Origin of the sequence: Streptomyces sp. NBC_00209, assembly GCF_045206345.1 — a bacterium.
Classification (GTDB): domain Bacteria; phylum Actinomycetota; class Actinomycetes; order Streptomycetales; family Streptomycetaceae; genus Streptomyces.
In genome coordinates, this window is sequence record NZ_CP108121.1 from 4,662,441 (window position 1) to 4,720,111 (window position 57,671).

At 71.4% G+C, this 57,671-nt stretch carries 48 protein-coding genes and 1 tRNA gene (1 of these 49 only partly in view); 17 read left to right on the plus strand and 32 right to left on the minus strand.

Annotated elements, in window-relative coordinates; translation table 11 throughout:
• The 6 genes from OG867_RS21275 to OG867_RS21300 all read left to right on the plus strand — a co-directional run.
• Positions 1-216, plus strand: the end of a protein-coding gene (locus OG867_RS21275) for a sugar ABC transporter permease (protein WP_328900279.1). Its footprint begins 783 nt before the window's first position; 216 of the gene's 999 nt are visible here — the last part of the coding sequence; its start codon lies off the left edge, out of view; the stop codon is at positions 214-216.
• A 16-nt stretch (positions 217-232) separates the two neighbouring features.
• A complete protein-coding gene (locus OG867_RS21280) occupies positions 233-1,153 on the plus strand; it encodes a carbohydrate ABC transporter permease (RefSeq protein WP_328900278.1) in 921 nt (306 codons plus the stop codon).
• Positions 1,154-1,275: 122 nt separating this feature from the next.
• A complete protein-coding gene (locus OG867_RS21285; protein ID WP_328900277.1) occupies positions 1,276-2,742 on the plus strand; it encodes a GH1 family beta-glucosidase in 1,467 nt (488 codons plus the stop codon).
• A 248-nt stretch (positions 2,743-2,990) separates the two neighbouring features.
• Positions 2,991-4,022, plus strand: a complete 1,032-nt coding sequence (locus OG867_RS21290) for a LacI family DNA-binding transcriptional regulator (RefSeq protein ID WP_328900276.1) — start codon at positions 2,991-2,993, stop codon at positions 4,020-4,022.
• 56 nt (positions 4,023-4,078) lie between these two features.
• On the plus strand, positions 4,079-4,657 hold the full coding sequence (locus tag OG867_RS21295; protein ID WP_406287552.1) for a hypothetical protein: 579 nt from the start codon (positions 4,079-4,081) through the stop codon (positions 4,655-4,657).
• A 32-nt stretch (positions 4,658-4,689) separates the two neighbouring features.
• Positions 4,690-4,896: a DUF397 domain-containing protein gene (locus OG867_RS21300; RefSeq protein WP_406287554.1), complete on the plus strand. Its 207-nt coding sequence runs from the start codon at positions 4,690-4,692 to the stop codon at positions 4,894-4,896.
• On the opposite strand, the gene OG867_RS21305 is transcribed toward OG867_RS21300, so the two are convergent.
• Positions 4,857-5,288, minus strand: a complete 432-nt coding sequence (locus tag OG867_RS21305; protein ID WP_406287557.1) for a MarR family winged helix-turn-helix transcriptional regulator — start codon at positions 5,286-5,288, stop codon at positions 4,857-4,859. The genes OG867_RS21300 and OG867_RS21305 overlap by 40 nt on opposite strands.
• 107 nt (positions 5,289-5,395) lie before the next feature.
• Between OG867_RS21305 and OG867_RS21310 the strand changes: the two genes are divergently transcribed.
• The gene (locus OG867_RS21310) at positions 5,396-6,220 is read left to right on the plus strand and encodes an MBL fold metallo-hydrolase (RefSeq protein WP_406287559.1); all 825 of its coding nucleotides are present in this window, start codon (positions 5,396-5,398) and stop codon (positions 6,218-6,220) included.
• 56 nt (positions 6,221-6,276) lie between these two features.
• On the opposite strand, the gene OG867_RS21315 is transcribed toward OG867_RS21310, so the two are convergent.
• The 3 genes from OG867_RS21315 to OG867_RS21325 form a co-directional block, all read right to left on the minus strand.
• A tRNA-His gene (locus tag OG867_RS21315) sits at positions 6,277-6,349 on the minus strand.
• Positions 6,350-6,464: 115 nt separating this feature from the next.
• A complete protein-coding gene (gene orn / locus OG867_RS21320) occupies positions 6,465-7,067 on the minus strand; it encodes an oligoribonuclease (RefSeq protein WP_328900273.1) in 603 nt (200 codons plus the stop codon).
• A gap of 10 nt (positions 7,068-7,077) precedes the next feature.
• Positions 7,078-8,280: a helix-turn-helix domain-containing protein gene (locus tag OG867_RS21325; protein ID WP_406287562.1), complete on the minus strand. Its 1,203-nt coding sequence runs from the start codon at positions 8,278-8,280 to the stop codon at positions 7,078-7,080.
• A gap of 914 nt (positions 8,281-9,194) precedes the next feature.
• On the opposite strand from OG867_RS21325, the gene OG867_RS21330 reads away from it, so the two are divergent.
• Complete coding sequence (locus tag OG867_RS21330) at positions 9,195-9,716, plus strand: universal stress protein (protein WP_018105726.1); 522 nt, start codon at positions 9,195-9,197, stop codon at positions 9,714-9,716.
• Between the two features lie 146 nt (positions 9,717-9,862).
• Here OG867_RS21330 and glmS read toward each other — a convergent pair whose 3' ends face one another.
• Both glmS and OG867_RS21340 read right to left on the minus strand, forming a co-directional pair.
• Positions 9,863-11,692, minus strand: a complete 1,830-nt coding sequence (gene glmS, locus OG867_RS21335; protein WP_406287564.1) for a glutamine--fructose-6-phosphate transaminase (isomerizing) — start codon at positions 11,690-11,692, stop codon at positions 9,863-9,865.
• Between the two features lie 58 nt (positions 11,693-11,750).
• On the minus strand, positions 11,751-12,026 hold the full coding sequence (locus OG867_RS21340; RefSeq protein WP_018105728.1) for a hypothetical protein: 276 nt from the start codon (positions 12,024-12,026) through the stop codon (positions 11,751-11,753).
• 321 nt (positions 12,027-12,347) lie between these two features.
• On the opposite strand from OG867_RS21340, the gene OG867_RS21345 reads away from it, so the two are divergent.
• Positions 12,348-14,009 (plus strand): beta-N-acetylhexosaminidase, encoded by a 1,662-nt coding sequence (locus OG867_RS21345; RefSeq protein ID WP_328900270.1) that lies wholly within the window; start codon positions 12,348-12,350, stop codon positions 14,007-14,009.
• A 55-nt stretch (positions 14,010-14,064) separates the two neighbouring features.
• Here the strand turns inward: OG867_RS21345 and OG867_RS21350 are convergent, their stop codons facing one another.
• The 6 genes from OG867_RS21350 to OG867_RS21375 all read right to left on the minus strand — a co-directional run bounded on the left by OG867_RS21350 (position 14,065) and on the right by OG867_RS21375 (position 23,995).
• A complete protein-coding gene (locus OG867_RS21350) occupies positions 14,065-15,096 on the minus strand; it encodes an ABC transporter substrate-binding protein (protein ID WP_406287567.1) in 1,032 nt (343 codons plus the stop codon).
• A 99-nt stretch (positions 15,097-15,195) separates the two neighbouring features.
• Complete coding sequence (locus OG867_RS21355; protein WP_406287569.1) at positions 15,196-18,078, minus strand: DUF4157 domain-containing protein; 2,883 nt, start codon at positions 18,076-18,078, stop codon at positions 15,196-15,198.
• Between the two features lie 77 nt (positions 18,079-18,155).
• Positions 18,156-19,322, minus strand: a complete 1,167-nt coding sequence (locus OG867_RS21360) for an acyl-CoA dehydrogenase family protein (RefSeq protein ID WP_406287571.1) — start codon at positions 19,320-19,322, stop codon at positions 18,156-18,158.
• 8 nt (positions 19,323-19,330) lie between these two features.
• Complete coding sequence (locus tag OG867_RS21365; protein ID WP_406291101.1) at positions 19,331-20,260, minus strand: hydroxymethylglutaryl-CoA lyase; 930 nt, start codon at positions 20,258-20,260, stop codon at positions 19,331-19,333.
• A 23-nt stretch (positions 20,261-20,283) separates the two neighbouring features.
• Positions 20,284-22,380 carry an acetyl/propionyl/methylcrotonyl-CoA carboxylase subunit alpha gene (locus OG867_RS21370; protein WP_406287573.1) on the minus strand — a complete coding sequence of 699 codons (2,097 nt, stop codon included), beginning with the start codon at positions 22,378-22,380 and terminating at the stop codon, positions 20,284-20,286.
• A 7-nt stretch (positions 22,381-22,387) separates the two neighbouring features.
• The gene (locus tag OG867_RS21375; RefSeq protein ID WP_328900266.1) at positions 22,388-23,995 is read right to left on the minus strand and encodes a carboxyl transferase domain-containing protein; all 1,608 of its coding nucleotides are present in this window, start codon (positions 23,993-23,995) and stop codon (positions 22,388-22,390) included.
• 118 nt (positions 23,996-24,113) lie between these two features.
• On the opposite strand from OG867_RS21375, the gene OG867_RS21380 reads away from it, so the two are divergent.
• Both OG867_RS21380 and OG867_RS21385 read left to right on the plus strand, forming a co-directional pair.
• Positions 24,114-24,740 carry a TetR/AcrR family transcriptional regulator gene (locus OG867_RS21380; RefSeq protein WP_328900265.1) on the plus strand — a complete coding sequence of 209 codons (627 nt, stop codon included), beginning with the start codon at positions 24,114-24,116 and terminating at the stop codon, positions 24,738-24,740.
• A 52-nt stretch (positions 24,741-24,792) separates the two neighbouring features.
• Complete coding sequence (locus OG867_RS21385; RefSeq protein ID WP_018106322.1) at positions 24,793-25,572, plus strand: phosphatase; 780 nt, start codon at positions 24,793-24,795, stop codon at positions 25,570-25,572.
• A gap of 42 nt (positions 25,573-25,614) precedes the next feature.
• On the opposite strand, the gene OG867_RS21390 is transcribed toward OG867_RS21385, so the two are convergent.
• From OG867_RS21390 to OG867_RS21400, 3 genes are read right to left on the minus strand one after another with little or no spacing between them, the layout of a single operon-like run.
• Complete coding sequence (locus OG867_RS21390) at positions 25,615-26,586, minus strand: cation diffusion facilitator family transporter (RefSeq protein ID WP_406287578.1); 972 nt, start codon at positions 26,584-26,586, stop codon at positions 25,615-25,617.
• Between the two features lie 50 nt (positions 26,587-26,636).
• The gene (locus tag OG867_RS21395; RefSeq protein ID WP_406287581.1) at positions 26,637-27,548 is read right to left on the minus strand and encodes an acyl-CoA thioesterase; all 912 of its coding nucleotides are present in this window, start codon (positions 27,546-27,548) and stop codon (positions 26,637-26,639) included.
• 16 nt (positions 27,549-27,564) lie between these two features.
• Positions 27,565-28,722, minus strand: a complete 1,158-nt coding sequence (locus OG867_RS21400; protein ID WP_406287583.1) for an acyl-CoA dehydrogenase family protein — start codon at positions 28,720-28,722, stop codon at positions 27,565-27,567.
• A 329-nt stretch (positions 28,723-29,051) separates the two neighbouring features.
• Between OG867_RS21400 and OG867_RS21405 the strand changes: the two genes are divergently transcribed.
• Entirely contained in the window at positions 29,052-29,900 is an 849-nt protein-coding gene (locus OG867_RS21405; RefSeq protein ID WP_406287585.1) for an Imm49 family immunity protein, read from the plus strand.
• Between the two features lie 21 nt (positions 29,901-29,921).
• Here OG867_RS21405 and OG867_RS21410 read toward each other — a convergent pair whose 3' ends face one another.
• The 12 genes from OG867_RS21410 to OG867_RS21465 form a co-directional block, all read right to left on the minus strand.
• Positions 29,922-30,545, minus strand: a complete 624-nt coding sequence (locus tag OG867_RS21410; RefSeq protein ID WP_406291103.1) for an immunity 49 family protein — start codon at positions 30,543-30,545, stop codon at positions 29,922-29,924.
• Between the two features lie 12 nt (positions 30,546-30,557).
• Entirely contained in the window at positions 30,558-30,785 is a 228-nt protein-coding gene (locus OG867_RS21415) for a hypothetical protein (RefSeq protein WP_406287587.1), read from the minus strand.
• A gap of 43 nt (positions 30,786-30,828) precedes the next feature.
• Positions 30,829-31,692, minus strand: a complete 864-nt coding sequence (locus OG867_RS21420) for an immunity 49 family protein (RefSeq protein ID WP_403988833.1) — start codon at positions 31,690-31,692, stop codon at positions 30,829-30,831.
• A 52-nt stretch (positions 31,693-31,744) separates the two neighbouring features.
• Complete coding sequence (locus OG867_RS21425) at positions 31,745-32,491, minus strand: immunity 49 family protein (RefSeq protein ID WP_406287590.1); 747 nt, start codon at positions 32,489-32,491, stop codon at positions 31,745-31,747.
• 110 nt (positions 32,492-32,601) lie between these two features.
• Complete coding sequence (locus tag OG867_RS21430) at positions 32,602-35,115, minus strand: hypothetical protein (RefSeq protein WP_406287592.1); 2,514 nt, start codon at positions 35,113-35,115, stop codon at positions 32,602-32,604.
• A 71-nt stretch (positions 35,116-35,186) separates the two neighbouring features.
• Positions 35,187-35,612, minus strand: coding sequence for a DUF6507 family protein (locus tag OG867_RS21435; protein WP_406287594.1), 426 nt, complete (start codon positions 35,610-35,612; stop codon positions 35,187-35,189).
• A 28-nt stretch (positions 35,613-35,640) separates the two neighbouring features.
• On the minus strand, positions 35,641-35,961 hold the full coding sequence (locus OG867_RS21440) for a pore-forming ESAT-6 family protein (protein ID WP_018105964.1): 321 nt from the start codon (positions 35,959-35,961) through the stop codon (positions 35,641-35,643).
• Positions 35,962-36,021: 60 nt separating this feature from the next.
• Positions 36,022-36,354 (minus strand): hypothetical protein, encoded by a 333-nt coding sequence (locus OG867_RS21445; protein ID WP_018105965.1) that lies wholly within the window; start codon positions 36,352-36,354, stop codon positions 36,022-36,024.
• Positions 36,355-36,514: 160 nt separating this feature from the next.
• A complete protein-coding gene (gene eccCa, locus OG867_RS21450; protein WP_406287597.1) occupies positions 36,515-40,525 on the minus strand; it encodes a type VII secretion protein EccCa in 4,011 nt (1,336 codons plus the stop codon).
• 52 nt (positions 40,526-40,577) lie between these two features.
• Positions 40,578-41,720, minus strand: coding sequence for a MinD/ParA family protein (locus tag OG867_RS21455; protein ID WP_406287599.1), 1,143 nt, complete (start codon positions 41,718-41,720; stop codon positions 40,578-40,580).
• A 60-nt stretch (positions 41,721-41,780) separates the two neighbouring features.
• Complete coding sequence (gene eccD, locus OG867_RS21460; protein WP_406287601.1) at positions 41,781-43,121, minus strand: type VII secretion integral membrane protein EccD; 1,341 nt, start codon at positions 43,119-43,121, stop codon at positions 41,781-41,783.
• Positions 43,122-43,209: 88 nt separating this feature from the next.
• Complete coding sequence (locus tag OG867_RS21465; RefSeq protein ID WP_328900253.1) at positions 43,210-43,467, minus strand: hypothetical protein; 258 nt, start codon at positions 43,465-43,467, stop codon at positions 43,210-43,212.
• A gap of 204 nt (positions 43,468-43,671) precedes the next feature.
• On the opposite strand from OG867_RS21465, the gene speB reads away from it, so the two are divergent.
• The 4 genes from speB to OG867_RS21485 all read left to right on the plus strand — a co-directional run bounded on the left by speB (position 43,672) and on the right by OG867_RS21485 (position 51,208).
• A complete protein-coding gene (gene speB / locus OG867_RS21470; protein WP_328900252.1) occupies positions 43,672-44,640 on the plus strand; it encodes an agmatinase in 969 nt (322 codons plus the stop codon).
• On the plus strand, positions 44,637-46,322 hold the full coding sequence (locus tag OG867_RS21475; RefSeq protein ID WP_406287603.1) for a thiamine pyrophosphate-binding protein: 1,686 nt from the start codon (positions 44,637-44,639) through the stop codon (positions 46,320-46,322). Before speB ends, OG867_RS21475 begins: the two co-directional genes overlap by 4 nt.
• A gap of 158 nt (positions 46,323-46,480) precedes the next feature.
• The gene (locus tag OG867_RS21480; RefSeq protein ID WP_328900250.1) at positions 46,481-47,356 is read left to right on the plus strand and encodes a serine hydrolase; all 876 of its coding nucleotides are present in this window, start codon (positions 46,481-46,483) and stop codon (positions 47,354-47,356) included.
• A 114-nt stretch (positions 47,357-47,470) separates the two neighbouring features.
• On the plus strand, positions 47,471-51,208 hold the full coding sequence (locus tag OG867_RS21485) for an ABC transporter ATP-binding protein (protein WP_406287606.1): 3,738 nt from the start codon (positions 47,471-47,473) through the stop codon (positions 51,206-51,208).
• Positions 51,209-51,257: 49 nt separating this feature from the next.
• Here OG867_RS21485 and OG867_RS21490 read toward each other — a convergent pair whose 3' ends face one another.
• Genes OG867_RS21490 through OG867_RS21505 form a run of 4 tightly spaced genes read right to left on the minus strand, consistent with a single transcriptional unit; the run spans position 51,258 to position 55,756 of the window.
• Positions 51,258-52,655, minus strand: coding sequence for a sulfatase-like hydrolase/transferase (locus OG867_RS21490; protein WP_406287608.1), 1,398 nt, complete (start codon positions 52,653-52,655; stop codon positions 51,258-51,260).
• 21 nt (positions 52,656-52,676) lie between these two features.
• Positions 52,677-53,603: a carbohydrate ABC transporter permease gene (locus OG867_RS21495; protein WP_406287610.1), complete on the minus strand. Its 927-nt coding sequence runs from the start codon at positions 53,601-53,603 to the stop codon at positions 52,677-52,679.
• Positions 53,593-54,504 (minus strand): carbohydrate ABC transporter permease, encoded by a 912-nt coding sequence (locus OG867_RS21500; RefSeq protein ID WP_406287613.1) that lies wholly within the window; start codon positions 54,502-54,504, stop codon positions 53,593-53,595. Before OG867_RS21500 ends, OG867_RS21495 begins: the two co-directional genes overlap by 11 nt.
• Positions 54,488-55,756, minus strand: a complete 1,269-nt coding sequence (locus OG867_RS21505; protein ID WP_406287615.1) for an extracellular solute-binding protein — start codon at positions 55,754-55,756, stop codon at positions 54,488-54,490. Before OG867_RS21505 ends, OG867_RS21500 begins: the two co-directional genes overlap by 17 nt.
• Positions 55,757-55,857: 101 nt before the next feature.
• On the opposite strand from OG867_RS21505, the gene OG867_RS21510 reads away from it, so the two are divergent.
• Positions 55,858-57,033 (plus strand): ROK family protein, encoded by a 1,176-nt coding sequence (locus tag OG867_RS21510; RefSeq protein WP_406287617.1) that lies wholly within the window; start codon positions 55,858-55,860, stop codon positions 57,031-57,033.
• Positions 57,034-57,096: 63 nt separating this feature from the next.
• On the opposite strand, the gene OG867_RS21515 is transcribed toward OG867_RS21510, so the two are convergent.
• The gene (locus OG867_RS21515) at positions 57,097-57,588 is read right to left on the minus strand and encodes a hypothetical protein (protein ID WP_406287619.1); all 492 of its coding nucleotides are present in this window, start codon (positions 57,586-57,588) and stop codon (positions 57,097-57,099) included.
• Between the last annotated feature and the right edge of the window lie 83 nt (positions 57,589-57,671).

The window sequence follows — 57,671 nt, forward strand, 5'->3', positions numbered from 1 at the left end:
GGTGAGCCCCTGCTGCTGGAGGGCGGCACGCTCGGCGCGACCGGCGGCAACGAGAATCAGTACGAGACCCTCAGCGTCTACCTCTACAACTACGGCTGGAATCTGGGGCACCTCGGTCCGGCCGCCGCAGTGGCCTGGGCGATGCTCGCCCTCCTGCTGATCATCGCCGCGGTCAACTGGCTCATCGGCCGCTTCGTACGCAAATCCGCGGTCTGACCGGGAGCGATATCCAATGACCATCACCAGCCCCACCAAAGTCTCGGAGCCCGGTCTCCCAGCGCGTTCCGTCCACCGCGCACCCAAGCGGCCCAGCCGCTTCAAGCCCGGTGCCGGGCAGCAGCTGAAGGGCGGCCCGTTCGCCTACGTCGCCCTGGCCGTCATCGGCATCGGCTCGCTGCTGCCGCTGTACTGGACCCTCGTGGCCGCGTCCCACACCCAGGACGAGGTGCTGGCCACCACCCCGCCGTTCCTGCCGGGCGGGCGGCTCTTCCACAACCTCGACGCCGCCTGGAACCAGGCCCACCTGGGCAAGGCGATCGTCAACAGCGTCATCGTGGCCGGCTGCATCACCGTGGCGACGCTCTTCTTCTGCACCCTGGCCGGCTACGCCTTCGCCAAGATGCGCTTCCGCGGCCGCGGGGCCCTGATGACCGGGGTCATCCTCACCCTGACGATCCCGCCGCAGCTCAGCGTCGTCCCGCTGTTCATGATGATGGCCGACCTCGGCTGGGGCGGGAACCTGGAGTCGGTGATCTTCCCGACCCTGGTCAGTGCCTTCGGTGTGTTCTTCATGCGCCAGTACCTCATGGAGGCGCTGCCGTACGAGCTGATCGAGGCCGCCAAGATCGACGGTGCGAACAACTTCCGCATCGTGCTGAGCGTGGTGCTGCCGGTGGCCCGCCCCGCGATGATGGTGCTCGGCATGCTCACCTTCGTCCAGGCGTGGAACGACTTCTTCTGGCCCTACCTCGCCCTGAACCAGCAGAACCCCACCCTTCAGGTGGCCCTCGGCCAGCTCAGCGCCTCGTACACCCCCGACACCAGCATCGTGATGGCCGGCGCGCTGATCAGCACCCTGCCGCTGCTCGTGGTGTTCGTGATCTTCGGCAAGCAGATCGTCGGCGGCATCATGTCCGGCGCCGTCAAGGGCTGACCACCCGCTCACCGCTGCTGTGTCACGGAGCCGTACGGTCCCGCCCGCCCCGTGGACCGTACGAGCCCCGTAGCCCCACCCGTCAACGCCCCTGTCCTTCACACCCCTGGGAGCGCTCCCGCATGACTGCTGTACGACCTGACATCGCCCCGAAGCCGGTGCCCGAGGCCACCACCACCTTCCCGACGGGCTTCGTCTGGGGTGCGGCCACCGCCGCCTACCAGGTCGAGGGTGCCGCCGCCGAGGACGGGCGGACGCCCTCCATCTGGGACACCTTCAGCCGCACCCCCGGCAAGGTCCGCAACGGCGACACCGGCGACATCGCCGCCGACCACTACCACCGCTACCGCGACGACGTGGCCCTGATGAAGCAGCTGGGGCTGAAGGCGTACCGCTTCTCCATCTCCTGGTCCCGCGTCCAGCCCACCGGCCGTGGCCCGGCGGTCCAGCGCGGGCTCGACTTCTACCGCAAGCTGGTCGACGAACTCCTTGAGGCCGGCATCACGCCCGTCGCCACCCTCTACCACTGGGACCTGCCCCAGGAGCTGGAGGACGCGGGCGGCTGGCCGGAGCGTGCCACCGCCGAGCGGTTCGCGGACTACACCGCGATCATGGCGGGCGCCCTCGGCGACCGCGTCGGTACGTGGACCACCTTCAACGAGCCGTGGTGCTCGGCCTTCCTCGGCTACGGCTCCGGGGTGCACGCCCCCGGCCGTACCGAGGCCGCCTCCGCCCTGCGCGCGGCCCACCACCTCAACCTCGCCCATGGCCGGGCGATCGAGGTTCTGCGCGGCCAACTCCCCGCTGCCGCGCAGACCTCGGTCACCCTCAACCTCCACCAGGTCCGCCCGCTGACGCCGAGCCCGGAGGACGTGGACGCGGCCCGCCGCATCGACGCGGTCGGCAACCGGGTCTTCACCGGCCCGATGCTGCACGGCGCCTACCCGGAGGACCTGCTCGCGGACACCGCGCACGTGGTGGACTGGTCGAAGCTGGTCCGGGCCGGCGACCTGGAGGCCATCGCGCGCCCGGTCGACGTCCTCGGCATCAACTACTACACGCCGACCCTGGTCTCCACGCCCGACCGCGCCGGAAGCGGTTCCGGCAACGATGTCCACGGCGCGAGCGACCACTCGCCCTGGCCCGGCTCCGAGCACATCGCCTTCCACCTCGCCGACGGCAAGCCGACCACCGCCATGAACTGGTCGATCGACCCCAACGGGCTCTACAACCTGCTCATGGACGTCGCCCGCGAGCACCCCGGCATCCCGCTCATGGTCACCGAGAACGGCGCCGCCTTCGACGACTACGTCTCGCCCGAGGGCCGGGTCCAGGACCCCGAGCGCATCGCCTACCTGCACGGCCACCTCGACGCCGTGCAGCGCGCGGTGGCCGACGGCGCGGACGTGCGCGGCTACTTTCTCTGGTCGCTGATGGACAACTTCGAGTGGGCGTACGGCTATTCGAAGCGCTTCGGTGCGGTGTACGTGGACTACGCCTCCCAGCGCCGCATCCCGAAGGCCAGTGCGCACTGGTACGCCGACGTGATCCGCCGCCACGCCCTCCCGCCGCTGGAGGACGTCAACTGACCGCAGCGGTACGCCCTGTACGTACCGCAGCCTCCCCCGAGACCCGAGACCCGGCACCCGGTGCCGGGTCTCGGCCCATTCGCCCCCCGGCCTGTGCGTTCCGCTTGACCACGCGCGTAGAGTGGGAGCGCTCCCATACTTGGAGCGGGGGAGCGGCCGACCGGTCCCACAGAGTGTCAAGGGAACCAACGCCAGGACTTGGTTTGGTTATCCGACTGTGAGAAATTGACCGCGAACGGGAGGCAGCCATGACGGCAGCGCGTGTACGGAGCGGGGGCCGGCCCACGCTCGAAGAGGTGGCGGCGCGGGCAGGGGTCGGGCGGGGCACGGCCTCGCGCGTCATCAACGGATCGCCCCGGGTCAGCGCCCACACCAGGGAGGCGGTCGAGGCCGCCGTCGCCGAGCTGGGTTACGTGCCCAACCGCGCGGCCCGCGCGCTGGCCGGCAACCGCACGGACGCCATCGCCCTCGTCGTGCCCGAGTCGGAGAGCCGCTTCTTCGCGGAGCCGTACTTCTCCGACATCGTGCGCGGGGTCGGCGCCGCCCTCGCCGATACGGAGATGCAGCTGCTGCTCACCCTCGTCGGCAGCGACCGCGAGCGCCGCCGGCTCGCGCAGTACCTCACCGCGCACCGCGTGGACGGCGTGCTGCTGGTCTCCGTGCACGCCGACGACCCGCTGCCCGACCTGCTGGAACAGCTCGGCATGCCCGCCGTGATGAACGGCCGCAGATCCGCCGCCGAGTCCCTGTCCTCCGTCGACTCGGACAACTTCGAGGGCGCCCGCAGCGCCGTGGAGCACCTCGCCTCGCGCGGTCGCCGCTCCATCGCCACGATCACCGGCCGGCTCGACGTCTACGCCTCCCAGAGCCGCCTGGACGGCTACCGCCAGGCGGTCCGCGACGCGGGCCTGGAGCCCGACGAACGGCTGATCGCCCCCGCCGACTTCTCCGAGGAGGGCGGCGCCCAGGCCATGCGCGACCTGCTCGCCCGCCGCCCCGACGTGGACGCGGTCTTCGCCGCCTCCGACGTGATGGCCGCCGGCGCCCGCCAGGTCCTGCGCGAGGCCGGCCGCCGCATCCCGGACGACGTCGCCCTCATCGGCTTCGACGACTCGGCCGTGGCCCGCCACATGGACCCGGCCCTCACCAGCGTGCGCCAGCCGATCGAGGAGATGGGCCGCACGATGACCCGGGTCCTGCTCGACATGATCGCCGGCGAGAACGCGGACCGGGCGCAGATCGTGCTGCCGACCGAGCTGGTGGTCCGCGACTCGTCGTGACGCCGGGTTCCCGCAACTCGGTTTGCCCGGAGCGCACTTCGAGTAGCTTCTGAGGCGTGGACCCTTCTCTGACCGCTCTGATCGTCGCCGTGGTGGGGGTGGCGGGCACCCTCGTGTCCGGCGTGATGGCGCACCGCGGCGCCCTGCGCGCCAAGACGGTGGAGCTCGACCGCGCGGAGCGGCTGCGGCGGGAGGACCTGCTGGCGGACGAACGCCGCGAGGCCCTGGCCGTACGGCGGGCCTCCTACGCGGTGTTCAACCAGCGCCTGCGGCACTTCCACTCCGTCCTGTCGAAGGACTACTTCGCCCTCGCCGCCGGGGAGGCGCGCCCCGGACAGGGCCGGGAGCGGGAGGAGACCCGCCAGGTCCTGCGCGACGTGTACGCCGAGGCGCAGATGGTGATCAGCGACACCGTGCTCTCCGTCGCGGGCGGCGTCGTGCACCAGCTGCACCGCATCCATGCCGTGCTCCTCCGGCACGAGCGGGGGGAGCCGGCCGACGAGTCCCTGGAAGACATCAGGGAGCGGCTGGAACGGGCCTCGGAGGGCCTGTACGAGGTACGGCAGACGATGCGCCGAGACCTCGGAGTCTCGGCGCTCCCGGTCGTACGCCCCGAGGGCTACGGCGCCGTGTGAGCGGCGCCGCACGACGAGCGGAGGAACGAACCATGACCCTGCACTGGACCAGGTCCAGCTACTGCGACTCGGCGGGCCCCGACTGCGTCGAGGTGGCACGGCCCCCCGGCCCCGCGACGGCGGTCCGTCTGCGCGACTCCAAGACCCCGTCCCGACCGGCGCTCGCCTTCGCACCGGACGCGTGGTCGGGGTTCGTCGGTCACCTCGGCCGGGCGACCGTCTTCTCCAGCAGCTCCTGAAGGGCCCGCTGCCCTCCCGGGCCCAGCCCGGCCAGCGGTGAGTCCTCGGCGAGGAGTTCCAGGAGCCGTGCGCGTACGCCGGTGCCCTCGGGCGTGAGTACGAGGTGCCGGGCGCGCCGGTCGGTGGGGTGGGGGCGGCGTTCGACCAGGCCCCGCTTCTCCAGCTTGTCGACGACGAAGGTGGCGTTGGACGGCTCGCAGCTCATGCGCTCGGCCAGTTCGCGCATGGTCATCGGCCCGGTCATCTCCCGCAGCGCCGTCGCCTGGGCCGCGGTGAGGCCGAGGGGGACGGCGCGCTTGCGTACGTGATCGGCGATCCGGGCGGCCAGCCCGTTCACCAGCCCGCACAGCTCCCGCTCGGCGGCGGCCTGTGCTTCGGGGGGTGTCGTCATGGGCTCACTCTAGCAAGTCCATCAAGTAAGAATAATTACAACTTGAATGTTTCTAGTTCGATGCTTACGGTGACCCCGTCACACAGCGACGAACGAGGAGCGACGTCATGACGAACCCGAGCACCCTGCGGCTGGGCGACACCACGGTGTCCTTCGTGCCGGACGGGGTGATCCAGGGCCGCCCGACCGCCTGGCTGCCGGACAGCACCGACGCGTTCTGGGCGGCCCGCCCGGAGTACCTGGACGCCTCCGGGTACCTCGTCGCGAGCGTCGGCGCCCTCCTCGTGGAGCACGGCGACCGCGCCCTGCTGATCGACGCGGGCTTCGGCCCGCACACGCTCCCGGCGGACCCGGCCACCCCCAACGGGGCCATGCGCGGCGGCGACCTGCCTGCCTCCCTGGCCGCGCTCGGCCGCGCCCCCGACCGCATCGAGGCCGTCGCCTTCAGCCACCTCCACCCGGACCACACGGGCTGGGCCACCCACGAACGCCACTTCGCCCGCGCCGCATACCTGGTGGCGGAGCCGGAATGGGCCGCCCGCGAGCCCGGCGACGGCCTGGACGCCCTCGCGCCCCACGTCCGTACGGTGGCCGACGGCCAGGAGATCTTCCCCGGCGTCCGGGTCCGGGTCGCCGCCGGGCACACCGCGGGCCACACGGAGTTCGTCATCACCGGCGGCGGGCGGCGCCTGATCGCCTTCGGGGACTCCCTGCACTCACCGGTCCAGGTGGACCGCCCCGAGTGGTCCTGCGTCTACGACCACGATCCGGCCGGGTCCGCCGAACACCGCCGCCATCTCGTCGCCGAACTGGCGGAGCCCGGCACGCTCGCCTTCGGCATCCACTTCGCGGACCGGGTCTTCGGCCGGGTCGTCCCGGACGGCGCCGGACCGGCCTGGCGGCCCCTGGAGGCCGCCGACGGCCTCGCGTAAGGCCCGGAAAACGCATCAGCCCCCGACCTGTGACAGGTCGGGGGCTGATCCTTCAGGGTGAGTAACGGGACTCGAACCCGCGACATCCTGGACCACAACCAGGTGCTCTACCGTCTGAGCTATACCCACCACGTCCGGGCGTTTCCGACCGGCCGAGAAAAAGTGTACAGGGTCCGGGAGGGTGCTCGCGCACTCATTTCCCGGCGGGGGGTCGCGGCCCCCGGAGGGGCCGTGACCAGCGCCTTCAGGTGCGGGGCTGCGAGACCCGCGCGGCCGCCGCCTTCGCCTGCTCGGAGTCCGGGCCGGGCTGCGGGACGAAGACCGCCTCGCGGTAGTACCGCAGCTCGGTGATCGAGTCGCGGATGTCGGCGAGCGCCCGGTGGTTGCCGTTCTTCTCCGGGCTGTTGAAATACGCCCTCGGGTACCAGCGGCGGGACAGCTCCTTGATGGAGGAGACGTCCACGATCCGGTAGTGGAGGTAGCCCTCCAGGAGCGGCATGTCCCGGGACAGGAAGCCGCGGTCGGTGCCGACCGAGTTCCCGCACAGGGGCGCCTTGCCGGGCTCCTTCACGTGCTCGCGGACATAGGCGAGGACCTGCTCCTCGGCGTCGGCCAGCGTCGTGCCGCCGGCCAGCTCGTCGAGGAGGCCCGAGGCGGTGTGCATCTGCCGCACCACCTCGGGCATGGTCTCCAGCGCCGCGTCCGGCGGGCGGATCACGATGTCCACCCCTTCGCCGAGCACGTTCAGCTCCGAGTCGGTGACCAGCGCGGCCACCTCGATGAGCGCGTCATCCGCCAACGAGAGCCCGGTCATCTCGCAGTCGATCCACACCATGCGGTCGTTCATGGGCCCCACCCTACGGGGCGCTCCGCTGTCCGGGCAGGGCCGGGCGCCCCGCGGCGAACACGTCGGTGGCCGCCTTCGCCTCCAGCGCCGCGGGTGCGGCGCCGGACGGACCGGGGACGGCGGTACGGCGGCTCTGGGCGGTGCCCTGGCTGGGGACCGCCGCGTCCGTCACCATGACCGGCTCCGGCGCCCCGCCCTGCGGACGGCGGGCCCGGTAGGCGGCCCGGTACGCGGCGGGGGAGGAGCCGAGCTGGCGGCGGAAGTGCCCGCGCAGCGCGACCGGCGAGCGGAAGCCGCAGCGGCCCGCGACCTCGTCCACCGAGTAGTCCGACGTCTCCAGGAGGCGCTGCGCCTGCAGTACCCGCTGGGTGATCAGCCACTGGAGCGGTGCGCTGCCCGTCAGCGAGCGGAACCTCCGGTCGAAGGTCCGCCGGCTCATGTAGGCACGCGCGGCCAGCGTCTCCACGTCGAACTGCTCGTGCAGATGCTCCAGCGCCCAGGCGACGACCTCGGCGAGCGGGTCGGAGCCGATCTCTTCAGGTAAAGACCTGTCGAGGTAGCGCTCCTGACCGCCACTGCGCCGGGGCGGCACGACGAGCCGGCGGGCCAGTGCCCCGGCGGCCTCGGTGCCGTGGTCCGAGCGGACTATGTGCAGACACAGGTCGATGCCGGCCGCCGTCCCGGCGGAGGTCAGCACGTCCCCGTCGTCCACGAACAGTTCGCGTGGGTCGACGTGCACCGACGGATAGCGCTTGGCCAGCGTCGGTGCGTACATCCAGTGAGTGGTGGCCGGCCGGCCGTCCAGCAGCCCGGCGGCGGCGAGCACGAAGGCCCCCGTGCACAGGCCGACGATGCGGGCGCCCTCCTCGTGGGCGCGGCGCAGCGCGTCCAGCGCCTCCGCGGGCGGTGGCGAGGTGATCGAGCGCCAGGCGGGCACCACGACGGTGCCGGCCCTGCTGATCGCCTCCAGCCCGTAGGGCGCGGTCAGTTCGAGTCCGCCGGTGGTGCGCAGCGGTCCCTCTTCACCGCCGCACACGAGCAACCGGTAGCGCGGAACTCCCGCGTCCTGGCGGTCGATTCCGAACACCGACAGCGGGATGGAGCTCTCGAAGATGGGGCCACCGCTGAAGAGCAGTACGGCGACGACTTCCCGGCGTCGTCTTCCGCCCAGCTTCCGTACAGCCTCCGTTGCGGTGGCGGAGTCCTGGCTCATGACGCTAAGCCCCCCTCGGTGTTCGCGTCTTCCTGGTCCTTACGGGCCTGTGGCACCTGCACTTGTCCCCTCGGTCGTGCACGAGTCCCCGGCCTTCGACGCCCAAGATCGAATCTACTGCGTCCCATGGTGCCGTCGTGACAAGTTCACCAACCGGCTCATTGTCGACAAGGCAACCTGGCGGGAAGCGTTCGATCACGAAGCGTTTCACTCGCGGCCCGCGCAGGGAAGTGCGTCCGGCGTTCATGGCCCGTCCCCATTGGGCGGAAGCGTACCGCCCGGTCTCTTCCTGCCTGGTGGCAAGGGGGTTGATCGGCCATTTCGACAAGGAATGGACCGGTCCTTGAAGTTGGCTGAAAATGTACGGTCGCGTGTACGGAAATCAGTCGTTCTACCGGCGCACAACCCGGGGCGCCCACCCGCCCCCGCACGCCCCCTCGCCGGGGCCGCCGGCCCCGGCGGCGGGTTCGGCGAGCCCGGCCGGGGACCGGTCCGGGCGGGCAGCCGAATACCGCTCTACCGGCCGTCCCCGGAGCAGACCGCGCGGTGGGTTCCGGACGGACCCCGGGAGTCGGCCGACTCCCCCGGAAGGGTGGGTTCCGCTCCTCGCGGGCGACGCCCCCGGACCGTCCGCGAGGACCCGTCCGGGGCGGTGGTGCCGGGCGCCGCAAGGGGCCGGGGCGGTGGCGGGCACGTCTGTGTAGAGGGCAACCGGCATTGCCATAGGGGCCCGGTCTCGGGCATGCTCCGGAAAACGCCGCACGCCGCTGTGCGCGGGGCGGGCAAGGGAGGAGTGGCGCCGTACCCTTGGGGGTAAGGGGTTGGGAAGATGATTCCCGGACACCACGACACCGCCCGCTGAAGCACCTTCCCACGTCGCTCTCCTCACGAGGACTCTCTTCGCCGAGACACCGATGGCCGGTCACGAAATCCCCGAACCCGCGGACCGCAAGCAGGTAGCCGACCCCTTGTCGGACCCGCTGGCGGCCGAACAAGCGCGCCGTCCGTGCGACCCCGCCTTCCGGCATGGGGTCGTCGTCGGCTTCGACGGCTCGACCTCCAGCGAGCGAGCCCTCGCCTATGCGATCGGCATGTCCCGCAGGACGGGCTCCGGTCTGATCATCGTCCATGTCGCCAACCGGCTGCCGACCACGGTCTGGGCGGGCTGCGAGCCCCCCGTCTTCGTGGACGTGCCGGACCACCGCACCGAGGTCCTGGGCCTGGAGCTCGCCTGCGCGGACTACCTCGCCGAGGTGCCCTGGGTGCTCGTGGAGCGCGGCGGGGACATCTGCCACGAGCTGGAGGAGGTCGGCCGGGAGTACTCGGCGGACGCCATCGTGGTGGGCTCCACGCACGGCCTGGTGGGCAAGATCTTCGGCTCGGTGGCCGGCCGGCTGGCCCGCCGCGCGCAGCGGCCGGTCGTGGTCATCCCGTAGCCCGGAGGCCGCCCCGGACCCCGTGGCGTCAACTCGCCTGTGGAAAACGCCGCATGGGCCCTTCCCGGCCGCCCCGGGACTGTTTCCGGCCCGTACGCGGAAGGCCCCGCGGTCACCGACCGCGGGGCCTCACCTGCGTCACGTGACTATTCGACGGTGACCGACTTCGCCAAGTTGCGGGGCTTGTCGATGTCCCGGCCCATGGCCAGCGCCGTGTGGTACGCGAAGAGCTGGAGCGGGATGCCCATGAGGATCGGGTCCAGCTCGTTCTCGTTCTTCGGTACGACGAGGGTGTGGTCGGCCTTCTCCTGGACCTGGTGGGCCACGGCGAGGATGCGGCCGCTGCGGGCCTTGATCTCCTCCATCGCGGCGCGGTTCTTCTCCAGCAGGTCGTCGTCCGGCACGATCGCCACGGTCGGCATCGCGGGCTCGATCAGGGCGAGCGGGCCGTGCTTCAGCTCGGAGGCGGGGTACGCCTCGGCGTGGATGTACGAGACCTCCTTGAGCTTCAGCGACGCCTCGCGGGCCACGGGGTAGCCGCGCACCCGGCCGATGAACATCATCGACTTCGCGTCCGCGTATTCGGCGGCCAGCCGCTTGATCTCGTCCTCGCCCGCCAGGATCTCGCTGATCTGGGCGGGCAGCTTGCGCAGGCCCTCGATGATCCGCTTGCCGTCGGCGACCGACAGGTCCCGGATGCGGCCCAGGTGCAGGGCGAGCAGCGCGAAGGCGACGACGGTGTTGGTGAAGCACTTGGTGGAGACCACGCACACCTCGGGGCCCGCGTGCACGTACGTGCCGCCGTCGGCCTCGCGGGCGATGGCCGAGCCGACCACGTTGACCACGCCGAGGACCCGGGCGCCCTTGCGCTTCAGCTCCTGGACGGCGGCCAGCACGTCGTACGTCTCACCGGACTGCGAGACCGCGACGTACAGCGTGTCGGGGTCCACGACCGGGTTGCGGTAGCGGAACTCGGAGGCGGGCTCGGCGTCCGCGGGGATGCGGGCCAGCTCCTCGATCAGCTGGGCGCCGATCTGGCCCGCGTGGTACGAGGTGCCGCAGCCCAGGATCTTGATCCGGCGGACCCCGCGCGCCTCGCGGGCGTCCAGGTTGAGGCCGCCCAGGTGCACGGTGGAGAACCGGTCGTCGATCCGGCCGCGCAGCACCCGGTCGACGGCGTCCGCCTGCTCCGAGATCTCCTTGTGCATGTACGTGTCGTGGCCGCCCATGTCGTACGACTCGGCCTCCCACTCCACGGTGGTCGGCGTGGCCGTCGTGGTCGAGCCCTCCGTGGTGTACGTACGGAAGTCGTCGGCCTTCAGGGTGGCCATCTCGCCGTCGTCCAGGGTGACCACCTGGCGGGTGTGGGCGACCAGGGCTGCGACGTCCGAGGCGACGAACATCTCCTTCTCGCCGATGCCGAGGACGACCGGGGAGCCGTTGCGGGCCGCCACGATGCGGTCGTTGAAGTCGGCGTGCAGGACGGCGATGCCGTAGGTGCCCTCGACGGAGCGCAGGGCCTCGCGGACCTTCTCCTCCAGCGTCCCGGCGTCCGAGCGGGCGATCAGGTGGACCAGCACCTCGGTGTCGGTCTCGGAGAGGAAGACGACGCCCTCGGCGGTCAGCCGGGCGCGCAGCTCGGAGGCGTTGTCGATGATCCCGTTGTGGACGACGGCGACCTTGCCCTCGGCGTCCAGGTGCGGGTGGGCGTTCTCGTCGCTGGGAGCGCCGTGGGTGGCCCAGCGGGTGTGGGCGATGCCGGTGGTGCCGGCGAAGCGCTTGGGGACCCGGGACTCCAGCTCGCGGACCCGGCCCTTGGCCTTGACCGACTTCAGCGCGGCGGGCTTCCCGGCCGCGGGCTTTCCGGTGATCACGATCCCGGCGGAGTCGTAACCCCGGTACTCCAGCCGCTGCAGGCCCTCCAGCAGCAGCGGGGCCACGTCACGCTTTCCGATGTAACCGACGATTCCGCACATAGAGCTTTCAGTCCTCCGACGACGAACAAGTGAAGGGGTACCCGGCCGTGAGGCGGCCTCAGCCGTAGACGATCCGGCGCAGCTGGCGGAGCGAGAGCTCCGGCGGCGCGACCGCGCGGTGCGGCAGTTCGGCCGCGATCCGCTCGAAGATCTCCGTGTTCACCAGGCCGCCGGCCTGCAGTTCGCGGTGGCGGCGGCGGACGAAGACCTCGGTCGTCTCGTCGAAGTACGCCAGCACGTCGAGGATCACCCGGGCGGCTTCGCCGCGAGGCAGCGTGGTGCTGCGCACCACGTGGTCAATGAGGTCGTCGTACGACGAGAGGCGTTCGAGCACCCGTCGATACTGCGGCGGAAGGGCCCCGAGCGCAACAATCCTGCCCGATATCGGGCAGGGAGTAGCGATACTGGCCCCGTTTTTCTGGCTTGGGTGGATTTCGCGCGGGTGCGACGGGGGCGCGGGGGAGGGGTGGCGCGGCGGTGGTCGGAGCCGAAGGGGTGAATGTGCACATAAGCCGCAAAGGCCCATCAGGGTGCCTGGGTGACCAACGCCGGTAAGTGGTCTACACCTTGACCACCCGTGAGACGCGCGGTACGCATGGCGACGGAGAAAGGTCAGGAGACCCAGCAGAGTGACCCCCAGAAAGGGACCCGGCTTGTGAGACTGCACCCGGTACGCCGCAGTGCTCTTCCTCGTGCGCTGCCCCGGCTCCTCGGCTCGCTGCTTCTCGTCGCGGCAGCCGGTGTCTCCAGCGCGTGCGCCGCCCCGCAGGCGTCCGCCGCGGGCGCCGCCGCGATGGCGTGGGCGCCCAGGCCGCTCGGCCAGGTGGTGCCCGCCCCCGCCTCGGTCAGACCCGGCGGCGACCCGTACACCCTCGACAGCTCCACCAGAATCCGCGCTGTCGGCCATTCCGGCGAGGCCCGGAAGATCGGCGACTACCTGGCGGGCGTGCTGCGCCCCTCCACCGGGTACGCCCTTCCCGTCACCACCAAGGACGGCGCCGACGGCATCCGGCTCCGGCTCGACCCCCGGGCCGGCAAGCTGGGCGCGGAGGGCTACACGCTCACCTCCGGGCGCGGCAACGTCACCATCACCGCCAGGCAGCCCGCGGGGCTCTTCCACGGCGTCCAGACGCTGCGCCAGCTGTTCCCGGCCCAAGTGGAGCGCGACACCCGCCAGAAGGGCCCCTGGCGGATCTCCGGCGGCTCCATCACCGACACCCCGCGCTACGCCTACCGGGGCGCGATGCTCGACGTCGCGCGCCACTTCTTCTCGGTGGACGAGGTCAAGCGCTACATCGACCAGGTCGCCCAGTACAAGTACAACACCTTCCACATCCACCTCTCCGACGACCAGGGCTGGCGCATCGCCGTCGACTCCTGGCCGAGGCTGGCCACGTACGGCGGCTCCACCGAGGTCGACGGCGGGCCCGGCGGGTACTACACCAAGGAGCAGTACAAGGAGATCGTGCGCTACGCGGCCTCCCGCTACCTGGAGGTGGTCCCGGAGATCGACATGCCGAGCCACACCAACGCCGCGCTCGCCTCGTACGCCGAGCTGAACTGCGACGGCGTCGCGCCGCCGCTCTACACCGGCATCAAGGTCGGTTTCAGCACGCTGTGCGCCGGCAAGGACGTCACGTACGACTTCATCGACGACGTCGTCGGCGAGGTGGCCGCGCTCACGCCCGGCCGCTACTTCCACATCGGCGGCGACGAGGCGCACTCCACCACCCATGAGGACTACGTGGAGATCATGGACCGGGCCCAGGCGATCGTCGGGAAGTACGGCAAGACCGTCATGGGCTGGCACCAGTTGACCGGCGCCGACCCGGTGAAGGGCGCCGTCGCGCAGTACTGGGGCTACGACAAGACCAGCGCCGCCGACCGGCAGCAGGTGGTGGACGCGGCGAAGAACGGCACCAGGCTGGTGCTGTCGCCGGCGGACCGGGTGTACCTCGACATGAAGTACACCGACGAGACCGTCCTCGGCCTGAAGTGGGCCGGCACGGTCGAGGTCCAGCGCAGTTACGACTGGGACCCGGCGACGTACCTCACCGGCGCCCCGGAGAGCGCGGTGCTCGGCGTCGAGGCGCCGATCTGGTCCGAGACCCTGACCGACAGCGACGACATCGACGCCATGGCGTTCCCGAGGCTGCCCGGCGCGGCCGAGCTCGCCTGGTCCCCGGCGTCGACGCACGACTGGGACACGTACAAGGTGCGTCTGGCGGCGCTCGGGGAGCGGTTCACCGCCCAGGGCATCGACTACTACCGCTCGCCGCAGGTCCCGTGGCCGGCGTCGGAGATGAACGGAAGCTGACACGGCACCGCCCCGGCGGCCGGGTCTCCGGCGGCCGGGGCGGTGAACCGTCGCGTCAGGCGACCTTCTTGGCGTTCTCGATGGCCTTCGCCAGGTCCTCCAGGATCGGCGCGCACTTGTCGTAGCTGTAGATCGGCTCCGTCGTACGCGGAATGACCTGGCCCGCCTTGACGGCCGGCAGCTGCGCCCAGGTCGGCTTGGAGGTCAGGGCCTCGGGCTGGAGGGCCGAGGAGCGGTTGTCCATCATGATGATGTCGGCGCCGTACTTGTCGACGTTCTCCCAGCTCAGCTCCTCGAAGAAGCCCGCCGAGTTCACCTTCGGCTCGACGAACTTCACGCCGAGCTCCTGGAAGTACAGGGTGTCGGCGGCGGTCTTCGCGAGGGTGACGTAGAACAGGTCCTGGCTGGCCGAGCCGACCATGACCCTGATCTCCGGCTTCGACTTCGCGGCCGCGCGCAGCCGGGCCGCCGCCTTCTCGAACCGCGTCTTCGCGGCGACGACCTTCGCGGACTTCACATCGGCGCCGAGCGAGGCCGCCAGGTCCTCGTGGCGCTGGATCGCCTTCGGGATCGTGGTCTCGGCGGCCCACAGCGCGACGCTCGGGGCCAGCTTGAGGATCTTGTCCTTGGACTGGTCCGGCACGTACCAGAGGGCGTCCTTCTCCCACATCGCCGTGACCAGCAGCTCCGGGCCGAGCTCGGCGTACTTCTCGACGTTGAACTCGCCCCAGACGTTGCCCAGGATCTCGACCTTGCTGATGTCCAGGTCGCCGGCCTGCACGTCCGGCTTGCCGTCCTTGGCCTTGGTCGGGCCGAAGACCGCCTTGGCCTCGATGCCGTAGTCGTGGAGGGCGGCGGCGACACCGATGTAGGCGACGATGTTCTTGGGTATGGACTTGGCCTCGGCGACCTGGCCCCGGTCGTCCTTGAACTTCCACGGCCCGGCGTCGGCGCTCTTGGAGCCCGAGCCGGCGGAGTCCTTGGAGTCGCTGCCCCCGCAGGCCGCGAGCACGGCGCCGAGACCAACGGCGCCGCCCATGGCCAGCAGGCCGCGGCGGGTGGGACGGGACGCTCGGGTAGTGCTCATGACGGAATCCGCCTTCGTACGAGCCGGAGACCGGCAGGTGACACGTTCAAGGGAAGGCTAGCCTAACCTCACGCATTGTCGACCTGTCGATGGCCTCCCTCACACCTCCGTCGCCCGGACGTGCTCGTACCAGTGGCCGCCGGTGCCCCGCAGCCACTCGCTCGACGTCACCTCGAAGCGCGCGCCCGGCATGAGCAGGATCTCCGCTTCGTTCCCGTAGCTGTGGAAGGGGTCCACGTCCCGGCCGTACTTCCCGACGAGCGTCAGCTCCAGGAGGATGCGGTGCGTCGCCACGCCGGAGACCTGCTGGCCCTCCATGAACTGCATGGCCGTGGATTCCTCCCTGCTGGTGCTGTCGAACGAGGTGGTGAAGACGGAGCCCGGCCGGTAGTTCAGCGCGGCCTGCTTGCCGAACTGCGAGACCGCCCCGTCCCCGCCCGCGTTCCAGTCGCCGCGGAAGACGGTGCCGGTGACGGGAGGCAGCCGCTTCAGCGCTTCCATCGTCATGTCGGCGTGTGCCTTCATCTCCTCGAAGAGCACGGGCGCGAGGAGGTCGATGCGCGCGTCGATGACGGCGATGGCCGCCTTCTTGGCCGCCGGGTCCGTGCCCTGCGCGGCCGTGAGCCGCGGCGCGATCACCGGGTCCTCTTCGAGGGTGTTCACCTGCTCGGCATCGGGGTCCTGTGCGGCCCACTTGAGCTGCTTCTTGATCTGTTGCAGTGAGAGCGCCTCGGCGCCCGCGGCGGCCAGGCCGCCGGTGCCGTACGGCGCGTACCCCTCGGGGAGCAGCCGGCTGCGCACCACCGAGTTGATCATCTGGTGCGCGCCACCGGTGTAGGCCATCAGCGCGGTGGCGTGGGCGGGCTTGAGGCGCTCCGCGACGGTCGCGGTGGAGGCGTCGTTGTTCCTCGCCTTCCAGTCGGCGATCTCCGGCTTGCTGCCGGCGAGGAAGTCGGCGTACCTGCCCGGCACTTCACCCGCCGTGGCCTGGCCGGGTTCCATGAACCCGCTCGCCGCCGGGTCCACCGCGCGAGCGTTGTTGGCCTGGGCGAGGTACATCAGCTCGTGCGGGAACTGCCCGTCGACGCAGACGTTCTGCCGCAGTTCCTCCTCCGTGAAGGGCGCGATGCTCTGGTACATCAGCGCCGCGCCCCTGCCCGCGCGAGCGACGGTCTCGCCCGGCCCCTTGACCCCGGCCGCCCAGGAACCGCGCAGGATCTCGTAGAGGGAGTGGTCCCAGGACGGCAGCATCCAGCCCATCACCGCCATCCGGTAGTCGAAGGCGTCCACCCCCGGCACGTTGATCCACTGGAAGGTCTTGAGCATCCGGGTCGTGGTGCCGGACATCCCGGCGACGACCGGGACACCGCGCTCGGCGTTCGCCTTCGGCCATGCCTCGTTCTGCTGGATCTCCCAGTAGGCCACGCCCTCGTTCCAGGGCAGCTTGTCGGTCGGACCCGGCTTGCCCGCGAACTCCAGCTCACGCGCGCTGAGGGGAGCGCCGCGGTCCTCGTAGTCCTGGGGCGTCTTGCGGTGGGCCGTCTTGCCGGCCTCGTCGCGCTCCTTGCGCGGCCCCTGGCTGTCGATCATCTCGCGGGTGTCGCCGGCCAGGGTCTCCGGTTCCGACTGCCACAGCAGGCCACCCAGGGCGTACGGGTCCTTCTCGTAGTTGTAGCCCTTGCCCACGAGGTTCGCCCCGGCCCACAGGGCCGGCCGGGTCCAGCCGTTGAGGAACGCGGAGTGCTTCTTCAGCTCCTCCTCGTTCATGCCGAGGGTAGACGCCAGCTGCGGCTGGGGCCCGATAACGGCGTTGAGGATCTCCTTGAGCGACAGCTGGGCGCCCTTGTTGTAATAGGCGGCGTTGTAGACGGCGGTCATCAGCTCACGGACGTTGCCGTCCCGGGAGAAGAACTCGTTGATCCGGGCGGTGGTCATCTTCTCGCCCACCTGCCCGCCGCTCGTCCGGTCGTCCTGGAAGAACGCCTTGTTGGCGAGCGCCGGGTCCTTGTGGGCGACGCGGGAGTACGCGATCAGCAGCTGCTTGAGCCGGTGGACCGTCTTGCGTGCCGCCGCGAGCGCCTTCGGATGCCGGAAGGCGTACGCGCCGAGCCGCTGCTCGAACTTCTCCGCCGAAGCCTGCCAGTCGGCGTGCGCGTAGTACTGGGCGTGGTCGAAGGGCGCCTCGCCCTCGCCGAGGCGTTGTACGGCGATCTCCCCGCCGGTACGGGCCGCGCCGTCCGCCGTTCGCTGCACGGGCGCCGCCTCGGCCGGGACGGGACCGGCCAGCACCCGGCGGGCGTTCTCCTCCGCCGCGCGCTCGAAGCGGTCGGAGGGGTCCGAGACCCTGAGCCCCGCCCCGTTGTCGGTACCGGCGACGGGCCCCCGGCGCTGCTGGATGACGTGCGTCAGCTCATGGGCCAGCGTGTGCCGGTCCGCGCCCGCGGCACCGACGACGACATGGCTGCCGGAGGTGTAGGCGCGGGCTCCCACCTCGGCCGCCGAACGCCGGGCGGCCGGTCCGGTGTGCAGCCGCACGTCGGAGAAGTCGGCGCCGAACCGCGCCTCCATCTCCGTCCGGACGGCCTCGCCCAGTGGCTGTCCGGGACCGCGCAGCACGTCCGGCACGGTCGAGCGCTGCACGGGAGCCTGCTCGCCGCGCCCGCAGGACGGCCCGTGCGTGTGGCGTTGTACGGGGTCCGACGCGCCCTCGTCGCGGGAGAGTCCGGGCACACGGCAGTCGTCCTGCCACTGCTGCTCCAGGGCCCGGGCGAGGGCGGCGTTGCCCATCGAGCGCTGCAGGGCCCGTAACCGCTCCCCGGGCACCGGCCCGCCGGAGCCGACCGTGCCCGCCGGAGCGGAGAGGCCGACCGGCCCCACCGCTCCGGAAAGCACGGCCGGACCGGGGGCGCCGGCCGAGCGGGCGGCAGCGGGCTCCGTCCGGACCGGGGGAGCGGCGGTCTCCTGCTTGTCCTGTGCGCGCATGCTCCGATCATTGGCCATCCGGCGCCCGTGGGCCAGGGTTTCCCGCGTCCCGCGCGGGACGGGCCGCGCCGGCCGGGTCAGGCGTGCAGCCCCAACTCCCGTGCGATCAGCATGCGCTGGACCTCGCTCGTGCCCTCGCCGATCTCCAGGATCTTGGAGTCGCGCCACATCCGGGCCACCGGGTACTCGTTCATGAAGCCGTAGCCGCCGTGGATCTGGGTCGCCTCGCGGGCGTTGTCCACGGCCACCGTCGAGGAGTACAGCTTGGCGATGGCCGCCTCCTTCTTGAACGGCTCCTCCGCCAGCAGCCTGGAGGCCGCGTCCCGCCAGCCGATGCGGGCCATGTGCGCCCGCATCTCCATGTCGGCGATCTTGAACTGGATGGCCTGGTTGGCGCCGATCGGCTTCCCGAAGGCGTGCCGCTCGGCGGCGTACTTCACCGACTCGTCCACACAGCCCTGCGCCAGGCCCGTCGAGAGCGCCGCGATGGCGATGCGGCCCTCGTCCAGGATGCGCAGGAACTGCGCGTACCCCCGGCCCTCCTCGCCGAGCAGGTTCTCCAGCGGGACGCGGACGTCGGCGAAGGACAGCTCGCGGGTGTCCGAGGCGTTCCAGCCGACCTTGGAGTAGGGGGCGGCCACCGTGAAGCCGGGGGTGCCGGAGGGGACGATGATCGAGGAGATCAGCGGGGCGCCGTTCTCCTTGCGGCCGGTCACCGCCGTGACGGTCACCAACTCGGTGATGTCCGTACCGGAGTTGGTGATGAAGCACTTGGAGCCGTTGATCACCCACTCGCCCGTCGCCTCGTCGCGCACGGCGGTCGTCCGGGTGCCGCCCGCGTCCGAACCGCCGTCCGGCTCGGTCAGGCCGAACGCGCCCAGCGCCTCGCCCGAGCAGAGCTTCGGCAGCCACCGCCGCTTCTGCTCCTCGGTGCCGAAGCGGTACACCGGCATCGCGCCCAGCGAGACGCCCGCCTCCAGCGTGATCGCCACCGAGGAGTCGACCCGGGCCAGCTCCTCCAGGGCGATGCCGAGCGCGAGGTAGTCGCCGCCCATCCCGCCGTACTCCTCCGGGAACGGCAGCCCGAACAGGCCCATCCGTCCCATCTCGCGCACGATCTCGTACGGGAACTCGTGCCGCTCGTAGAAGTCGCCGATCTTCGGGGCGACGACGTCATGGGCGAACTCCTCGACGGTGCGGCGGAGTTCCTCGTGCTCGGCGGTCAGCCGGTGGTCCAGGGACATGCGGACGTTCACTCCTTGTGGGACAGGGCACGCACGGTGCGGGAAGGGCTGGGTCGGCCCAGGTGTCCGGCGAGCCACACGCTGGTGGCGGTGAGCTCGCCGAGGTCGACCCCGGTTTCGATGCCGAGGCCGTCGAGCATCCACACGAGATCCTCGGTGGCGAGGTTTCCGGTCGCGCTCTTCGCGTACGGGCAGCCGCCGAGGCCGCCGGCCGACGCGTCGACCGTGGAGACGCCGTGCCGGAGCGCGGCGAGGGTGTTGGACAGGGCCTGCCCGTACGTGTCGTGGAAGTGCACCCCGATCACGTCGGTGGCCACCCCGGCCTCGTTGAGCCCGGTCAGCAGCGCGGTCACGTGGCCGGGGGTGGCGACGCCGATGGTGTCGCCGAGGGACAGCTCGTCGCAGCCGAGGTCCCTCAGCGCCTTCGCGACCCGGACGACCCGCGCGACCGGCACGGCCCCCTCCCAGGGGTCGCCGAAGCACATCGACAGATAGCCGCGCACGTGCACCGACTCCGCCTTCGCCCGGGCCACCACCGGCGCGAACATGGCCAGCGACTCGTCCACCGTGCGGTTGAGGTTGCGCGCGGCGAACGTCTCCGTGGCGGAGCCGAACACCGCGATCCCGCGGGCCCCGAGCGCCAGCGCCCGGTCCAGCCCGCGTTCGTTCGGCACGAGGACCGGCAGCGCCACGTCACCGACGTCCGCGATGTCCCCGAGCATCGGGAACAGCCGCTCGGCGTCGGCGAGCTGGGGCACCCACTTGGGGTGCACGAAGCTGGTGGCCTCGATGGTGGTCAGCCCGGCGACCGCGAGCCGGCGGATGAACTCCGCCTTCACCTCGGTCGGGACGACCTCCTTCTCGTTCTGGAGGCCGTCGCGGGCGCCGACCTCGTGGATGCGGACCCGGGCGGGCAGCCCCTCGGCGGGCACGGTCATCGGCAGGGCGCGGGCGTCGGCGGTCACGCGTCCTCCCCGGCTCCGGCGGCGGGCACGACCACGGCGAGCACCTGGTCCATGGCCACCGTGGACCCGGCGGTCACGTCGAGTTCGGTGACGGTGCCGGCGTGCGGCGCGGAGATGACGTGCTCCATCTTCATCGCCTCCACCACCAGCAGGCTCTGCCCGGCGGCGACCTCGTCCCCGACGGCCACCTTCACCACGGTCACCGTCCCGGGCATGGGCGCGGCGAGCGTGTCCGCACCGGAGCGGGCGGCGCCGGTCAGCGACGCCTGGACCGGGTCGTGGTCCCGGACGTGCCAGCTGTCGCCGTCCCGGCCGAGCCAGTGCCCCTCCGGGGAGACCGCGTACGCGAACACATGGGTGACCCCGGCGAGTTCGAACGCGATCCGGCCGTCGCCGGCCGCGAGGGTCCTGGCCTTCTCCGCCGTACCGGGCAGCGGTCCCAGCGGTCCGCAGGACCCCGATTCCGGGGCGGGCGGGCTCGTGCCCTCGCCGACATGGCCGAACGTCAGCTCCGTGTCCCCGCCGCCGCACGGGCGCAGGCCCACCTGGACCGGGTCGTGGCCCGGGATGTGGAAGTCGAGCACCGTCCGGGCCGGGGCGCCGCCGAGCCGCCAGCCGGTGCCCGCCGAGAACGGGTCGGCCCAGGTGCCGGGCGCGGGGCGGGCGGCGGCGGACGCGGTGTGCTGCCGCAGCAGCGCGGCCGCCGCGTACACCTCCTCCGGCACGCCGTCCGGGACCAGCGCGGCCACCTCGCGCTCCACCAGGCCGGTGTCCAGCTCGCCCGCCACCACGGCCGGGTGGGCCAGCAGCCGGCGCAGGAAGCCCGCGTTGGTGGGGACGCCGAGGACCACGGTGTCCGCGAGGGCCACCCGCAGCCGGCGCAGGGCGGTCGCCCGGTCGGGGCCGTACGCGATGACCTTGGACAGCATCGGGTCGTACAGGCTGCCGACCTCACCGCCCTCGGCGAGCCCGGAGTCGGTGCGGACCCCGCCGCCCTGCGGCTCGTGCAGCGCCAGCACGGTGCCGCCGGAGGGCAGGAAGCCGCGGGCCGGGTCCTCGGCGCAGACCCGGGCCTCCACGGCGTGCCCGGTGAGCGTGATCGCGTCCTGCCCGTACGGCAGCGGCTCACCGGCCGCGACCCGCAGCTGCCACTCCACCAGGTCGAGTCCGGTGATCAGCTCGGTCACCGGGTGCTCGACCTGGAGGCGGGTGTTCATCTCCATGAAGTAGTACGAGGACGGGTCGCTGCCCGGGACGATGAACTCCACCGTGCCCGCGCCGACGTACCCGCAGGAGCGGGCCGCCTGGACGGCCGCCTCGCCCATCGCGGCCCGGGTCGCCGCGTCCAGCAGGACGGACGGGGCCTCCTCGATGATCTTCTGGTGGCGGCGCTGGAGCGAGCACTCGCGCTCGCCCAGGTGCACCACGTTGCCGTGGGAGTCGGCCAGGACCTGGATCTCGATGTGGCGCGGCCGGTCGATCCACCGCTCCACCAGCAGCGTGTCGTCGCCGAAGGAGGCGCGGGCCTCGCGCCGGGCCGCCGCGATCTCGTCCGCGAGCGGCGCCGCGTCCCGGACCAGCCGCATGCCCTTGCCGCCGCCGCCCGCCGAGGGCTTCAGCAGCACGGGCATGCCGATCCCGGCCGCCGCCTCCGCCAGCTCGGCGTCGCTCAGCCCGCTCCCGGAGGAGCCGGGGACGACGGGGACGCCCGCCGCGGCGACCGTCTCCTTGGCCCGGATCTTGTCGCCCATCAGCGAGATCGCGGTGGCGGGCGGCCCGATGAAGACGAGCCCCGCCTCCGTGCACGCCCGGGCGAACGCCGCGTTCTCCGCGAGGAAGCCGTAGCCGGGGTGGACGGCCTGCGCGCCGGTGCGGCGGGCGGCCTCCAGGAGGCGGTCGGCGCTGAGGTAGCTCTCGGAGGCGGGCGCGGGGCCGATCCGTACCGCCGTGTCGGCCTCCCGTACGTGCCGCGCGTCCGCGTCCGCGTCGCTGAAGACGGCGACCGAGCGGACACCCAGCTCGCGCAGGGTCCGGATGACCCGGACCGCGATCTCGCCGCGGTTGGCGACGAGGACCGTGTCGAACATCGTCATCTCTTCCTCACATCCGGAAGACGCCGAAGCCGGCGTCGCCCAAGGGCGCGTTGGCGCACGCGGTCAGGGCGAGCCCCAGCACCTGCCGGGTCTCCAGCGGGTCGATCACCCCGTCGTCCCAGAGTCGGGCGGTGGCGTAGTACGCGCTGCCCTGGGTCTCGTACTGCTCGCGGATCGGGGCCTTGAAGGCTTCCTCGTCCTCGGCGCTCCAGTCGTCGCCCAGCTGGTCGCGCTTGACCGTGGCGAGGACGGAGGCGGCCTGCTCGCCGCCCATGACGGAGATCTTCGCGTTGGGCCACATCCACAGGAACCGGGGGCTGTAGGCCCGGCCGCACATGGAGTAGTTGCCCGCGCCGTAGGAGCCGCCGACGACCACGGTCAGCTTCGGGACCCGGGCGCAGGCGACGGCGGTGACCATCTTCGCGCCGTGCTTGGCGATGCCGCCGGCCTCGTAGTCCCGGCCGACCATGAAGCCCGAGATGTTCTGCAGGAAGACCAGCGGGATGCCGCGCTGGTCGCACAGCTCGATGAAGTGCGCGCCCTTCTGGGCGGACTCGGAGAACAGGATGCCGTTGTTGGCGACGATCCCGACCGGGTGGCCGTGGAGGTGCGCGAAGCCGGTGATCAGCGTCGTGCCGTACTCCGCCTTGAACTCGGCGAACCGCGAGCCGTCCACCACCCGGGCGATCACCTCGCGCACGTCGTACGGCGTACGCGAGTCGACCGGGACCGCTCCGTAGAGCCCGGCCGGGTCCACCTTCGGCTCCTCGACGGGCCGCACCGACCAGGGCAGCGCGCCCCGGTCCGGCAGCGTGGCGACGATGTTCCGGACGATCCGCAGCGCGTGCGCGTCGTCCTCCGCGAGGTGGTCGGTGACGCCCGACGTACGGGAGTGCACCTCGCCGCCGCCCAGCTCCTCGGCCGTGACCACCTCGCCGGTGGCGGCCTTCACCAGCGGCGGGCCGCCCAGGAAGATCGTGCCCTGGTTCCGGACGATGACGGCCTCGTCGCTCATCGCCGGGACGTACGCCCCGCCGGCCGTGCAGGAGCCGAGCACCGCCGCGATCTGCGGGATGCCGGCCCCCGACATCCGGGCCTGGTTGTAGAAGATCCGGCCGAAGTGCTCGCGGTCCGGGAAGACCTCGTCCTGCATCGGCAGGAAGGCGCCGCCCGAGTCCACGAGGTACAGGCAGGGGAGACGATTCTCCAGCGCCACCTCCTGGGCCCGGAGGTGCTTCTTCACGGTCATCGGGTAGTACGTGCCGCCCTTGACGGTCGCGTCGTTGGCGACGACCACGCACTCCCGGCCGCTGACCCGGCCGATCCCGGCGATCACCCCGGCGGCCGGCGCCGCGCCCCCGTAGAGCCCCTCGGCCGCCAGCGGGGCCAGCTCCAGGAAGGGCGAGCCCGGATCGAGCAGGGTGTCCACCCGCTCCCTGGGCAGCAGCTTGCCGCGCGCCACATGCCGGGCGCGGGCCCTCTCACCTCCGCCGAGCCTGGCCGTGGCGAGCCGCTTGCGCAGCTCGTCGGCGAGCGCGTGATGCGCCGCCTCGTTGGCCTGCCAGGCCGCCGAGGCGGGATCCGCCGCGCTCGTCAGCACCGGTGCCTGCTGCATCGTGTCGAGCCCCCTTGCCCGTACCGCGCCGTTCCGATCGCCAACGCCACCGTGTTAATGAGCGTTAACGTGATCACAGGTTAACGAGCGCTAACCCGCCTGTCTAGAATGGCTGCTCATGAGCACCCATGCCGCCGCCCGCGTCGCGGCCACCACCCGCCGCGAGCAGATCCTCCGGGAGGCCGCCCGGCTCTTCGCCGAGCGCGGCTTCCACGGTGTCGGCGTAGACGAGATAGGGGCCGCCGTCGGCATCAGCGGCCCCGGCCTCTACCGGCACTTCCCCGGCAAGGACGCGATGCTCGCCGAGCTCCTCGTCGGGATCAGCGAACGGCTGCTGGCCGGCGGGGAGCTCCGGGTGTCCGAGGACGCCGCCTCCGCCGACGGATCGCCCGAGGCCCTGCTGGACGCGCTCATCGAGGGCCACATCGACTTCGCCCTCGACGACCGCCCCCTGATCACCCTGCACGACCGGGAGCTGGACCGCCTGCGGGACACCGACCGCAAGCGGGTGCGCCGGCTCCAGCGGCAGTACGTCGAGGTGTGGGTCGCCGTCGTCCGCGACCTCTACCCGGACCTGCCCGAACACGAGGCCCGCGCCGCCGTCCACGCGGTCTTCGGCCTGCTGAACTCCACCCCGCACCTCGGCCGGCCCGGCGCGCTGCCCGGGCGCACCGAGACGGCGGCGCTGCTGCACCGGCTGGCCCGGGGGGCCTTCGCGGCGGCGGGGGAGCGGGAGGCGGGCTGACCGCCCTCCGGACCGCCGGGACGCCGCGCACGCGTCACGGCACAATGGCCCCATGCCGATACCCAGCCGCGCCGCCCTCGTCGAACACCTCGTCCGTACGCGCATCGCGGGGGACGTCGCCACCCCGCGCGACAACAACCTGGCCCACTACCGCAGCCTGGCCAACGGGGACCGGCACTACTGGCTGGGCCTGGAGCTGGGCGACCGGTGGCGCGACGAGCAGGACGTGCTGGCCGTGATGGCCGAGCGGTGCGGGGTCAGCGACGATCCGGAGCACCGGTTCGGGCAGGACACCATCGACCCCGAGCTGACCGTCGACGCCCTGGAACGGGCCGCCGCCCGGCTCCGCAAGGCCGTCGAGGGCGCCGAGCGGGTCCTCTTCGCCACCGGCCACCCCGGCGGCCTGCTCGACGTCCACCGCCAGACCGCGCAGGCGCTGCGGGCGGCCGGCTGCGAGATCGTACGGATCCCGGGCGGGCTGATGGCCGACGAGGGCATGGTCTTCCAGTTCGCGGACGTCGCCGTCCAGGAGCGCGGCGCGACGCTCTGGCACACCCACTCCCCGGCCCCGATGGCCGCCATCCTCGACGGCCTGGAACGCGAGGGCCGCCCGCTGCCCGACCTCGTCGTCGCCGACCACGGCTGGGCCGGATGCGCGGCGCAGCGCGGCCTGGACGCCATCGGCTACGCGGACTGCAACGACCCCGCGCTGTTCCTCGGCGAGTCCGAGGGCACCCTCCAGGTCGCGATCCCGCTGGACGACCACGTCCTGGACCCGCGCTTCTACGACCCGATGACGGACTACCTGCTGGACGCGGCGGGGCTGCTCTGAGGCTCGGGCTTTCCGAGGACCGGGCTTTCTGAGGCGCGGGCTTCAGGAGCCCTCCCCCTCGGCCGCGCGGGCCCGGCGGCGCGCCTCGCGGCCCGATGTGGGGTCCAGGTAGACCCGCTTGATGGACGCGTACCGCTGCCGCAGCCGGCGCTCGGCCTCCTCGCAGGCGGTCTCGACCTGTTCGGCGGTGACGGTGTCCCGGAAGTCGACCTTCGCGGCGACCAGGATCTCGTCCGGCCCCTGGATGAGCGTGGTCAGCTCCAGTACGGAGATGAGGTGGTCGACGCCGAGCAGCTCCTCCCGGATGCCCTCCCGCATCGGCACCGACACCGGCCGCCCGATCAGCAGCTGGACGTTGGACTTGCCGAGCACCCATGCCACGTACACCAGCAGCACACCGATGAGCAGTGAGGCGATGCCGTCCCACACCCCGGACCCGGTCAGCTGGCCGCCGAGCAGCCCGCCCGCCGCGAGCAGCAGGCCGAGCAGGGCCGCCGAGTCCTCCATCACGACGGCCTTGACGGCGGTGTCCGGGGTGCGCCGGAAGTAGTGCCGGGCGGGCGCGCCCAGTTCCTCGGCCTCCTGGCGGACCTGCCTGAGCCCGGTCCGCAGCGAGAAGCCCTCAAGGAGGAAGGCGACGACGAGCACGACGTACGAGATCAGCGGATCGCCCAGGTCCTCGCCCGCGAGCAGGGTGTGCACCCCGTCGTAGATCGAGAAGACCGCGCCGCCGACGAAGGTCGCGACGGACGCCAGCAGCGCCCAGATGTACCGCTCGGGGCCGTACCCCAACGGGTGGTCGTCGTCGGCCGGCTTCTCGCTGCGCTTGAGCGCGGTGAGCAGCAGGACCTCGGTGACGGTGTCGGCGACGGAGTGGGCCGCCTCGGAGAGCATCGCGCTCGACCCGCTGATCAGCCCGGCGACCGCCTTCGCCACGGCGATGCCGAGATTGGCCAGCGCCGCGACGACGACGGTGAACGTGGACCCCCCGCCACTGCTTTTCGCGTCAGTCATGCCGGTGAGTATGTCCGCGCCCGGCCCGCTCATGTCCGACGCGCGGCCGGTCACCGGGGGACCCGGACCACGCCCTCCTGGATGACGGTGATCGCGAGGCGGCCGTCTTGCGTGTAGATACGGGCCTGGCCGAGGCCGCGCCCGCCGGACGCGGACGGCGACTCCTGGTCGTACAGCAGCCACTCGTCGGCCCGGAACGGCCGGTGGAACCACATCGCGTGGTCCAGGCTGGCCCCGACGACGTCCCCGACCGCCCAGCCGCCGCGCCCGTGGGCGAGCAGCACGGAGTCGAGCAGCGTCATGTCGGAGACGTACGTGGCCATGCAGACGTGCAGCAGCGGGTCGTCGGCGAGCTTGCCGTTGGTACGGAACCACACCTGCGACCTGGGCTCGCGGGGCCGGCCCACCGTGGCGAACGGCGGCGCGTCCACGTACCGCAGATCGACGGCGGCCCGCGCCTCGACCAGCCGGTCCACCATGCCCGGGTCGCTGAACCGGTCGGCGTAGCGCGGCAGCATCTCGGCGGCGGTGGGCAGCGTCTCCGGGTCGGGGGCGGACGGCATGTTTGCCTGGTGCTCCAAGCCGTCCTCGTACGTCTGGAAGGACGCGGAGAGGTGGAAGATCGGCTGCCCGTGCTGGACGGCGACGACCCGGCGGGTGGCGAAGGAGCGGCCGTCGCGGATGCGGTCCACGGTGTAGACGATCGGCGCGCCCGGGTCGCCCATGCGCAGGAAGTACGCGTGCAGCGAGTGGGCAAGGGGGTCTCCCCTGCTCGCGTCCATTCGAGAGCTTGGGGAACTGTCTGATGGGACGGTGCGGCCCGCGGCGACGAGCGCCTGGGCCGCGACCTGTCCGCCGAAGACCCGGGGCACGACCGCCGAGCGGCTGGTGCCCCGGAAGATGTCCTGCTCGATCCGCTCCAGGTCGAGCAGATCGAGCAGGGAATCGAGTGCGGTACTCATGGAAGGCAGGCGGTCCCTACAGGCCCATGGACTTGGCGATGATCGACTTCATGACCTCGCTGGTGCCGCCGTAGATGCGGTTGACGCGGTTGTCCGCGTACAGGCGGGCGATCGGGTACTCGTTCATGAAGCCGTAGCCGCCGTGCAGCTGGAGGCAGCGGTCGATCACGCGGTGCGCGACCTCGGTGCAGAACAGCTTCGCGGAGGCGGCCTCGGCGGCGGTCAGCTCACCGGCGTCCAGTGCCTCCAGGGCGCGGTCGGCGACGGCCTGGGCCGCGTCCACCTCGGCCTGGCAGGCGGCCAGCTCGAACTTGGTGTTCTGGAACGAGGCGACGGTCTTGCCGAAGACGGTGCGCTCCTGGACGTACTCCTTGGCGAACCGCACGGCGGCGGCGGCCTGGGCGTACGCGCCGAAGGCGATGCCCCAGCGCTCGGAGGCCAGGTTGGTGCCGAGGTAGCCGAAGCCCTTGTTCTCCTCGCCGAGCAGGTCCTCGGCGGGCACCTTGACGTCCACGAAGGCCAGCTCGGCGGTGTCGGAGACCTTCAGGCCCAGCTTGTCGAGCTTGCGGCCGACGGAGTAGCCCTCGGACTTGGTGTCCACGGCGAACAGCGAGATGCCGAAGCGGCGGTCGTCCTCGCGCGGGGCGGAGGTGCGGGCGCAGACGATGACGCGGTCGGCGTGGACGCCGCCGGTGATGAACGTCTTGGCGCCGTTGAGGACGTAGTGCGTGCCGTCCTCGGAGAGCTTCGCGGTGGTCTTCATGCCCGCGACGTCCGACCCGGTGCCCGGCTCGGTCATCGCGAGGGCCCACATCTCCTCGCCGGTGACGAACTTCGGCAGCCAGCGCTTCTTCTGCTCGTCGGTGGCGAGCATCTTGATGTACGGCAGGCCGAGCAGCGTGTGCACGCCGGAGCCGCCGAAGGAGACGCCGGCCCGGGCGGCCTCCTCGGTGATGACGGCCTCGTACTTGTGCGAGTCGATGCCCGCGCCCTCGTACTCCTCGTCCACGGTGATCCCGAAGACGCCCAGCTCGCCGAGCTTGAGGTAGAAGTCCCGCGGCGCCTGCCCGGCGGCGAACCACTCGTCGTACACGGGCACGACCTCGGCCGCGATGAAGGCCCGGATGGTCTCCCGGAACGCCTCGTGGTCCTCGTTGAATACCGTACGGCGCACGGGGTGCCTCCCTGGTCGGCTACGTCTGCTGCGACTTCTGGTGCTACGTCTTCCGGTGTTACGTCTTCCGGAGCATGGCTAAGCGCTTGCTCAGCCATGGTTAAAAGTTACCCGGCGGTCACGGGGCTGTCCAGGGTGATGCTGAGCACGCGGGGACGGTCGGTAGGTAGGGTGATGCGCGACCTGCGCCCGGCCGGACACGAGCGAGACGAAACGGTGGAGCTGTGCACATCGAGCGGCATGTAATCGACGAGGCACGCGTCTCGGCTGCTCGGGACGGATTCGAGGGGCGGATTGGCGGGCTGGTGCGGAGTCTGTCCTCGGAGCGGATGACCGCGAACGACTGGTCCCTGCTGGCGGGGGAGTTCCTCGACCATCTCGGTGCGCTGTCCGTCAGTCACCCCGCCCTTGACACCCCGCAGGCGGAGGCCGTCCTCCGCGCCGCGGAACAGGCGGCGACCGGCGCCGTAGCCTTCGCCGCGTACTTCCCCGGCCACCCCTTCACGGTCTCCCTGGACTACGTGAACTTCGGGGTGTCCTACGACGCGGGTGCGGACGGAAGCCATGTTTCCCTTGGCACGTTCGACTGGCTCGACGCCTTCTGCCTGGCGGTGCTCACGGGTACGGTCGAGCGCCACCGGGAGGCGTTCTACCACGCGCGGAACTCTCGGGAGGAGGCCCGCTTCCCCGTCGACGCGCTCGCCGAGGGCCTCATGGCGTACGTCCTGGGGGACCTGGGCGACGACGAAGACGCGGACTACCCGCCCACGGAGGAGCAGGTGCTCGCGGCGATCGACGGCGGGCTCGCCCGGATCCGGGCGTTCGTCGCCGAACTGGGGAGCGACGTCGGGGGCCGCCCCGATTACCTCGCCCTTCTTGCGCTGCGCGCCCTTGCGGCGGGGGACGGGGAGGCGTTCGACGCGGCGTTGGGCCGGCTACTGCTGACGTACAGGTCGTTCGGCGAGGTCAGCACCCACCCCCGCTCCCTCCTGCCGCTCACCCCCCTGGCGCTCGCCGCCCTGGCCCACCGCCGCCGGGGCTGGACCCCTGCCGTGGAGAGCGACTACCTTCCCCGCGCCGTGATCACGGGCCGCGAGGCGAGCGGACCCGCGAACCGGGCCGACATGGTCGCCGCGCTGCGTTCGGGAGCGGAACTCTTCGGGCGTCCCGGCGAATAGCGCGGTTGTCCGTCAAGGGTGTCATGTGGGGAATTCGCCGATCCAGGTGCGCTGGAGGAGGTGCTTGGGGAGGTAGTCGGATTCGATGTCGAGGGGGAAGTCGGCGTCGTGTGCGAGGCAGGCGATGGCGAGGGGGCCCAGGGCGATGCTGCCGTTGATGTCTGTGGTGCGGTCCTCGGTCAGGGTCCAGTACGCCTTGTGGAGTTTGAGCGCGTCGGCGAGGGCGGGGGCGAAGCCGGCCTCGTCCTTGCGGACGTAGTGGTAGAAAAGGTTGATGGGCGGGTAGAGGACGCCGTCCATGAGGTCTCGGGGGGTGATCTGTGCCACGGTCGGGTCGGATGCCTCGATGGTGGCGATCAGTTTGTCGGCGAGGCCGGGGCCACGGAGCCACCAGGTCTGGAGGGTGTCGACCCAGTGGTAGATGTATTCGTCGTACTGCCCTTGGGGTGACCGCAGTCGCTCCAACGGGATTTCGCTGAGCAGGGTCATCCGTTCCTGGTCGCGGCAGATGACGGCCAGCCAGAAGGCGGACAGCCAGTTGCCCGCGTCGGCCATGGACAGCGGGCCGGCGGCTGGGATGGTGCGCAGTTTCCTGTTGATCCGGCATTCGACAGTTCCTTCGTTCACCGCGCTCACGGCGAACAGTGCCGAGCTGAGCTACATGGCGTTGACCGTGGCTTCCCACGTCTCCACCTTGGAAGCCCGCGGATCGATGGCACAGCGGGCATGGAACCCCAGAATGGAGGAACCGAACGTGAAATCGAGCAGGGCTGCCGACTCCTCCAGATCGTCAATTTCCTCGACCAGGCGCTCGCTCAGCCGGTTGGCCAGTGCCTCCGTATCGGCTTCTCCCCGGAGATCGTGGCGGGTAATGACCGTTGACATGGAAAAGTCCCTTGGGTCGTGAAAGACGTCGGCGTATGTGGTGTCAGGTGGGGAACTCGCCGGCCCACGTCCCCTTCAAGAGGTGCAGGGGCAGGTAGTCCGACTCGATTTCGATGGGGAAGTCGGCGTCGGCTGCCAGGCAGGCCATGGCCAGCGGGGCCAGGGCGACCCAGCCGAAGCAGGAGTCGGAGCGCTCCTGGTCGGCCGACCAATAGGCCCTGTGTGCGTGGAGCGCCTGCTCCAGCGCGCTGTTGAACTCCGCGTGCTGCCCGGTGGCCCGTCGGCGGAGGAGATCCATGGGGGGCCACATGAGCTGGGAGACGTAATCCTGTCCGGTGACGGACGGCACGCCGGGAGCCGTTCCCGATGCTGCCTCGACCAGTTTGTCGGCGAACTCCGGCCGGCCCAGCCAGAACGCCTGCAGCGCCTCGATCCACGCGTAGAGGTATTCGTCGCACACGGCTCCCGACTCGCGCAGCTTCGAAGTCGGGACGCGACAAAGTGCCGTCAGCCGCTCGGCGTTGCGGCAGACGACCGCCAGGTAGAAGGCGGTGAGCCAGTGCCCCGCGTCCGCGAACGACTCGGGACGGTCGAAGGCGGAAACCGTACGCACTTCATGGTGGATGAGGCAGTCCACGCTGTCCTCGGCGGTCGTGGCGGCGGCGAAGAGGGCTGACCCGGATTGCATGGCGGCGACCCACGCCTCCCACGATTCGATCCATGAGGCGGTGGGATCGACCGCGGATTTCTCGTAAGCCATGACCAACGAGGTGGACATGACGCTTTCGAGGGCATAAGGCGATTTGTAGATTCTTTCCAGCAGTTGCTCTGTATGCGGAGAGATGGAGGGTTCCCGATCGGGCAGATACTGTCGGGTGATCGCGTGCCGGGTAATGGCTGTGGCCACTTGATTACTTTCTCGGAAGCGTGTGGGCGGCGCGGACCCGTAGGGTGAGGGCTCAGGTGGGGAACTCGCCCACCCAGGCGCGATTAAGCAAGTGGGCGGGTAGATAGTCTGATTCGACTTCGATCGGGAATCCCGCGTCGAAGGCGAGGCAGGTGATGGCCAAGGGTCCCAACGCCAGGTAGCCCTCGACGCTGGCTTCTCTCTCTGCGGTTGCCGTCCAGTACGACTTGTGCAATTCCACTGCTTCGAAAAGGGCTTGGTTGAAGCCTGCGTGGTCTTTGCGTACGAAGAGATGGAAGAGGTTGACCGGCTGATAAAGGATCTTGTCGATGAGCTCCTTCTCCGCCACTCTCGCGACATCGGGGTGGGATCCTTCGATGGTGGCGATGAGTTTCCCGCCGAGGCCGGGGCGCTCGTCCCAGTAGGACTGAAGTGTGTCGACCCAATCGAACATGAACTCGTCGTACCGCGCTCGTGACGCCCTCAGCAGCTCCAGCGATACGCTGCACAGCTGGGTCATCCGCGCTTGGTCACGGCAGACGATGGCCAGCCAGAAGGCATTGATCCAGTGGCCGGGATTGGCAGAACGGGTCGGTCCGGTCGCCGGGATCGATCGCGTCTCTTCGGCGATGCGGCACAGGACGTGCCCCTCCGGCCGATCGGCGGCCGCGAACAGCGCGGAATGCACCTGCAACGCCGTCACCACGGCCTCCCAGGTGCGCAGCTCCGACGCGTCGGGGTCGGTGGCTAGATGTGCCCGGACAGTCAACAGGGATTTGCCGAGGCCGCTGTCGAACATCCCGGGCGAACGTTCCAGAGCCTCGATGGTCCTCAGGAGCCCCGCGCTCAGGCTCCGGGCGTACGCCTCGTCGTCAGGACCGGCACTGCCGTGCCGAGCCACATGCCGTGTCACAAGGTGCCCCCGTTGCCAAGGTTGTCCAACTCGCGGATGTCGAACTTCTCCATCGTGTAACCACCGTACAGGCCGCCATCCGCCTTGCCCTTGACTAGGATGTAGTCGAGCTTGCCGTGATCCAGTGCGAACTCAAGTTCCTCTGCCAGGCTCAATTCGCTGGGATGGGCTCGGCCTCTCTCCTCCATTTTTCGAAGAATGTCGAAGAAGTATTCTCTCGAGCCCTGCATGGCGCTACCTCCCTCGGGGAGCTGGCGCGAATTATGGGGGGTCTTGACATTCGATTTTGCCTCTACGACTACAAACTTTCCCTCCTTGCGCCGGTAGATCTGGTCGAACTGGTCGTTTCCATTCGCCGGGCCGTACAGCTTTTCCTTCTTGATGACGTCGTCATAGAGTTCCGGAATGGCTTGGTGTTCTGCCACCAGTTCGCCGTACGTCTCCGCTGCCTTGGTCTGCGTGCCCAAGGCAGAGCTGTACTCGTTGGCCGTATCGATCCGTTCGGGGGTTCCGTCGGGAAGTCCGGAGTGCATTCCCCTGTGTCGTTCGGCCGCTTGCGCGTAGTCGATGGAGCTTCTTCGGTGAGCGGCTGCTTCATCGAGTATCCGTAGCGTATTCTGGTCGGACGCGTCTCCGCGGACGCGGCTTACTCCCTCGCCGTCAAAGTATCGCTCAGGAATGGGTGGCGGGGCATCGCTTGCGGCAATCCACTCCCCATCCTTCTTGATGAGGTGCGGTGGGGCATAGCCGCTCTCGTCCGCGACCTTAACCCGTATGCGGCGGCCATCGATTGAGTAATACCTCTGGAAATATCCTTCCTCGTGATTGGCCCGGTAGACCTGGATTTCTTTCACCTGTTCACCAGTGAGTGAATGGCGAGGGCCGTAGGGATCGGCGCCCTGGTGCATGAAGCTGGGGGGCTCATGGCCGCCACCGGAACCGACTGGCGCAGAGTGCCCGCCCGCTCCCGTCGATCGGACGCGTCCGGCGCTGCCGTTCGCGCCGACCAGCGCCTCATCCGGCGAGGCCGAAGCCCGTACCCCCGCCCCCTCCTGGCGGGCCGCCGAGTGGTGCTGGAGGAGGGTGCCGTCCTTCGCGAGGACGTTGCCCGGGCGGTCCAGGTAGACCGTGTTGCCGTGCTTGTCCATGCCCGGGATCACGTCCTCCGGGAGGGCCGTCGTGCCGTCGGGGAGTTTGAGGGCTCCCTCGGGGATGCGGAGGGAGCCGGCCGGAGGTGCCATGCCCTCCGGGAGGCGGACCACGCCGTCGCCCAGGTCCACGGCTCCCGGGGGGATCTCCGCGCCTTCCGGGAGCTTGACCGCGCGGCTCGGGACCTCGAACGCGGCCTCCGGGACCGCCGCGCCCTCCGGTAGGTGCAGGGTGCCGTCGGGGAGCTTGAACGCGCCCTCCGGGAGGGTGATCGTGCCCTCGGGGAAGGTGGGTATTTCGAGCTTTCCCAGGCCCTTGAGCGCCGCCAGGCCGTCGCCGATCTTCGTCAAACCCATGCCCGCGCCCTTGAAGACGTACGTCATCGGGTCCACGACCCGGCCCACCTTGCCCACCGTGGACAGGGCCTTCGCCGCGAGGGCCGCCTTTCCGGCGCCGGAGGCCGCGCCGCCCGTGCCGCCGGTGAACACCGTCGTGACGACGTTGAACGACACCGCGCCCAGCGCCCGGGACGGGTTCTCGCTCCACTGGTCCCAGGCCAGCAGCGCCTTGCCGGTCTCCTTCATCGCGGCGCGGGACTCACGCAGGTAGGAGGGGAGTTTGTCGTCCGGCAGGCCCCAGTACAGGCCGGCGGTCAGCGGTGTGCCGGAGATCGCCAGGCCCGTGGCGAGCTTGCCCAGGCCCGACCACGCCTGCTTGGCGGAGTCCCAGCCGTCGGTGCCGACTAGGGTGCCCAGGCCCTTGATCGTGCCCCAGACGCCGTCGACGAAGAAGCCCTTGAGGAAGTCCCAGGCGTGTTCGTGGAGGTGCCACCAGGGCTTGGACTCCTCGACCGGGTCGCCCCAGGGCAGGCCCTCGGCGTGCTTGAGGGTCTCGGCGTCGTAGCCGTAGGTGCCCTTCTTGCCGGAGCCGTCGTCCGTCTTCAGCGCGGGGCCGCCGACCAGGGCGACGATCTTGTCGTGGCAGGCCCGCTCCACCGCCTGGAACGCCGCCCAGGTCTCGGCGATCTCGTCGTGGCGGCGGTTGTTCTCCTCGACCAGGTCGCCGTCCTCGCGCCACTTGTCGTCGTCCTTGATCTGGACGACGAAGGACTCGGCCTCGCGCTTGAGCTCCTTCAGCTTCTCGACCAGCGGATACGCGTCGGACGCGTACGTGGACAGCGCGGCCGTGATCGTCTCCAGCTCCGACTTCAGGGAGGCCCCTCGGTCCGCGACCGGTTTCGTCGTGGCGAACAGCTGGTCGGCCTCCGGCGCCTTGTAGAACGCCTGGAGGCCGCCGAAACTGCTGTGGACGTCACCGGCGGCCGTGGCGGTCGACGCCGCGCTCTTCGTCAGCGTGGTCACGCTGGTGTCCAGCAGGGCGAGGTTGCCGGTGAAGACGGGTATGCCCGACGGGGTGACCGCCTCGTTCTTGCTCACTTGGCCGCCCCGATGTCCTTCAGCACGTCCAGGCGGACGGACTTGGCGGCGTCCTGGGCCCGCTTGGCCGTGTCGAGGTCGCCCTCCACGTACTCGCTCGTCGCCGTCGCGGCGCCCAGCACGGCGGCCTGGATGCGCTCCGCCATCGACTTCAGCTGCGGCTTCCGCTCCGTGATGTACGTGCCCAGCGCGGCGGCGACCGGCCCAAGGGTGGGGTGGGACAGGGGCTCCGCCCCCACCGCCACCGGCCCGGCCACCGGCAGCGACGCCGCCGAGCCCGGCACCGCCGTGCCCGCGTGCGTCGCCGCCTCCGACATCGCGGTGACCATGGAGTTCAGCGCCTTCTCCAGGTCACCGGCGTGCGTGCCGACCTTCTTCAGCTGCCCCTGTACGCCCTGCGGTGTGATGTCCCAAGCCGTCACCGGCCGCCCCCCCCCGGAGTCGTGAACGTCAGCCGATGTTGTCGACGGCCGCCTTGGCGCGGGCCAGGGTCTGGTGCGCCGTGCCGTCGTTCTTCTCCAGCGTGGAACGGAGGAGGTGGATGATGTTCTTGACCTCCTGCGAGGTCGCCTGCCAGCGGAGTTCCTTGCCGTGGTAGTCGTCCGCCACGCCGTCCGCCGTGAAGTCGGCCATCGCGGCCTTGACCTGGCCGTCCCGGGCCGTGATGACCAGTTCGAGCTGGGCGATCACCGTCTGGAGGCTGCCCTGCACCTCGGTCGATGCGCCGGTGTCGTACGAGCGCCGGTCCGTGTTGCCGCCGTGTCCTGCCATGACTCTTGTCTCCCCGTCAGGAATGTGTACGGATGCGTCGAAAGGGCCGGTGGTGCCGGCTCAGCGGCCGCCGAAGCGGGCCGCGTCGAAGTTGGCCGAAGCCATCTGCGTACGAGCGTTCTCGCCCTGCTCCTGCTCGCCCGAGCCGAACGCCGCGTCCATGCCCTGCTGGCCGCCCAGGATGCCGGAGAGCGAGGCGTTCAGCGCCGCGGTGATCTCGTCGGAGCGGTTCTTGAAGTCGTCGAACGCGACCTTGCCCGCGCCGTTGAACTTGCCCTCCAGCGGCTCCGCCGCGGCGATCAACTGCCGGATCAGCGTGCCCAGATCGGTGCTGGAGCCCTGCGAGTGCTTGAGCAGCGTCGTCAGGACCGTGGACCCCATGTCGAACTTCATCGGCTTCCCCCATGCGTCGGACCTCGAACGGATGTATCCGTCCCAGCATCATGTCTATCAATCCGTGCGTCGCTACTGCAATCTGCAATCGGCCATATCTTCACGGTGGTGGGGCGAGCCGACCGGTGGCCCCGTCGGCGGTGCTTTGCGAAGCGGTACGTCAGTGCGGTACGTACACCGTCTGCGTCAGCCGGTTCGGGCGCCCCCGCTGGAGGAACACCCCACGTCCCGCCGCCTGTTGGGCCGCGTACACGCCGGGAAAGAGCTGGCCCTCGCTGCGGTCGCCGGACATCACGAGCGCCGAGGCCCCCGACTCCCGCAGGCTCTGCACCACCGGCTCGTACATCCCGCGCGCCGCCCCCGCCACGCGCCGCGACAGGACGAAGTGCAGGCCGATGTCCACGGCGGACGGGATGTACGGGAGGAACGCGGCCAGCGGCGACTGGCCCGCCGTCGTCAGCACGTCGTAGTCGTCCACCAGGACCACGATGCGCGGGCCCTCGCCCCAGCTGCCCGGCTCCAGGTCCTCCAGACGGGCGTTCTCGTCCGGCAGCCGCTTTTCCAACTCCGCCGAGATCGCGGCCGAGAGGCCCATGCAGAGCTTGGAGTTGTACGCGTAACCGCCGTTCAGCTCCTCCGGGACCACCCCGCGCAGCGAGCGCCGGGGATCCATCACCGCGAAGACGAGGTCGTCCTCGCCGTAACGGTCGGCGAGCCCCTGAGCCACCGCCCGCAGCAGGTTCGTCTTGCCGCACTCGCTGTCCCCGAGCACCAGCAGGTGCTGGTCGTGGCCGAACAGGTCGAGCAGCACGGGCGCCAGGGCCGACTGGTCGAGTCCCAGCGGCACCCGCTCCGGCTCCGCCGCCCGGCCGGGCAGCAGGTGCGGTTCGAGCAGGTGCGGCAGCACCCGTACCGGCTGGGCGACCTCGCCGTGCCAGGTGGCCCGGACCGTGCGCGTGGCCCGTTCGAGGACCGCGCCCAGCTCCGTCGTCTCCGCGACCCCGTCCGTGCGCGGCAGGGCGACCTGGGCGAAGAGCTTGCCGTCGGTGAGGACGCGGCCCGGCTCGTCGGGGGAGAGGGTCTCGGCCAGCTTGCGGTCGATGCTCGACTCGCCCGGGTCGTTGAGCCGCAGCTCCACTCGGGTGCCGAAGTTGGACTGGATCGCGATGCGCACGTCGTTCCAGCGAAGCATCCCGGCGACGACGTGGATGCCGTAGCCGCCGCCCCGCTTGAGGATGTCCGCGACCGCGTCGTCCAGCTCCTCGAAGTCGTCGCGCAGCGCGCCGAACCCGTCGATGACGAGGACGATCTCGGCGGACGCCAGCTGCGGCAGGCGGCCCGCCGCGTGCAGGGTGCGCAGCTGCTCGACGGAGTCGATGCCGTGCTCGCGGAACAGCTCCTCGCGCAGGGTGAGCATCGCGCGCACCTCCTCGACCGTGCGCGCCGCCCGCTCCCGGTCGGCGCGGCCGGCGACGCCGCCGACGTGCGGCAGCTCGGCGAGGGCCTGGAGGCCGCCGCCGACCAGGTCGAGGGCGTAGACGCCGACCTCCTGGGGGGTGTGCGTGAGCGCCAGGGAGAGGACCAGGGTGCGCAGCAGCGTCGTCTTGCCGGACTGCGGGCCGCCGATGACGGCCGCGTGCCCGCCGGCCACCGTGAGGTCGAGGAGCCACTGCCCCTGCCACTGCTTGGCCGGGTCGTCCAGCAGGCCGAGCGGCACCAGGAGCGGGCCGCGCCGCCGGGTGCCCGGCCGGCCCGCGTCCGGGCGCACCCCGGTCAGCCGCATCCCGCGCGGCCCCGCGTCCAGCGGGCCGGCGACGGCGTCCAGGGTGATCGCCGGGGGCAGCGGGGGCAGCCAGATGCTGCGTACCCCGGGCGCCGCACCGGTCAGCTGGTCCACCATCACCGCGAGTTCGGTCGGCCCGGTCTCGCGGCGGCGGGCCGACGGCTCCCGGTCCTGCGGGCCGTTCTCCGGACCGGCGAGGGTGTTGTACGCCTCGTACGGGAGGGCGAGCGGCCCGGTCTCCTCCTCGCCGGCGGTCCGGACGGGCCCCCGGTACGCGCCGGAGACGTAACCCGCCTTGAAGCGCGTGTAGTGGCTGGTGTCCACCTTGAGGAAGCCGAAGCCGGGCAGCGGCGGCAGGTGGAAGGCGTCCGTGGTGTCCAGGACCATCCGCGACTCGTCGGCGGAGAAGGTGCGCAGGCCGAGGCGGTACGAGAGATAGGTCTCCAGGCCCTTGAGCTTGCCGCCCTCGATGCGCTGGCTGGACAGCAGCAGATGTACGCCGATGGAGCGGCCGATCCGGCCGATGGAGAGGAACAGGTCGATGAAGTCCGGCTTGGCGGTGAGGAGTTCACCGAACTCGTCGATCACCACGAACAGGTGCGGCAGCGGTTCCAGGTCCGGTCGCTTCTGCGCGCGCAGCGCCGTGTAGTCCCCGATGTCCGCGACGTTGCCCGCGTCCTTCAGGGCCTGCTGGCGGCGCTTGACCTCACCGGCGAGCGAGGAGTGCACGCGCTCGACCAGACCCGCCTGGTTCTCCAGGTTGGTGATGACCCCCGCCACGTGCGGCAGGTCCGCGAACGGGGCGAACGTGGCGCCGCCCTTGTAGTCGACCAGGACGAGCGCCAGGTCCTCCGGCGGATGCGTGGCCGCCAGGCCGAGGACCAGGGTGCGCAGCAGCTCCGACTTGCCGGAGCCCGTCGCGCCCACGCACAGCCCGTGCGGGCCCATGCCCAGCTCGGAGGACTCCTTGAGGTCCAGGAGCACCGGCTCGTGCGCGTCGCTGATCCCGATCGGCACCCGCAGGAAGGCGCGTTCGCCGCGCGGCGCCCACAGCCGGTCCAGGTCCAGCGACGCCACGTCCCCGATGCCGAGCATCGCGGCGAACTCGACGGGCCCGGCCAGCGGCGCGTCGGCCAGGGACTCCGCGGACAGCCGCAGCGGCGCGATCATCCGGGCCAGGCCCTCCGCGAAGGGCACCCCGACCTCGTCCACGGTGCCGTGCGACGCGACGGCCTCCGCCGCGCGCAGGTCCTCCACGACCACGTCCGTGCCGTCCACGGTGAGGCGGACGTTGACGTGGTCCGGCTCCTGGACCCGCCGGTCGAGCAGATGCACCACGGTCACGCCCATCTCGCGCAGCCCCACCGCGTCGTCGGGGCGCGGCAGGTCCACGGCGTCCTCGCCGTGCCCGTCGACCACCACCAGCAGCCGGGAGTTCATCGCGAGCGCGTCCCGTCCGGCCAGGCCCCGGCGCACCTCGGCCGCGTACGAGGCGCGGCGGCGCAGCTCGGGCCCGAGGAGCCGGGCCAGTCGGGCGGCGGAGGGCGCGATGCGGCGGGCGGCGACCGGGCCGTCGGACTGCTCGGGGTCGAGCAGATGCGGCAGCCACTTGGCCCACTCCCAGTCGGCCATCCGCTCACCGGACGCGGCGACCGCGATCGCCACGTCGTCCGGCGCGTGCAGGGCGGCCGCCTGGACGAGCAGGGCGCGCACGACCCGCAGGCCGTCCTCGCGGGGGCCGATGACGCTGACGTTCCCGGCCCGGTCCAGCGGGACGGTCAGGGGGAGTTCGGTGCCGTTGCGGAACCGCTGCACCAGGGCCGACGCCTCGTTGAGCATGAAGAGGTCGGGCGGGGTGAGGGCGGACGAGCCCTGCTCGCCGATCCGGAGGTCCCGCAGCGGCATCTCGCCCGTGCCGCCCCGTATCCGCAGGAAGTCGTCGTCGCCCCTGCGCCGCTCCCAGAGCCGGGCCGGGTCGCGCACGATGTCGTAGAGGGCGTACGGGGACGGGTTGAGCACGTCCGCCTGCTCGCGCCGGACCCGCTCCTCGGCCGACAACTCCTCGCGCAGATCCTCCACATAGGCGAGATACGCCTCGCGCTGGGTGCGGCGGGTCCGCTGCGCCTTGCCGCGCTGGGAGAGCAGCAGTACCGCCGAGCCGATGACCGTGACGACGAGGATGATCGCGCCGAGCCCGGCGAACTGGCTGTTGCGGACCACCGTCATCATCACCACGGACGACATGACGCCGGCGACCGGGAGCAACGACATCGCCATGTTCCCGGCCTTGCCCTCGGGCAGGTTGGGCGGCGCCTCGATGGTGCGCGGCTCGGAAGGGGCCGCCGGGCGCGTCGTGCGGGCGGGCCGGTGGATCAGGCGGGTGCTCATCGGTTCCGTCCGGGGATCTCGGCCGGGTGGGCGTACGGGCTCGGCACCGGGATCACCGGCGCTTCTGGGACAGCTCGAAGACCTCGGCGGCGAGGCGGGTGGCGGCCAGCCGGGCCGGGCGGGCGAGCAGTTCGGTGCGCAGCGGTCCGCCGGCCGCCAGGTGCCGGTCGTACGGCAGGACGTGGACGCGGGCGCCGGCCGACGCGAGGCGTTCGGCCGCCGCGTCGATGTCGATGCCGGGGCGCGGGGTCGTCACGGAGAGCGCGACGACGGTCCCCTCGATGACGTGCGCGGGGAGGGCCCGCAGCCACTGGAGCACGGCGTACGTGCTGGTCACACCGTCGAGCGTGGCGGGCGCCGCGAGCACCCGGGCCTGCGCGGCGGACAGGGCGACCCGGGCGACCTCGGCGGGCAGCGTCTCGCAGTCCACCACGGTCACGCCGAAGTAGCGGCGCAGGGCGACCATCACCTGTTCGTACGTGACGGTGTCGATCATGGCCCCGATCCGGCCCTGGCTGCCGGGCAGCAGCCAGGCGTTGCCCGGGAGCTGGACGAGATAGCCGGTGACGTCGAGCAGCGACATCTGCGGCACCGCGATGTCCGCCAGATCGGCCGTGGTCCACCGCAGCGCCTCGGCGCCCAGCCGCAGCGGCAGCGAGCCGAGGGCCGGGTCGGCCTCCACGAGGAGGACCGGGTCCTGCCGGTAGTGCGCGTACGTGGTGCCGAGCAGCGCGGTCACCGTCGTCTTGCCGGCGCCGCCCCGGATGGACGTGACCGCGATCTGCCGCCCCGTCGTCACCGGCTGCTGGAGCACCTCGGCGGTACGGGTGAGCGCGGCGACCTCCCGGGCGGCGGACCCGGAGACGATACGGCGCACGGCGCGCGCGGCCCGTACGGCGACGGCTTCACCGCGCACCGGCCGTCGCGCCACGGCGGCCATCGCCTTGTCGAGGACGGGGAGCGAGTCGGGGGTGGGGGGAGGCGTGGGCGTCCCGGGCCAGGTGCGGGCCGCGGGGGCGTGGGCCGCCTCGTGCGCGGCGGTGGCCGGGGTGCCGGGGCCCGGCGGCGTCGCGGGCTCGGGCCGCGCGGGCGGCACCGAGGGGCGCGGGTCCGCCGGGGTCCCGGCCTCGGCCGGCCCCGTGCTCCTGAGGTCGCGCAGGAGGTCGCCCTGCCAGTTGTGGTCCGCGTTCGGCATGTCTGCCCTTCTTCGCCGCTTCGATGCCCCGCCGGGCCCGCGTCGGTGGTCTCGGAGTCGTCAGAACTTGTTCAGCAGCTGCCCGTAGACGCCGAACACCCCGACGGCGAGCGGGAAGAGCCCCACGACGCCGATGGACTCGATCAGGTCGGCCGTCCGCCGCAGCCGCACCCGTACGTGCTCCGGCGGCTCCGCCACCAGCGCGAGCAGGGGCAGCAGCGCGGCCGCGCACAGGACGGCGACGGGCCCCGCGCCCCCGGAGTGGTCCAGCCACAGCATCACCAGCCGCACCCCGGTGAACGCGGCGGCGGCGAACAGCGCCACCACCTCCGCGACCAGCGGGAACGCCCGGGCCCGGGACAGCAGCACCACCGCGACCAGGCACGGCAGCAGCACCGTCCACACCGTCGGCCGGTCCGCCGTGGTGAGGAGGTGGCCCCCGGCGGCCGCAGACACCGCCGTGACGAGCGTCGCCAGGGCGAGGCCCCGGTGCGTGGCGGCCAGCGCGTTGCCCACGTCGTGGCGGCTGACCGAGGCGCCGCCCGAGCGGCGGTCGTCCAGCCCCGTGAGCCCCGACGCCATCAGGGCCAGCCGGGGGAGCAGGCCGAGCAGCACCACGGAGAACACGGCCATCACGGCGCCGAGCCGGGCCGGGCCCGCCGTGACGGCCGCGACGACCTCCCAGACCCCCGTCATCACGGCCGTGGCCAGCGCGCCGATCAGCCCGGCCCGGCCCAGCGGCGAGAGCAGCCCGAGCAGCACCAGCGACAGGGCGACCGCCCCGGCCACGGCCGCCAGCCGCAGCGCACCGGACCAGTCGTACGCGTCGGCGGCCGTCCACGCCGTGAGGACGCCGAGCCCGGCCGAGACGAGGAGCAGCGCGGTCGCCAGCGAGCGGTTGCCCCGGCCGAGCCGGGCGACCAGCGCACCGGCCACCAGCAGCAGGACCGTGACGCCCGCCAGCGCCCCGGCCAGGGCGCCCAGCGGGAACTCGCGGCGGGCGAGCAGCGCGGCGATCACCGCGAAGACCACGGTCGCCGCGCCCGCGCCGACCCGGCGGGCGGCCGGGCGCCAGCGCCAGGTCTGGAGGTCCAGGTTGTCGGCCACCTGGTCCGTGACGTCGTGGACCACCGGGGCCGGCGGGGCCGCGTGGATGCGGACCAGCCGGAGCACGGCACCGTCGCCGATACCCGCCGAGGCCAGGGTGGCGTCGTGCGGCAGCGCCGAGCCGTCGGCGGTCAGCAGCTGCCGGGTCAGCGGGCGGGACGCGGCCCGGTCGTCCAGCAGCTGGAGAATGTCCGGAAGGAGCTGCCCGACCGGGGTGTCGGACGGCAGGACGAGATCCGCGCGGCGCCGCTCACCGACCAGGGTCACCCGGCTCATCTCCGCGCGGGAGGCCATTGCCGTACTCACTGACGAGAACCAATCATCGCGACGTCCAGGAATATCGGGGGCAAACGGTGCAAACGGTGCAACCGGGGTCGAACGGTCAGCGGGTGGACTGCTGGTACTGCCGCTGCTGTTTCTCCTGCTCGGCCTTCTGCTTGTCCAGGGTGTGCTGGAGGAAGGACCAGCCGACGCAGCCCGCGCACAGCACCGCGGTGACCGCGATGCCCGCGAAGACCTTGCCCAGGCGCTCGTCGGCCGTCCGCCGCGCACGGCCGGTGCCGAACAGGAGCGCGTCGCGCATCCGCCGGCGGCGTACTCCCACCGACTCCAGCAGCTGACTGTCGTAATCCCGTGCCATGCGACCCCCCTTTGCCACTGCAACATAAGGCATGGGGTGACGGGGGCGACACCTCGGGTGGCCGGATCGGGCGCGCGCGGGGCCGGGGCGGGGCAGTTTCATCCGTTCCGGTGGGTGAGTGGACGAAACGTACACTTCAGTCCGGCCCCGCGGCCGCCTAGCGTCGCCCCGGCACACGCATCCCAGGAAAGGGCACCCCCCGTCATGACCAGCAACGAGACGCCCCGCGGCCCCGTCGACTCCTCGCGCGTCCCCCGGTACGCGGGACCCGCGACGTTCGCCCGGCTGCCCCGCCTGGACGAGGTCGGTACGGCGGACGTGGCCGTCGTCGGGGTGCCGTTCGACTCGGGTGTCTCCTACCGGCCCGGCGCCCGCTTCGGCGGCAACGCGATCCGTGAGGCGTCGCGCCTGCTGCGCCCCTACAACCCGGCGCAGGACGCCTCGCCCTTCGCTCTGGCGCAGGTCGCCGACGCGGGGGACATCGCGGCCAACCCGTTCAACATCGAGGAGGCCGTGGAGACCGTCGAGGCGGCGGCCGACGAGCTGCTGTCCACGGGCGCCCGGCTGATGACGCTCGGCGGCGACCACACCATCGCGCTGCCGCTCCTGCGGTCCGTCGCCAAGAAGCACGGCCCGGTCGCGCTGCTCCACTTCGACGCCCACCTGGACACCTGGGACACCTACTTCGGCGCCGCCTACACCCACGGCACCCCGTTCCGCCGGGCCGTCGAGGAGGGCATCCTCGACACCTCGGCGCTCTCCCACGTCGGCACCCGCGGCCCGCTCTACGGCAAGCAGGACCTCACCGACGACGCCAAGATGGGCTTCGGTATCGTCACCTCCGCCGACGTGATGCGGCGCGGTGTGGACGAGATCGCCGACCAGCTGCGTCAGCGCATCGGCGACCGGCCGCTGTACATCTCCATCGACATCGACGTGCTCGACCCGGCGCACGCCCCCGGCACCGGCACCCCCGAGGCCGGCGGCCTCACCTCCCGCGAGCTCCTGGAGATCGTGCGCGGCCTGTCCTCCTGCCACCTGGTCTCCGCCGACCTGGTCGAGGTCGCCCCCGCGTACGATCACGCGGAGATCACCTCCGTCGCCGCCTCGCACACCGCGTACGAGCTGACGACGATCATGACCCGCCAGATCGCGGAGGCACGGCAGCGTTGAGTCACGACCACCACGACGAGCGGCCCGAGCTCACCCCGGCTCAGATCGAGGCCGCGCTGAACCCCCCGCCCGGGCGCACCGGCGGCGACCTCGTCATCGAGACGCTGCGCGGGCTCGGCGCGACCACGGTCTTCGGCCTGCCGGGCCAGCACGCGCTGGCGCTGTTCGACGCGCTGCGCCGCTCGTCGCTGGAGTACGTGGGGCTGCGCGTCGAGAACAACGCGGGCTTCGCGGCCGACGCCTACGGGCGGATCACCGGCGAGGTCGCCCCGCTGTTCCTGTCGACCGGGCCCGGCGCGCTGACCTCGCTCGCCGCGCTCCAGGAGGCGGCCGCCGCCTCCGCGCCGGTGCTCGCGGTCTCCAGCCAGATCCCGGTCGGGGGCCTGGGCGGCGGGCGCCACGGCCACCTCCACGAGCTGCGCGACCAGCAGGCGTCGTTCCGGGATGTGGTGAAGTCCGTCCACACCGTGCGCGCCGCCTCCCAGATCCCGTCGGCCGTCGCCGCCGCCTGGGAGTCCGCGCTGACGGCCCCGCACGGCCCCGTCTGGGTCGAGATCCCGCAGGACGTGCTGGACGCGGCGACCGGGCTGCCCGTCGTCCTCGCCCCGGACGCCACCCCGCGCGAGCTGCACGCCCGCCCCGAGCTCATCGCGGTCGCCGCGCACCTGCTGTCGCACGCCGAGCGCCCGACGATCGTCGCGGGCGGCGGGGTCGTACGGTCGGACGCCTCCGGGAAGCTGCGGGCGCTGGCCGAGAAGCTGAAGGCCCCGGTGGTCACCACGTACGGCGGGAAGGGCGCCTTCCCCTGGGTCCACCCGCTCTCGCTCCAGTCCTGGGTGGAGGACCGGCACGTCACCGACTTCCTGGAGGACGCCGACGTCCTGCTCGTCGTCGGCTCCGGACTCGGCGAACTCTCCTCCAACTACTACACGTTCGCCCCGCGCGGCCGGGTGATCCAGATCGAGGCGGACGCCGGAAAGCTGGAGGCCAATCTCCCGGCGCTCGGCATCCACGCGGACGCCCGCGACGCGCTCGCCGAGCTCATCGACGCGGTCGCCCCGCGCGAGGACCCGGCAGCGGCCGACCGGGCCGCCGGGGTCCTCGCCCGGGTCCGGGACCGGATCGCCGGCCAGGGCCGCGACCTGGAACAGGACCTTCTCACCGCGATCCGGACCGCCCTGCCCGACGCCTCGCCCAGCTTCTGGGACATGACGATCCTCGGCTACTGGGCCTGGGCCGCGTTCGACGCCCGCCGCCCGAACACCATGCACTCCGCCCAGGGCGCGGGCGGACTCGGCTACGCGTTCCCGGCGGCGCTCGGCGCGGCGGTGGCCGACCCCACCCGGCCGGTCCTCGCGGTCTCCGGCGACGGCGGCGCGATGTACTCCGTCGCGGAACTGGCCACCGCCCGGCAGTACGACCTGCCGGTGACCTGGCTGATCGTGGACGACGGCGGCTACGGCATCCTGCGCGAGTACCTGACCGGTGCCTTCGGCGAGACCACCGGTACGGAGCTGGCCCGCCCGGACTTCGCGGCCCTCGCCGCGTCCTTCGGCGTCCCCGCGGTCCGGACGAGCCCCGAAGCGCTCGCCGCGGACCTGGCGGAGGCGTTCGGACGGCCGGGGCCCTCGGTCGTCGTACTCCCGGCCCTGCTGAAGATGTTCGAGCCCACACACCTGTAAGCACCACCCGACACAAGCCCACCCACCTGCAATTCGACGTACCTGTAACAGACCCCCGCCGGGCTCTGTGGCGCGTACAACCTTCCCGCCGCCCGCGAGTCATCTCCTGCGGGCGTGCCGGGGGGCCGCCCGCAGGAATCGTTCAGGGGGAACACACCATGACCACGTCCCGTATCACCGCGCGCCGCCGCGCCGCGCTCTGTGCCGCCGTCGCCGCCGGGGTCCTCGCGCCCGTCGCCCTCGCGGCCGCGCCCGCGTCCGCCGCGACCACCGCGGTGAGCTGCACCTCCGGCCGGGCCGGGCTCGCCGCCCAGCTGACCAAGGACATCACCGCCGCTCTCAAGGGCCGCAAGTCCACCGTCGCGCTCGCGCTCTACGACCGCTCCACCAACACCACGTGCACGCTGCGCGCGACGACGAAGTACGACTCCGCGAGCGTCGTGAAGGCGACCGTGCTGGCCACGCTCCTGTGGGACAACTCCCAGCACAACCGCTACCTCACCCAGCGCGAGATCGACCTCAGCACCAAGATGATCACCAAGTCCGACAACGACGCGACCACCGCCCTGTGGAAGCAGCTCGGCACCACCAAGGTCAACGCCTTCCTCAAGGCGGCCGGGATGACCCACACCGTGCCCGGCTCCGGCGGCTACTGGGGCCTGACCCAGATAACCGCCCAGGACGAGCAGCGGCTGCTGACCCTGCTCACCTCGAAGAACTCCGTGCTCACCGACAGCGCCCGCTCCTACGAGCTGGGGCTGATGAAGAAGGTCGTCTCCTCGCAGCGCTGGGGCACCCCGGCCGGCGCCGTCACCGGGACCACCGTCCAGCTCAAGAACGGCTGGCTGCAGCGCTCCACCCACGGCTGGCGCGTCCACAGCATCGGCGCCTTCACCGGCAACAGCCACGACTACGGGCTGACCGTGCTCACCCAGGACAACAAGACGATGAACGACGGCATCAACACCATCCAGGCCGTCGCCCGGGCCGTCCACAAGGACCTCAACCCGCGCATCATGCACGCCGCCTCCTAGTCACGGTCCGGGCACGACCTAGGTCTCAGGTCCCGTATTTGTTGCGGAGGGATGAAATCCGCGACAACCCGTGTTGGTGCCTTCCGTCGGAACAGGTCGAACGGGAGGCACCGGGTGGCGGACGCACGGGAGACGGAACGCGGGCAGCGGAGCGGCTGGGCGCGGAGACTGAGCGGCTACGCCTGGCGCTACCGGCGCAACGTCCTGCTGGCGCTCGGCTCCTCGCTCGCCGGCATGGCCGTGATGGCCCTCGTCCCGCTGATCACCAAGGTGATCATCGATGACGTGGTCGTCGGCCACACCCGCTCCCTCGCCGTCTGGACCGGCCTGCTGATCGTGGCGGCCGCCCTCGTCTACGCCTCCACCTACATCCGCCGCTACTACGGCGGCCGGCTCGCCCTGGACGTCCAGCACGACCTGCGGACCGGCATGTACGGGACGATCACCCGGCTCGACGGCAAGCGCCAGGACGAACTGTCCACCGGGCAGGTCGTCGGACGCGCCACCAGCGACCTCCAGCTCATCCAGAGCCTGCTCTTCATGCTCCCGATGACCATCGGGAACGTGCTGCTCTTCCTGATCTCCCTGGTCATCATGGCCTGGCTGTCGCCGCTGCTGACCCTCGTCGCCGTCGCCGTCGCCCCCGCCCTCTGGTACATCGCCCGCCGCTCCCGCGCCCGCCTCTTCCCCGCCACCTGGTACGCCCAGTCGCAGGCGGCCGCCGTCGCCGGCGTCGTGGACGGGGCCGTCTCCGGTGTCCGCGTCGTCAAGGGCTTCGGGCAGGAGGAGCAGGAGACCGGCAAGCTGCGCGAGGTCGGCCGCAGGCTGTTCGCGGGCCGGCTGCGCACCATCCGGCTGAACTCCCGCTACACCCCCGCCCTCCAGTCCGTGCCCGCCCTCGGCCAGGTCGCGATGCTGGCCCTCGGCGGCTGGCTGGCCACCCGGGGCGAGATCACCCTCGGCACGTTCGTCGCCTTCTCCACGTACCTCGCGCAGCTCGTCGGCCCGGTCCGGATGCTCGCCATGGTCCTCACCGTCGGCCAGCAGGCCCGCGCCGGAGTGGAACGCGTCCTGGAGCTCATCGACACCGAGCCCTCCATGAAGGACGGCACCAAGGAGCTCCCCGCCGACGCCCCCGCCAGCGTCGAGTTCGAGGACGTGCGGTTCGGCTACGAGACCCGCCGCCCGGTCCTCGACGGCTTCTCGCTGTCCATCGAGCCCGGCGAGACCGTCGCCGTCGTCGGCGCCTCCGGCAGCGGCAAGTCCACCGTCTCGCTGCTGCTGCCGCGCTTCTACGACGTGACGCACGGCGCGGTCCTCGTCGGCGGCCACGACGTACGGGAGCTCACCCTCGACTCGCTGCGCGCCGCGATCGGGCTCGTCCCCGAGGACAGCTTCCTGTTCTCCGACACCGTCCGCGCCAACATCGCGTACGGCCTGCCCGGCGCCACCGACGAGCAGATCGAGCAGGCCGCCCGCTCCGCCCAGGCCCACCGCTTCATCGCAGAGCTGCCGAAGGGCTACGACACCACGGTCGGCGAGCACGGGCTCACCCTCTCCGGCGGTCAGCGCCAGCGCATCGCCCTCGCCCGCGCCATCCTCACCGACCCCCGACTCCTCCTCCTGGACGACGCCACCTCCGCCGTGGACGCCCGCGTCGAGCACGAGATCCACGAGGCCCTGCGCCAGGTGATGGCCGGGCGTACGACGCTGCTCATCGCCCACCGCCGCTCCACCCTGAACCTCGCGGACCGCATCGCCGTCCTCGACAACGGCCGCCTCGCCGACCTCGGCACCCACGAGGAGCTGGAGCGCCGCTGCGCCCTCTACCGGCGCCTGCTCACCGATCCCGACGAGCTGGGCAGCCCCTCACCCGGCCACCGCCCGGCCGCGGCCCCCGAGGACCCCTCGCGGGACCGCGCGCTCCAGGAGGAGATCGACGCCGAGTTCGACGCCGAGCGCGGCGTCACGCCCGCGCTGTGGGTGCGCCGCGAGCAGGACCGGTCCACCGACACGGCGGGCACACCCGCCACGCCCGAACTGCTCGCCCAGGTGGACGCCCTGCCCCCGGCGAACGACACCCCGGACGTGGACGAGGCCCACGCCGTGCGCCCCGAGGACTCCTACGGGCTGCGCAGGCTGCTGCGCGGCTTCGGGCTGCCGCTCCTCGTCAGCCTGGGCCTGGTCGCCGTGGACGCCGGGGCCGGGCTGCTGCTCCCGGTCCTGATCCGCAACGGCATCGACGACGGGGTCACGCAGCTCGCGCTGGGCGCGGTCTGGACGGCCTCCGCCTTCGCCCTGGTCGTCGTCCTCGTGCAGTGGGCGGCCCAGATCGGCGAGACCCGGATGACCGGCCGCACCGGTGAGCGGGTGCTGTACGCGCTGCGGCTGAAGATCTTCGCCCAGCTCCAGCGCCTCGGGCTCGACTACTACGAGCGCGAGCTGACCGGCCGCATCATGACCCGGATGACGACGGACGTGGACGCGCTGTCCACGTTCCTCCAGACCGGCCTGGTCACCGCCTTCGTCTCCGTCGTCACCTTCCTCGGCATCATGGTCGCGCTGCTGGTCCTCGACGTGGAACTGGCCCTCGTCGTCTTCGCGACCCTGCCGGTCCTTGTCGTCGGGACCGTCTTCTTCCGCCGCAAGAGCGTCAAGGCGTACGAGCTGGCCCGTGAGCGGATCGGCGTCGTCAACGCCGACCTCCAGGAGTCCGTCGCCGGCCTCCGCATCGTGCAGGCGTTCCGGCGCGAGCGGGACGGGGCCGACGCGTTCGCCGCGCGCAGCGACGAGTACCGCGAGGCGCGGGTGCGCGGGCAGTGGCTGATCTCCGTCTACTTCCCGTTCGTCCAGCTGCTGTCGTCGGTGGCCGCGGCGGCGGTGCTGATCGTCGGCGCCCACCGGGTGGACGACGCCACGCTCACCGCGGGCGCGCTGGTCGCCTACCTGCTCTACATCGACCTGTTCTTCGCGCCCGTCCAGCAGCTCTCCCAGGTCTTCGACGGCTACCAGCAGGCCGCCGTCTCCCTCGGCCGCATCCAGGAACTCCTGCGCGAGCCCGCCTCCACCACCGACCGCGACGATCCGCGGCACGTCCGCGCACTGCGCGGCGAGATCGCCTTCGAGGACGTGTCCTTCGCCTACGGGGACGAGGAGGCGGCCCTCCGGGGCGTCGATCTGCGCATCCCGGCCGGGCAGACCGTCGCGTTCGTCGGGGAGACCGGGGCCGGCAAGTCCACCCTGGTCAAGCTGGTCGCCCGGTACTACGACCCGACCGACGGCAGGATCACGGTGGACGGCGCCGACCTGCGCACCCTCGGGCTCACCGGGTACCGGCGCAGGCTCGGAGTCGTCCCGCAGGAGGCGTACCTCTTCCCCGGGACCGTGCGCGACGCCATCGCCTACGGGCGGCCGGACGCCACCGACGCGGAGGTGGAGGCGGCCGCCAGGGCGGTCGGCGCGCACGACATGATCGCCACGCTGGACGGCGGTTACCTCCACGAGGTCGCCGAGCGGGGCCGCAACCTCTCGGCCGGACAGCGCCAGCTGATCGCGCTCGCCCGCGCCGAGCTGGTCGACCCGGACATCCTGCTCCTGGACGAGGCGACCGCCTCGCTCGACCTGGCCAGCGAGGCGCAGGTGAACCAGGCGACCGACCGGCTCGCGGGCCGCCGCACCACGCTGGTCGTCGCCCACCGCCTGACCACCGCCGCCCGCGCGGACCGGGTCGTGGTGATGGACCACGGCCGGGTCGTGGAGGACGGCACCCACGACGAACTCCTGTCCCGGGACGGCCACTACGCGGTGCTGTGGCGCACGTTCATAGGGGAGGACGAGCCGGCCGGGGTGTGAGCGGCCCGCGTGTGCGGCAGTGAGGCGCCGCACACGCGGACCCGGGGCGCTACAGGTACGTTTCGGCGTCGCTGCGGCCCCGGCTGAGCGGGTGGACCTGGCCATGGCCGGTGACCGGTCGGTGGTAGGCGGACATGCCCGCGCGTTCGTGGTGTGCGAACCAGTCGTGCAGGGCGGTCGTGAGGTCCCGCTGGGTGCCGCGCGCGCGTGCCGCGCCGAAGAGGTTCTCACGCTCGTGCGGATCATCGTGCTGGTCGTACAGCTCGTCAGGTCCCTCCGAGCGGAGCACCAGCTTCCAGCGCCCGTCGGTGATCATCCGGCCCTGTCCGTATTCGGCGAGGACGACGACCGTCTCGGGCTGCTGCCGGGTCTCGCCGCGCAGCAGGCCGGCGAATGACTCGCTCACGCCCCACTGGTCGCCCGGAGGTGCCACCCCGGCGAGCTCGCACACCGTGGCGTGCCACGAGGCCCCGCTCACCAACCGGTCGCTCACCCCGCGCGGGCCGCCCGGTACCCGGACCACGGCGGGCACGCGTACGGAGTTGTCCCAGAAGTTCAGCGGGAACGTCCCGTTTCCCTTGCCCCAGAGTCCGTGATGTCCGCAGGAGAATCCGTTGTCCGCCGTGTAGAGCAGCACGGTGGAGTCCCACATGTCCTGGGCCTCCAGCTCCGCTCTCAGCTCGGCCAGGCCGTCGTCGACCGCGCTCAGCGAGGCGCAGTACCCGGCGAGATGAGGAACCGGGTCGTCGAAGGCCGCCTGGAAGGCGCTCCGCCGGGGCTCCGTCCACGGATGGCGTGGTTCGCGGGGCACGGAGGGAAAGTCGCATCCGGCGTAGTGGTCGAGATACCGGGCGGGATGGTTGTCGATCCACGGGGAGTGCGGGGCGGTGTAGTTGACCTGGAGGTAGAAGGGGGCCTCCCGGTCCCGTTCCCGCAGGAAGCGCACGGCGTTGTCGGTGATGGCATGGGTGAGGTAGCCCGGCTCGGCCACCGGGCTGCCGTTGTCCCACACCGGAGCGTCGTAGTAGGGGCCGCCGCCGGACCGGTGGGCGTACCAGCGACTGAATCCGGGTGCCGGCCACCGGGAGTCGCCGACGTGCCACTTGCCGCTCATCATGCAGGTGTACCCGGCACCGGAGAGCACCTCGGGTGTGGTGGGCTGTCCGTGAAGGTAGTGGTCCGGCTGGGCATCCGGGTGCGTTTCTCCGGCCAGCCAGTCGTGCACGCCGTGCGCCGAAGGCATCCGGCCCGTCATCAGGGAGGCCCGTGCCGGGGAGCAGACAGGGGATGCGCAGTAGAACTGGTCGAGCTCCAGGGCGCCCTCCCGGATCCGGGCCAGGTGGGGCATGTGCAGCTCGGGCATGCGGTGCGGCATCGCCCAGCGTCCCTGGTCGTCGGTGAGGACGACCAGGAAGTTCAGCGGCCCGGCGGGATTCTGGTCGGACATGAGGGTCCTCCGGTTCATCCGCTACTTCACCGCGCCGGCGGTGACACCGTCGCGGAAGTAGCGCTGGGAAAAGGCGAAGATGGCCAGGACCGGCAAGGACATCAGCAGGATCACGCCCATGAGCAGGCTCCACTGCGTGCTGTTCTGCTGGTAGAAGACGGTCAGTCCGAGCTGGAGCGTCTGCATCTCGCTCGACCGCACCGTGATCAGCGGCCACAGGAAGTCGTTCCAGGCGGACTGGAACGCGAGGACGGTCACGACGGCGACGGCCGGGAGTGCCAGCGGCGTGTAGATCCGCAGGAAGATCCTCCACTCCGAGGCGCCGTCCACCCTGGCCGCCTGCCCGAGCTCACCCGGCAGGTCGCGGTAGAACTGCCGCATCAGGAAGATCGCGAGGGGCGAGGCGAGATGCGGGATCATGAGCGCGGCATAGCTGTCCAGCATGCCCAGACCTCCGCGCCCCAACAGATCGTTCCCGGCGAGCAGCGGCGCGTGGTTGACCATGATGAACAGGGGCACCATGACGATCTCGGGCGGGACGACGAGCAGTCCGATCAGGAGCAGCATGGCGTTGCGGGCGCTCTTGAGCGGGAGCCTCGCCAGCGCGTACCCGGCCATGCAGGACAGGGCGACCTGGCTTGCCGCGGAGACCGCCGTGACAAAGGCGGAGTTGAGGAAGAACCTGCTGAAGTCGGCGGCCACCAGGGCGTCGTGATAGTTGCCGAACGAGAGCCGCGACGGCACGCCGGTCGTCGACTCCCCGTGCGGGGTCAGGGATACGAGGACGATGTAGAGCATCGGGACCAGGTAGACCGCCGTCAGCAGCAGGGCCGCCGTGTAACGGGCGGCGCCGGCCCCCCTGGCACTCGTACCGCGGCCTCGCGGCGGGGCCGTGACCTTCGGGCGCGGGTCCGTCGCCGCACGGAGCGATGGGGTGTCAGTGGCCATGCCGAAGCCTCCTGTCGCTGATCTCCTGCTTGATCCGTACGGGGACCGCGACCGCGGCGACCGCGAGCAGAAGCAGTACGGAGACCGCGCATGCCCTGCCGAACTGCAGTGAGTTGAACGCGGCGTCGTACAGCGTGTAGACGACCGTCCGGGTGGTGTTGACGGGGCCGCCCTGAGTCATCACGTACGACTGCGTGAACATCTGCAGCCCGCCGAGGAACCAGGTGACGGCCACGAAGAACAGGGTTGAGGACATCTGCGGCACGATGACGTGGATGAGGCGCCTGAGCCGGCCGGCCCCGTCCATCTCGGCCGCCTCGATGAGATCGTGTGGCACGGCCTTCAGCCCCGCCAGCAGAATGATCATGAAGTAGCCCAGGTTCCGCCACAGCGACATGACGATGATCGACGGCATCGCCAGGTGGGTGCTGGTGAGGAAGTTGACCGGCCCGAGACCCACGGCCGGCATGATGGCGCCGAGCGGCCCGTTGACCGGATCGTAGAGCAGGGACCACAGCAGGGCTGTGGTCACGTACGACATGGCCTGCGGCAGGTAGATCACCGTGCGCATGGCGGGCCCCCCGATGAGGCGCCGGTTGAAGAGCATCGCGACGAAGAAGGCCACGACGACGCCGATGACCACTTGCCCCACCGCGAAGTACAGGGTGTTGAGCGCGGCGGTGCCGAACACCGGGTCGGAGAAGAGCGACCGGTAGTTCTCCCAGCCCACCCAGGTGGGGCGGGAGATCATGTCGTAACGGGTGAAGGACAGTACGGCGGCGAACAGCAGCGGGATGACGACGGTCAGCGCCAGGACGGCCATGGCCGGTGCGGCGAGCAGGCGGGCCGCTCGCCGTTGCCTGGCTTCGACGCCTGCGGCGGTATCAGGCATGGAGGTCATCGACCTTCCTGTCGATGGCCCGGAGTGTGCTCGTGACCGAGGCGGACCCGCGGATGGCGGGTTCGAGCAAGGTCCGCACCGTCGGGCCCAGTTGCATCATGACGGGGTTGACCGGTTGCGAGATCGCCCGATCCGCCGAGGTCAGGACTTGTCTGGCCATGGGGGTCAGCCAGGGGCGTGCGGCCAGGTCCCTGCGCGCCGGCAGGCTTCCGCTCAGACGGGCGAGACCGTCCTCGTTGGCCGCTCCGGCAAGGAAGGTGAGCAGGTGCCACGCGCCGTCGGCGTTCATGGTGTTGTCCGCGATGGCCAGCTTGTCGAACCACGCGACGGGCTGCGGAAGGGAATCCGCGTCAGGCTTCAGGGCGGGGCCTGCGGCGATGTCGTCGGCCACGCGTGGATCGTTCGCCTCCGCGTTGTGCTGGATCGACCAGCCGCCGAGCGTCAGCGCACATCTGCCGCTCACCAGAGGGTGAGGGCCGTTGCCGGAGTAGACCAGATTCGCGTCGGCCAGGCCGTGCCGGAAGGTGTCGGCGAGAAATTTCAGAGCGCGGTGTCCTGCCTCCGAGTCGAATGAGGCGTTCCCCGCGTCGTCCCAGTACCGGCCGCCCGCCTGGAGGAAGAGCTGTGCGAACGCCTGCTGCAGGCCGACGGACTTGTCGAGGCCCCAGAAGATCGGTGTGCGCGTCACCCCCTTCGCTTTGAGCTTCTCGGCGGTCCGGCGCAACTCGTCCCAGCTGGAGGGGGATGAGCCGATGCCGCCCGCGTCGAGCATGTCCCGGCGGTAGACGCAGGTGCGTACATCCATCATGACCGGCACCGCGTAATTGCGTCCCCGGTACATGCCGTCGGCGAGGCCGGCCGCGGGGAGTTGCGCCCGGCCCGCCCAGCGCTTCACCCGGTCGGTGATGTCGAGCATGACGTGCTTCGAGGCGAGTGCCGCGGTCCAGATGCCCCCGACCATGAAGACGTCGGCGAGGGAGTTCGATGCCGCGCCGGTGGTGACCTTCTGGAATGCTGAACCCCAGTCGGACGTCTGGAGTTCGACATCGAGACCGCTGCTGTCGCGGAAGGCGGGCAGCATCTTCTTGTCCAGGAGCCGGACGAGCTGGGGCGGTGGGCCGAGTACGAGGAGGCGGAGAGTGTCCGGGGAAGGGGCGTGGGGAGAGGTGCATCCGCCGAGGGCCGGCCAGATCGCCGCGCCTCCGGCCTTCATCAGCCCCCGCCGGGATATGCCGGTGGAGCGCGTGCTCATTCTGGAGCCTCCGGTCCGAGTCCGTGTGACTTAATGACAGCATGTCATTTTGTATCAGCGGTGGTATGGCATGGACAAGGTGTCCCGCGAAAGGAGAAGAGATGAGTCAGACCTTGTCGCAGCGGGATCTGCGCTCGCACAACCAGCTGACGGTCCTGCGCTGCATCCGTGATCACGGCCCGTTGTCACGGGCTCAGCTCAGCGACCGGCTGGACATCACGCGTACGGGCGTGGGGCGGATCGCCGCGTCGCTGATCGAGGAAGAGGTGCTCACCGAGGTCCACTCGACGCCTGCCGGCGCCATGGGCCGTCCGCACGTACTCCTCGACTTCTCCCCGACGCGCTGGGCTGCCGTCGGCCTGGACATGAGGGTGGACCGCACCCGGGTCGCCGCCGCGGACCTGCGCGGCAGAATCCTGGCGGAGGAGACGTTCGACTTCGTGGTCCCACCCAGCCCGGAGGCGGCCGCACAGGCCCTGTCGTGTGCGTACGAGCGGGTGGTCTCCCGGATCGGCCACACGGTGCGCGGAGTCGCCGTGGCCATTCCCGGGCAGTTCTCCGACGACCGGCGGACCGTCGTGAGCTCCCGGTTCCTCGGCTGGCAGGACGCACCGTTCGCCGACCTCTTCGAGGCGCGGCTGGGGCGGGCCTCCGTGGCGTACCGGCAGGTTCCCGAGTGTGCCGCGCTGGCCAACAGCCGTGACCCCGCGGTCGGCGAGGTGGACCGGCTGCTGCATCTGCAGGTCGGCCTGGGTACGGGGATATCCCTCACCCGGGGCCGCGACCTGGAGGCCCGACTGCCCGCCGGGTGGGGATCGACGGGGCACATTCTCCTCGGAGACCTGACGGACCGGTGCCGCTGCGGACGCCGGGGCTGCCTTGAGGCGTCGGCGGGCTTCGCCGCCTTCCGCAGGGCCACCGACGACTGCGGCGTGCCCTTCGGTGACGGCCCGCACGCCCAGCAGGAATACGCCGCGGCCATCGGCCGGCTCGCCGTGAGCGATACCCGGGCGCGGCGCGCGGTCGAGCGGCTCGCCGATGTGCTGGCCCGTGCCCTGACCGTACTCATCGACCTGATGGGGCCGCAGGCCGTGACGGTGGGCGGCTATCCGCTCGCCATCGGCGCACCTCTCGTCGCATCGCTGGACCGGGCACTGGGGGAGTGGTTCCGGGGTGACTCCCCACTGCGCTGGACGAGCCTGGGCGACGAGGCGTCCTCGCAGGGCGCGATTCTGGTAGCCGTCGACCAGGCACTCAGCGGGGGGCGCGTGCCGTGATGCCGGCCATCGGCGGCGTGCGTCCCACGCCCCGCGAGCCCGGCATGACCCGAAGGACAGGCCCTACGCGTCGTCGCGGATCGCCGAGATCTTCCCGGTCGCGAGGTCCGAGCGCACCGTCAGGTAGGTGTACGTGGGGTCCTGGGGCGATCCCCAGGTGAGCCGGACCGTGGACCAGGTGTGACCGGCGCCGCTGTGGCCCGGGGTGACCAGGTGGTCGGCGGGGACGTCCTGGGCGAGGAGCACGCCGTCCGCGTGGTTCGACGTCTCCCAGCCTGCGAGGCGGTCGCGCAGTTCGGGGGTGAGGTAGAACCCGCGCAGCGCGGTGGCGAGGTCCCCGCCGTCCTCGGCGGCCACCGCGTCGATGTACGCGCTGTAGAAGTCGTCCACCAGCCGGGACTCCTGGGTCGCGGTCTCGTCGGTGACCGTCGCCCCGGCGGCCGCCTCGCGCGGGGCGGCCGTGGCGGTGGCGGGCACGGCGACGGCGGCGGCGAGGAGCGCGGAGGCGAGCAGCGTACGACCGGCGGTGCGCCGGGCGGATCGGGTTCGGGTCATGACGGTTTCTGCCTTTCATGGTGGTCTGTCCTGTCGGGCTCCATGGTGGGCCGCCCCCGCCGCCGCAGGTGTCGGGCCCGCCG

Bases quoted from the DNA above. Each gene is read 5' to 3' on its own strand.
- OG867_RS21280 (WP_328900278.1), top strand. From the start codon at position 233: ATGACCATCACCAGCCCCACCAAAGTCTCGGAGCCCGGTCTCCCAGCG.
- OG867_RS21285 (WP_328900277.1), top strand. From the start codon at position 1,276: ATGACTGCTGTACGACCTGACATCGCCCCGAAGCCGGTGCCCGAGGCC.
- OG867_RS21290 (WP_328900276.1), top strand. From the start codon at position 2,991: ATGACGGCAGCGCGTGTACGGAGCGGGGGCCGGCCCACGCTCGAAGAG.
- OG867_RS21300 (WP_406287554.1), top strand. From the start codon at position 4,690: ATGACCCTGCACTGGACCAGGTCCAGCTACTGCGACTCGGCGGGCCCC.
- OG867_RS21305 (WP_406287557.1), bottom strand. From the start codon at position 5,288: ATGACGACACCCCCCGAAGCACAGGCCGCCGCCGAGCGGGAGCTGTGC.
- OG867_RS21310 (WP_406287559.1), top strand. From the start codon at position 5,396: ATGACGAACCCGAGCACCCTGCGGCTGGGCGACACCACGGTGTCCTTC.
- orn (WP_328900273.1), bottom strand. From the start codon at position 7,067: ATGAACGACCGCATGGTGTGGATCGACTGCGAGATGACCGGGCTCTCG.
- OG867_RS21325 (WP_406287562.1), bottom strand. From the start codon at position 8,280: ATGAGCCAGGACTCCGCCACCGCAACGGAGGCTGTACGGAAGCTGGGC.
- OG867_RS21330 (WP_018105726.1), top strand. From the start codon at position 9,195: ATGGCCGGTCACGAAATCCCCGAACCCGCGGACCGCAAGCAGGTAGCC.
- glmS (WP_406287564.1), bottom strand. From the start codon at position 11,692: ATGTGCGGAATCGTCGGTTACATCGGAAAGCGTGACGTGGCCCCGCTG.
- OG867_RS21350 (WP_406287567.1), bottom strand. From the start codon at position 15,096: ATGAGCACTACCCGAGCGTCCCGTCCCACCCGCCGCGGCCTGCTGGCC.
- OG867_RS21355 (WP_406287569.1), bottom strand. From the start codon at position 18,078: ATGCGCGCACAGGACAAGCAGGAGACCGCCGCTCCCCCGGTCCGGACG.
- OG867_RS21360 (WP_406287571.1), bottom strand. From the start codon at position 19,322: ATGTCCCTGGACCACCGGCTGACCGCCGAGCACGAGGAACTCCGCCGC.
- OG867_RS21365 (WP_406291101.1), bottom strand. From the start codon at position 20,260: ATGACCGTGCCCGCCGAGGGGCTGCCCGCCCGGGTCCGCATCCACGAG.
- OG867_RS21370 (WP_406287573.1), bottom strand. From the start codon at position 22,380: ATGACGATGTTCGACACGGTCCTCGTCGCCAACCGCGGCGAGATCGCG.
- OG867_RS21375 (WP_328900266.1), bottom strand. From the start codon at position 23,995: ATGCAGCAGGCACCGGTGCTGACGAGCGCGGCGGATCCCGCCTCGGCG.
- OG867_RS21380 (WP_328900265.1), top strand. From the start codon at position 24,114: ATGAGCACCCATGCCGCCGCCCGCGTCGCGGCCACCACCCGCCGCGAG.
- OG867_RS21385 (WP_018106322.1), top strand. From the start codon at position 24,793: ATGCCGATACCCAGCCGCGCCGCCCTCGTCGAACACCTCGTCCGTACG.
- OG867_RS21390 (WP_406287578.1), bottom strand. From the start codon at position 26,586: ATGACTGACGCGAAAAGCAGTGGCGGGGGGTCCACGTTCACCGTCGTC.
- OG867_RS21395 (WP_406287581.1), bottom strand. From the start codon at position 27,548: ATGAGTACCGCACTCGATTCCCTGCTCGATCTGCTCGACCTGGAGCGG.
- OG867_RS21405 (WP_406287585.1), top strand. From the start codon at position 29,052: ATGACCGCGAACGACTGGTCCCTGCTGGCGGGGGAGTTCCTCGACCAT.
- OG867_RS21415 (WP_406287587.1), bottom strand. From the start codon at position 30,785: ATGTCAACGGTCATTACCCGCCACGATCTCCGGGGAGAAGCCGATACG.
- OG867_RS21425 (WP_406287590.1), bottom strand. From the start codon at position 32,491: ATGTTCGACAGCGGCCTCGGCAAATCCCTGTTGACTGTCCGGGCACAT.
- OG867_RS21440 (WP_018105964.1), bottom strand. From the start codon at position 35,961: ATGGCAGGACACGGCGGCAACACGGACCGGCGCTCGTACGACACCGGC.
- OG867_RS21445 (WP_018105965.1), bottom strand. From the start codon at position 36,354: ATGAAGTTCGACATGGGGTCCACGGTCCTGACGACGCTGCTCAAGCAC.
- eccCa (WP_406287597.1), bottom strand. From the start codon at position 40,525: ATGAGCACCCGCCTGATCCACCGGCCCGCCCGCACGACGCGCCCGGCG.
- OG867_RS21455 (WP_406287599.1), bottom strand. From the start codon at position 41,720: ATGCCGAACGCGGACCACAACTGGCAGGGCGACCTCCTGCGCGACCTC.
- eccD (WP_406287601.1), bottom strand. From the start codon at position 43,121: ATGGCCTCCCGCGCGGAGATGAGCCGGGTGACCCTGGTCGGTGAGCGG.
- OG867_RS21465 (WP_328900253.1), bottom strand. From the start codon at position 43,467: ATGGCACGGGATTACGACAGTCAGCTGCTGGAGTCGGTGGGAGTACGC.
- speB (WP_328900252.1), top strand. From the start codon at position 43,672: ATGACCAGCAACGAGACGCCCCGCGGCCCCGTCGACTCCTCGCGCGTC.
- OG867_RS21480 (WP_328900250.1), top strand. From the start codon at position 46,481: ATGACCACGTCCCGTATCACCGCGCGCCGCCGCGCCGCGCTCTGTGCC.
- OG867_RS21490 (WP_406287608.1), bottom strand. From the start codon at position 52,655: ATGTCCGACCAGAATCCCGCCGGGCCGCTGAACTTCCTGGTCGTCCTC.
- OG867_RS21495 (WP_406287610.1), bottom strand. From the start codon at position 53,603: ATGGCCACTGACACCCCATCGCTCCGTGCGGCGACGGACCCGCGCCCG.
- OG867_RS21500 (WP_406287613.1), bottom strand. From the start codon at position 54,504: ATGACCTCCATGCCTGATACCGCCGCAGGCGTCGAAGCCAGGCAACGG.
- OG867_RS21505 (WP_406287615.1), bottom strand. From the start codon at position 55,756: ATGAGCACGCGCTCCACCGGCATATCCCGGCGGGGGCTGATGAAGGCC.
- OG867_RS21510 (WP_406287617.1), top strand. From the start codon at position 55,858: ATGAGTCAGACCTTGTCGCAGCGGGATCTGCGCTCGCACAACCAGCTG.
- OG867_RS21515 (WP_406287619.1), bottom strand. From the start codon at position 57,588: ATGACCCGAACCCGATCCGCCCGGCGCACCGCCGGTCGTACGCTGCTC.